Annotated in this window: 51 protein-coding genes and 1 riboswitch (1 of these 52 only partly in view); of the genes, 38 read left to right on the top strand and 13 right to left on the bottom strand. The window is 60.8% G+C overall.

Annotation, left to right across the window (positions count from 1 at the left end):
- Positions 1–4: 4 nt before the first annotated feature.
- Entirely contained in the window at positions 5–772 is a 768-nt protein-coding gene (locus AC1DUP_RS05415) for a 3-hydroxyacyl-CoA dehydrogenase (protein WP_113308911.1), read from the bottom strand.
- Positions 773–917: 145 nt separating this feature from the next.
- On the opposite strand from AC1DUP_RS05415, the gene AC1DUP_RS05410 reads away from it, so the two are divergent.
- The 11 genes from AC1DUP_RS05410 to AC1DUP_RS05360 all read left to right on the top strand — a co-directional run bounded on the left by AC1DUP_RS05410 (position 918) and on the right by AC1DUP_RS05360 (position 13919).
- Positions 918–1931 carry an AraC family transcriptional regulator gene (locus AC1DUP_RS05410; protein WP_113308910.1) on the top strand — a complete coding sequence of 338 codons (1014 nt, stop codon included), beginning with the start codon at positions 918–920 and terminating at the stop codon, positions 1929–1931.
- 65 nt (positions 1932–1996) lie between these two features.
- Positions 1997–3142 carry an isovaleryl-CoA dehydrogenase gene (locus AC1DUP_RS05405; protein ID WP_113308909.1) on the top strand — a complete coding sequence of 382 codons (1146 nt, stop codon included), beginning with the start codon at positions 1997–1999 and terminating at the stop codon, positions 3140–3142.
- Positions 3139–4749 carry a carboxyl transferase domain-containing protein gene (locus AC1DUP_RS05400; protein WP_113308908.1) on the top strand — a complete coding sequence of 537 codons (1611 nt, stop codon included), beginning with the start codon at positions 3139–3141 and terminating at the stop codon, positions 4747–4749. Before AC1DUP_RS05405 ends, AC1DUP_RS05400 begins: the two co-directional genes overlap by 4 nt.
- A 9-nt stretch (positions 4750–4758) precedes the next feature.
- Positions 4759–6624, top strand: a complete 1866-nt coding sequence (locus AC1DUP_RS05395) for an ATP-binding protein (RefSeq protein WP_113308907.1) — start codon at positions 4759–4761, stop codon at positions 6622–6624.
- Positions 6624–7076 (top strand): MaoC family dehydratase, encoded by a 453-nt coding sequence (locus AC1DUP_RS05390; RefSeq protein WP_113308906.1) that lies wholly within the window; start codon positions 6624–6626, stop codon positions 7074–7076. The genes AC1DUP_RS05395 and AC1DUP_RS05390 overlap by 1 nt, the downstream gene beginning before the upstream one ends.
- Complete coding sequence (locus AC1DUP_RS05385) at positions 7073–7909, top strand: HpcH/HpaI aldolase/citrate lyase family protein (RefSeq protein WP_113308905.1); 837 nt, start codon at positions 7073–7075, stop codon at positions 7907–7909. Before AC1DUP_RS05390 ends, AC1DUP_RS05385 begins: the two co-directional genes overlap by 4 nt.
- 543 nt (positions 7910–8452) lie before the next feature.
- Positions 8453–9811: an extracellular solute-binding protein gene (locus AC1DUP_RS05380; RefSeq protein ID WP_113308904.1), complete on the top strand. Its 1359-nt coding sequence runs from the start codon at positions 8453–8455 to the stop codon at positions 9809–9811.
- A 126-nt stretch (positions 9812–9937) separates the two neighbouring features.
- Positions 9938–10822, top strand: a complete 885-nt coding sequence (locus AC1DUP_RS05375) for a carbohydrate ABC transporter permease (RefSeq protein WP_113308903.1) — start codon at positions 9938–9940, stop codon at positions 10820–10822.
- 10 nt (positions 10823–10832) lie between these two features.
- Positions 10833–11747: an ABC transporter permease subunit gene (locus tag AC1DUP_RS05370; RefSeq protein ID WP_113298737.1), complete on the top strand. Its 915-nt coding sequence runs from the start codon at positions 10833–10835 to the stop codon at positions 11745–11747.
- A 13-nt stretch (positions 11748–11760) separates the two neighbouring features.
- A complete protein-coding gene (ugpC, locus tag AC1DUP_RS05365) occupies positions 11761–12870 on the top strand; it encodes a sn-glycerol-3-phosphate ABC transporter ATP-binding protein UgpC (protein ID WP_113308902.1) in 1110 nt (369 codons plus the stop codon).
- A gap of 11 nt (positions 12871–12881) precedes the next feature.
- The gene (locus AC1DUP_RS05360) at positions 12882–13919 is read left to right on the top strand and encodes an endonuclease/exonuclease/phosphatase family protein (RefSeq protein ID WP_113308901.1); all 1038 of its coding nucleotides are present in this window, start codon (positions 12882–12884) and stop codon (positions 13917–13919) included.
- A gap of 374 nt (positions 13920–14293) precedes the next feature.
- On the opposite strand, the gene AC1DUP_RS05355 is transcribed toward AC1DUP_RS05360, so the two are convergent.
- The gene (locus AC1DUP_RS05355) at positions 14294–15376 is read right to left on the bottom strand and encodes a YihY/virulence factor BrkB family protein (protein WP_477832240.1); all 1083 of its coding nucleotides are present in this window, start codon (positions 15374–15376) and stop codon (positions 14294–14296) included.
- A gap of 164 nt (positions 15377–15540) precedes the next feature.
- Between AC1DUP_RS05355 and AC1DUP_RS05350 the strand changes: the two genes are divergently transcribed.
- Positions 15541–15975 carry a pyridoxamine 5'-phosphate oxidase family protein gene (locus AC1DUP_RS05350; protein WP_113308900.1) on the top strand — a complete coding sequence of 145 codons (435 nt, stop codon included), beginning with the start codon at positions 15541–15543 and terminating at the stop codon, positions 15973–15975.
- 36 nt (positions 15976–16011) lie between these two features.
- Here AC1DUP_RS05350 and AC1DUP_RS05345 read toward each other — a convergent pair whose 3' ends face one another.
- Complete coding sequence (locus tag AC1DUP_RS05345; RefSeq protein WP_477832239.1) at positions 16012–17889, bottom strand: DUF4139 domain-containing protein; 1878 nt, start codon at positions 17887–17889, stop codon at positions 16012–16014.
- 224 nt (positions 17890–18113) lie between these two features.
- On the opposite strand from AC1DUP_RS05345, the gene AC1DUP_RS05340 reads away from it, so the two are divergent.
- The 13 genes from AC1DUP_RS05340 to AC1DUP_RS05280 all read left to right on the top strand — a co-directional run bounded on the left by AC1DUP_RS05340 (position 18114) and on the right by AC1DUP_RS05280 (position 31358).
- The gene (locus tag AC1DUP_RS05340; protein ID WP_477832238.1) at positions 18114–19637 is read left to right on the top strand and encodes an aldehyde dehydrogenase (NADP(+)); all 1524 of its coding nucleotides are present in this window, start codon (positions 18114–18116) and stop codon (positions 19635–19637) included.
- A 203-nt stretch (positions 19638–19840) separates the two neighbouring features.
- Positions 19841–19939: riboswitch (TPP riboswitch) on the top strand.
- A 51-nt stretch (positions 19940–19990) separates the two neighbouring features.
- A complete protein-coding gene (thiM, locus tag AC1DUP_RS05335; RefSeq protein WP_477832237.1) occupies positions 19991–20791 on the top strand; it encodes a hydroxyethylthiazole kinase in 801 nt (266 codons plus the stop codon).
- Positions 20788–21423: a thiamine phosphate synthase gene (gene thiE / locus AC1DUP_RS05330; protein ID WP_477832236.1), complete on the top strand. Its 636-nt coding sequence runs from the start codon at positions 20788–20790 to the stop codon at positions 21421–21423. Before thiM ends, thiE begins: the two co-directional genes overlap by 4 nt.
- A complete protein-coding gene (gene thiD, locus AC1DUP_RS05325; RefSeq protein WP_477832235.1) occupies positions 21420–22232 on the top strand; it encodes a bifunctional hydroxymethylpyrimidine kinase/phosphomethylpyrimidine kinase in 813 nt (270 codons plus the stop codon). Before thiE ends, thiD begins: the two co-directional genes overlap by 4 nt.
- 183 nt (positions 22233–22415) lie before the next feature.
- The gene (locus AC1DUP_RS05320) at positions 22416–22895 is read left to right on the top strand and encodes a GNAT family N-acetyltransferase (protein WP_477832234.1); all 480 of its coding nucleotides are present in this window, start codon (positions 22416–22418) and stop codon (positions 22893–22895) included.
- A 25-nt stretch (positions 22896–22920) separates the two neighbouring features.
- Entirely contained in the window at positions 22921–23943 is a 1023-nt protein-coding gene (locus AC1DUP_RS05315) for a glycoside hydrolase family 3 N-terminal domain-containing protein (protein WP_477832233.1), read from the top strand.
- A gap of 44 nt (positions 23944–23987) precedes the next feature.
- On the top strand, positions 23988–25634 hold the full coding sequence (locus AC1DUP_RS05310) for an ABC transporter substrate-binding protein (RefSeq protein WP_113308894.1): 1647 nt from the start codon (positions 23988–23990) through the stop codon (positions 25632–25634).
- Between the two features lie 62 nt (positions 25635–25696).
- Positions 25697–26674: an ABC transporter permease gene (locus AC1DUP_RS05305; protein ID WP_113298725.1), complete on the top strand. Its 978-nt coding sequence runs from the start codon at positions 25697–25699 to the stop codon at positions 26672–26674.
- 1 nt (position 26675) lies between these two features.
- On the top strand, positions 26676–27554 hold the full coding sequence (locus AC1DUP_RS05300; RefSeq protein WP_113308893.1) for an ABC transporter permease: 879 nt from the start codon (positions 26676–26678) through the stop codon (positions 27552–27554).
- The gene (locus AC1DUP_RS05295) at positions 27551–28354 is read left to right on the top strand and encodes an ABC transporter ATP-binding protein (protein ID WP_113308892.1); all 804 of its coding nucleotides are present in this window, start codon (positions 27551–27553) and stop codon (positions 28352–28354) included. The genes AC1DUP_RS05300 and AC1DUP_RS05295 overlap by 4 nt, the downstream gene beginning before the upstream one ends.
- Entirely contained in the window at positions 28351–29250 is a 900-nt protein-coding gene (locus AC1DUP_RS05290) for an ABC transporter ATP-binding protein (RefSeq protein WP_477832232.1), read from the top strand. The genes AC1DUP_RS05295 and AC1DUP_RS05290 overlap by 4 nt, the downstream gene beginning before the upstream one ends.
- A 69-nt stretch (positions 29251–29319) precedes the next feature.
- Positions 29320–30000 (top strand): class I SAM-dependent methyltransferase, encoded by a 681-nt coding sequence (locus AC1DUP_RS05285; protein ID WP_113308890.1) that lies wholly within the window; start codon positions 29320–29322, stop codon positions 29998–30000.
- Between the two features lie 206 nt (positions 30001–30206).
- On the top strand, positions 30207–31358 hold the full coding sequence (locus tag AC1DUP_RS05280; RefSeq protein ID WP_113308889.1) for an alpha-hydroxy acid oxidase: 1152 nt from the start codon (positions 30207–30209) through the stop codon (positions 31356–31358).
- A gap of 47 nt (positions 31359–31405) precedes the next feature.
- On the opposite strand, the gene AC1DUP_RS05275 is transcribed toward AC1DUP_RS05280, so the two are convergent.
- From AC1DUP_RS05275 to AC1DUP_RS05255, 5 genes are all read right to left on the bottom strand, one after another.
- Positions 31406–32284, bottom strand: a complete 879-nt coding sequence (locus tag AC1DUP_RS05275; RefSeq protein WP_113308888.1) for an ABC transporter ATP-binding protein — start codon at positions 32282–32284, stop codon at positions 31406–31408.
- Entirely contained in the window at positions 32281–33315 is a 1035-nt protein-coding gene (locus AC1DUP_RS05270) for an ABC transporter ATP-binding protein (RefSeq protein WP_115037699.1), read from the bottom strand. Before AC1DUP_RS05270 ends, AC1DUP_RS05275 begins: the two co-directional genes overlap by 4 nt.
- A gap of 4 nt (positions 33316–33319) precedes the next feature.
- On the bottom strand, positions 33320–34177 hold the full coding sequence (locus tag AC1DUP_RS05265) for an ABC transporter permease (protein WP_113308887.1): 858 nt from the start codon (positions 34175–34177) through the stop codon (positions 33320–33322).
- A gap of 5 nt (positions 34178–34182) precedes the next feature.
- On the bottom strand, positions 34183–35187 hold the full coding sequence (locus AC1DUP_RS05260; protein WP_113308886.1) for an ABC transporter permease: 1005 nt from the start codon (positions 35185–35187) through the stop codon (positions 34183–34185).
- 66 nt (positions 35188–35253) lie between these two features.
- Positions 35254–37155, bottom strand: a complete 1902-nt coding sequence (locus AC1DUP_RS05255) for an ABC transporter substrate-binding protein (RefSeq protein ID WP_113308957.1) — start codon at positions 37153–37155, stop codon at positions 35254–35256.
- A gap of 354 nt (positions 37156–37509) precedes the next feature.
- Between AC1DUP_RS05255 and AC1DUP_RS05250 the strand changes: the two genes are divergently transcribed.
- From AC1DUP_RS05250 to AC1DUP_RS05215, 8 genes are all read left to right on the top strand, one after another.
- Positions 37510–39138 (top strand): GH39 family glycosyl hydrolase, encoded by a 1629-nt coding sequence (locus AC1DUP_RS05250; protein ID WP_113308885.1) that lies wholly within the window; start codon positions 37510–37512, stop codon positions 39136–39138.
- Positions 39139–39540: 402 nt separating this feature from the next.
- Positions 39541–40425: a dihydrodipicolinate synthase family protein gene (locus AC1DUP_RS05245; protein WP_113308884.1), complete on the top strand. Its 885-nt coding sequence runs from the start codon at positions 39541–39543 to the stop codon at positions 40423–40425.
- 23 nt (positions 40426–40448) lie between these two features.
- The gene (locus tag AC1DUP_RS05240; RefSeq protein WP_113308883.1) at positions 40449–41108 is read left to right on the top strand and encodes a GntR family transcriptional regulator; all 660 of its coding nucleotides are present in this window, start codon (positions 40449–40451) and stop codon (positions 41106–41108) included.
- A 52-nt stretch (positions 41109–41160) separates the two neighbouring features.
- A complete protein-coding gene (locus AC1DUP_RS05235) occupies positions 41161–42492 on the top strand; it encodes an ABC transporter substrate-binding protein (RefSeq protein ID WP_113308882.1) in 1332 nt (443 codons plus the stop codon).
- Entirely contained in the window at positions 42492–43430 is a 939-nt protein-coding gene (locus AC1DUP_RS05230) for a carbohydrate ABC transporter permease (protein ID WP_113298711.1), read from the top strand. The genes AC1DUP_RS05235 and AC1DUP_RS05230 overlap by 1 nt, the downstream gene beginning before the upstream one ends.
- Positions 43430–44251 (top strand): carbohydrate ABC transporter permease, encoded by an 822-nt coding sequence (locus AC1DUP_RS05225; RefSeq protein ID WP_113298710.1) that lies wholly within the window; start codon positions 43430–43432, stop codon positions 44249–44251. The genes AC1DUP_RS05230 and AC1DUP_RS05225 overlap by 1 nt, the downstream gene beginning before the upstream one ends.
- A gap of 26 nt (positions 44252–44277) precedes the next feature.
- Entirely contained in the window at positions 44278–45333 is a 1056-nt protein-coding gene (locus AC1DUP_RS05220; RefSeq protein WP_113308881.1) for a sn-glycerol-3-phosphate ABC transporter ATP-binding protein UgpC, read from the top strand.
- 17 nt (positions 45334–45350) lie between these two features.
- Positions 45351–46292: a sugar kinase gene (locus AC1DUP_RS05215; protein ID WP_113308880.1), complete on the top strand. Its 942-nt coding sequence runs from the start codon at positions 45351–45353 to the stop codon at positions 46290–46292.
- Between the two features lie 27 nt (positions 46293–46319).
- On the opposite strand, the gene AC1DUP_RS05210 is transcribed toward AC1DUP_RS05215, so the two are convergent.
- Complete coding sequence (locus AC1DUP_RS05210) at positions 46320–46991, bottom strand: GntR family transcriptional regulator (RefSeq protein WP_113308879.1); 672 nt, start codon at positions 46989–46991, stop codon at positions 46320–46322.
- A gap of 27 nt (positions 46992–47018) precedes the next feature.
- Entirely contained in the window at positions 47019–48041 is a 1023-nt protein-coding gene (locus AC1DUP_RS05205; protein WP_477832231.1) for a Gfo/Idh/MocA family protein, read from the bottom strand.
- A gap of 225 nt (positions 48042–48266) precedes the next feature.
- On the opposite strand from AC1DUP_RS05205, the gene AC1DUP_RS05200 reads away from it, so the two are divergent.
- From AC1DUP_RS05200 to AC1DUP_RS05180, 5 genes are all read left to right on the top strand, one after another.
- A complete protein-coding gene (locus AC1DUP_RS05200) occupies positions 48267–49979 on the top strand; it encodes an IlvD/Edd family dehydratase (protein WP_113308877.1) in 1713 nt (570 codons plus the stop codon).
- Complete coding sequence (locus tag AC1DUP_RS05195) at positions 49976–50848, top strand: amidohydrolase family protein (RefSeq protein WP_113308876.1); 873 nt, start codon at positions 49976–49978, stop codon at positions 50846–50848. Before AC1DUP_RS05200 ends, AC1DUP_RS05195 begins: the two co-directional genes overlap by 4 nt.
- 119 nt (positions 50849–50967) lie before the next feature.
- Entirely contained in the window at positions 50968–52587 is a 1620-nt protein-coding gene (locus AC1DUP_RS05190) for a GMC family oxidoreductase (protein WP_477832230.1), read from the top strand.
- A gap of 55 nt (positions 52588–52642) precedes the next feature.
- Positions 52643–52993, top strand: a complete 351-nt coding sequence (locus AC1DUP_RS05185; RefSeq protein WP_113298702.1) for an MbcA/ParS/Xre antitoxin family protein — start codon at positions 52643–52645, stop codon at positions 52991–52993.
- Between the two features lie 9 nt (positions 52994–53002).
- Complete coding sequence (locus tag AC1DUP_RS05180) at positions 53003–53497, top strand: RES domain-containing protein (RefSeq protein ID WP_113308956.1); 495 nt, start codon at positions 53003–53005, stop codon at positions 53495–53497.
- Positions 53498–53553: 56 nt separating this feature from the next.
- Here the strand turns inward: AC1DUP_RS05180 and melA are convergent, their stop codons facing one another.
- The 3 genes in view from melA to AC1DUP_RS05165 are tightly spaced (at most 22 nt apart) and all read right to left on the bottom strand, a layout consistent with a single transcriptional unit that may run on beyond the window.
- Positions 53554–54918, bottom strand: coding sequence for an alpha-glucosidase/alpha-galactosidase (gene melA, locus AC1DUP_RS05175; protein WP_113298701.1), 1365 nt, complete (start codon positions 54916–54918; stop codon positions 53554–53556).
- Positions 54919–54940: 22 nt separating this feature from the next.
- Entirely contained in the window at positions 54941–56608 is a 1668-nt protein-coding gene (locus AC1DUP_RS05170) for an ABC transporter ATP-binding protein (RefSeq protein ID WP_113308955.1), read from the bottom strand.
- Between the two features lie 10 nt (positions 56609–56618).
- On the bottom strand, positions 56619–57671 hold the 3' portion of the coding sequence (locus tag AC1DUP_RS05165; protein ID WP_113298700.1) for an ABC transporter permease. Its footprint extends 78 nt past the window's final position; the window shows 1053 of its 1131 coding nt (coding positions 79–1131); its start codon lies beyond the right edge, outside the window; the stop codon is at positions 56619–56621.

The raw sequence follows: 57671 nt of genomic DNA, 5'->3' as shown, positions 1-57671 counted from the left end.
GCGCTCAGCGCGCGCCCATACGCAATGCGCCGTCGAGGCGGATGACCTCACCGTTCAGCATGCTGTTTTCCAAGATGTGACGCACCAAAGCGGCAAACTCCGCCGGCCGCCCGAGACGCGGCGGGAAAGGAACGCTTTTGCCGAGTGCTTCCTGCACCTCCGCCGGCATGCCGGCCATCATCGGCGTTTCGAAAATGCCGGGTGCGATCGACACGGTGCGGATGCCGTGTCGTGCCAACTCGCGGGCGATCGGCAGCGTCATTACCGCGACACCCCCCTTGGAGGCGGCGTAGGCTGCCTGACCGATCTGCCCGTCGAAGGCGGCAGCCGAGGCTGTATTGACGATCACGCCCCGCTCACCTTCAGCATCCGGTTGCGCAGTCTGGATGGCAACCGCCGCAAGCCGGATCATATTGAAGGTACCGATGAGGTTGATGCTGATCGTACGCGTAAAGCTCTCCAGCCGATGCGGGCCGTCACGCCCGATCACCTTTTCGGCCGGGGCTACGCCGGCGCAGTTGATAAGCCCGCGAAGCGGGCCGAAAGCATTCACGGCGGTGGCAATCACCGCCGCACCGTCCTCTTCATCAGTCACGTCGGCTTTGATGAAGCGTGCATCCTGTCCCAGTTCGCCAGCGATCGCCTCGCCTGCATCGAGATTAAGATCGGCAATCGTCACGCGCCCGCCGGCTTCGGCGAGCATACGTGCCGTTGCCGCTCCAAGCCCGGAGCCGCCGCCGGTAATGATGAAACTTGCGCCGCGGATTTGCACGGATCGCTCCTCCCTGCCCGGCAGACATCTCCTCCGAGTCCGCCTGAGCAAAGATTCTATTCCCTCGCCCTATTGCAAGCGATGACAGGATTGCTCCATTATTTCGGCCAGTTTTGCCATATTGATTTTTCGGGGTGAAGCAACGATGGCCGAAACCGAACGCCGCATGATTGCACCGGGCTTCGTCGAGGAAGCGCTCGACAGCCTGCGCCGCCTTGGGAAACCGACAGCGTCTCTTCTGACGAAGCTCGGCCTGCCGCAGCGGAGCGATCAACCGGTTTCGACTGAGGCCTATGGCGCGTTGTGGCTGGCGATCGCGGCCGAACTCGACGACGAATTCTTCGGCATGGGCGCCCGGCCGATGCGTAGCGGCAGCTTCACCCTGCTCTGCCATTGCGTACTGCACGCGCCCACGCTCGGCCACGCCCTTCGCCGGGCCTTGCGTTTCCTCGACGTAGTGCTGGACGACCCCCGTGGCAAACTGGTCATTCGCGACGGGCTGGCGCAGATCGAGCTTCGCGATGCCGGTGAGCCGCGCTCGGCCTTCGCCTATCGCACCTACTGGATCATCCTGCATGGCATCATCTGCTGGCTCGTCGGCCGTCGCATCCCAATCCGCCTCGTCGATTTCCGCTGCGCGGAACCCATCCAGGGCGCTGACTACCGGCTGTTCTTCGGTGCGCCTGTGCGCTTCTCGCAGCCGATCAGCCGGCTCGGCTTCGATAGCGCCATGCTCGACTTGCCGATATCCCGCAGCGAACAGGCGTTGAAGCAGTTCCTGCGGGGCGCGCCCGCCAATATTCTCGTGCGTTATCGCTACGATGCCGGCATTGCTGCTGCCGTGCGCCGTCGTCTCTCGCAGACCTCTCCCGCGGCCTGGTCGAGCTTCCGGACGCTCGCTGCCGAGATGCGCATGCCATCCTCGACGCTCCGCCATCGCCTTCATGACGAGGGCCAGAGCTATGCCGGCATCAAGGACGATATCCGCCGGGACCTCGCGGTCGACCTGTTGATAAACACATCGAAGACCATCGGAGAAATCGCCGTGCAACTCGGCTATTCCGAACCCAGCGCCTTCTTTCGCGCTTTCCGGAAATGGATGGGCAAGAGCCCCGACGCTTTCCGCCGGGAAGAACCCAAATCAGTGCAGTGGGAATAGACTTCGTTCGAGGGAGCTTTGAAGCGGCCCCAACCCGCGCTACATATGATAGCGGGAGGAGTGCCATGTTTGATTTTTCGCTCGGCGAAACCGCGGACGCCGTCCGCGAGGCGACGGCGCGATTTGCCGCCGATACTATCGCTCCGCTGGCCGCGGAGATCGACGAAAGCAATACGTTTCCACGTCAGCTCTGGCCGCAGATGGGTGCGCTTGGTCTGCACGGCATCACCGTAGAAGAAGAATTCGGCGGTGCCGGTCTCGGCTATCTCGAACATGTCGTCGCCATGGAGGAAGTCTCGCGTGCCTCGGCCTCCGTAGGCTTGAGTTACGGCGCCCATTCCAATCTCTGCGTCAATCAAATCCGTCGCTGGGCCACACCGGAGCAGAAGCAGCGCCATCTGCCCAAACTGATTTCCGGCGAGCATGTCGGCTCGCTTGCCATGTCGGAAGCCGGCTCCGGCTCGGATGTCGTGTCCATGCGGCTCAAGGCGGAACGCAAGGGTGATCGCTACCTCCTTAACGGGACAAAGTTCTGGATCACCAATGCACCGCATGCCGATGTGCTCGTCGTCTACGCGAAGACCGATCCGGCGGCCGGACCGAAGGGTATTTCGGCTTTCATCATTGAGAAGGGCATGCCCGGCTTCAGCGTTTCGAAGAAACTCTCCAAACTCGGCATGCGCGGCAGCGATACGGCAGAATTGGTCTTCCAGGATTGTGAGGTGCCGATAGAAGCGCTGATGGGGCGGGAAGGCGACGGCGTCAAGATCCTGATGTCCGGCCTCGATTATGAACGCGCCGTGCTTGCCGCAGGCCCGCTCGGTATCATGCAGGCCTGCCTCGATGTCGTGCTGCCCTATGTGCGGGACCGTAAACAGTTCGGCAAGCCGATCGGTGACTTCCAACTCATGCAGGGCAAGATTGCCGACATGTATGTCGCGCTGAATTCCTCACGCGCCTATGTCTATTCCGTCGCCCGCGCCTGCGATGCCGGCCGCACGAGCCGCTCGGATGCTGCAGCCGCCATCCTCTTTGCCAGCGAGAATGCTGTGAAAGTATCGCTGGAGGCGATCCAGGCGCTCGGCGGCGCCGGATATACCAGGGAGTGGCCCGTCGAGCGCTTCCTGCGCGATGCCAAGCTCTATGATATCGGCGCCGGCACGAATGAAATCCGCCGCTATCTGATCGGCCGGGAGCTCATCGCATCATGACGGTGATTTCCTCTGAAATCGATCGCGACAGCGAAACTTTCAAGGCGAATGCCAACAAGAACAGCACTCTGGTCGACGAACTCTACGACCGCTCCGCAAAAACCCGCGAGGGCGGTTCAAGGGCAGCCCGCGAGCGCCATACAGGCAAGGGCAAGCTCCTGCCGCGCGACCGTATCCAGCTGCTGCTCGATGCCGGCAGCCCTTTCCTGGAGATCGGGACGCTAGCCGCGAACGGCATGTATGGCGAAGAGGCGCCGGGCGCCGGTATCATCACTGGCGTCGGCCGCGTTTGCGGCCGCGAGGTGATGATCGTCGCCAATGATGCGACGGTGAAGGGCGGCGCCTATTTCCCCATAACGGTGAAGAAACATCTGCGGGCACAGGAGATCGCCATGCAGAACAGGCTGCCCTGCATATATCTCGTCGATAGCGGCGGCGCTAATCTTCCGCATCAGGCCGAGGTCTTCCCCGATCGCGATCATTTCGGCGCGATCTTCTTTAATCAGGCGCAGATGTCGGCCGAAGGCATTCCGCAAATCGCCTGCGTGATGGGAAGCTGTACGGCGGGCGGCGCCTACGTCCCTGCCATGTCCGACGAAACGATCATCGTGCGCAATCAGGGCACGATTTTCCTGGCCGGCCCGCCTCTGGTGAAAGCTGCGACCGGCGAGATCATTTCGGCCGAGGAACTCGGCGGTGCTGAAACCCATGGCCGCCGCTCCGGCGTCGTCGATCATGTCGCCGAAAATGACGAGCATGCACTGCTGCTCGTCCGCGATATCGTCGCCAGCCTCAACAGCGTAAAGACGGTCGATATCGACGTTCAGGCCCCGCGCCCGCCAAAACTCGATCCCGAGGATCTCAACGGCGTTATCCCCGAAGATGTCCGCTCGCCGTACGATGTGCGCGAGGTCATCGGTCGCCTCGTCGACGGTTCGGAGTTGCACGAGTTCAAGCCGCTCTATGGCACGACGCTGGTCTGCGGCTTTGCGCGCATCTGGGGCATGCCGGTTGCCGTCATCGCCAACAATGGCGTGCTATTTTCCGAAAGTGCATTGAAGGGCGCGCATTTCATTGAGCTTGCCTGCCAGCGTCGCGTGCCGCTGCTCTTCCTGCAGAACATATCGGGCTTCATGGTCGGCGGCCGTTATGAGGCCGGCGGCATCGCCAAGGATGGGGCGAAGCTCGTCACCGCAGTCGCAACTGCCAGCGTGCCGAAAGTGACCGTCATCATCGGCGGCAGCTTCGGCGCCGGCAATTACGGCATGTGCGGCCGCGCTTATCGGCCGCGCTTCCTCTTCACCTGGCCGAACAGCCGTATCAGCGTCATGGGCGGCGATCAGGCGGCCTCCGTACTCGCCACGATCCGCCGAGACGCCATGGAGGCGCGTGGGGAGACCTGGCCCGCAGATGAGGAGGAAGCCTTCAAGTCGCCGATCCGCGCCGGCTACGAGGCGGAAGGCAACCCCTATTATGCCACCGCCCGCCTCTGGGACGACGGGATCATCGATCCGCGTCAAACGCGGGATGTGCTGGGCCTTGCCTTTTCCGCCTGCCTGAATGCGCCGATCCCGAAGGGACCGCGCTTCGGCCTGTTCAGGATGTGAGGTGACGCGATGATGGAAAGCCTTCTCATTGCCAACAGGGGCGAGATCGCCCGCCGCATCGTCCGCACGGCGAAAACCCTCGGCATCCGCACCATCGCCGTCTATTCCGAAGCCGATGCCGGCCTGCCCTTCGTGGCGGAAGCGGATGAGGCGGTCGCAATCGGCTCGCCGCCGGCGCGTGAAAGCTATCTCTCGCAGGAGCGTATTCTGGACGCTGCCCGTAGGACCGGCGCTGCCGCCATCCATCCCGGCTATGGATTCCTGTCGGAGAATGCCGATTTTGCCGAAGCGGTGGAGAGCTTAGGCATGATCTGGGTTGGCGCGCCGCCCGCCGCGATCCGTGCCATGGGGCTCAAGGATGCGGCCAAGCAGCTGATGCAGGCGACCGGCGTGCCGGTCACACCCGGCTATATGGGCGCGGACCAGAGCGACGAGAGGCTCGCCGCTGAGGCGGAAGCGACAGGCTTTCCCGTGCTCATAAAAGCCGTTGCCGGCGGCGGCGGCAAGGGCATGCGCCGGGTGGACCGGTCGGAGGAATTCGCCGAACTGCTCGCCTCATGCCGCCGCGAGGCGGCCTCTTCCTTTGGCGACGAGCGTGTGCTGATCGAGCGTTATATCGCCAATCCGCGCCATATCGAGGTGCAGGTCTTTGCCGATCGCTTCGGCAATTGCGTCCATCTCTTCGAGCGCGACTGCTCGCTGCAGCGTCGGCACCAGAAGGTGATCGAGGAGGCGCCTGCACCCGGCCTCGACGCCATCACCCGTGCTGCGATCTGCGAGGCCGCGGTCAAGGCCGCCAAGGCCGTGAATTATGTCGGGGCCGGCACCATCGAATTCATCGCAGACGCCTCCGAGGCCCTGCGTCCCGACCGCATCTGGTTCATGGAGATGAACACCCGGTTGCAGGTCGAACATCCTGTCACCGAGGCCATCACCGGCGAAGACCTCGTGCTCTGGCAGCTTAAGGTCGCCACCGGTGAGCCTCTGCCGAAAGAGCAGGACGAGATCACCATGAAGGGCTGGGCATTCGAGGCCCGCCTCTATGCCGAAAACCCGGCTGCCGGCTACTTGCCCTCTATCGGCCGTCTCGATCATTTGCGCCTGCCCCAAAATGTTCGGGTCGATAGCGGTGTCGAGGAAGGCAATGAGATCACCGCCTTCTACGATCCGATGATCGCCAAGATCATCGCCCATGGCTTGAACCGTGAAGTAGCCCTCTCAATCCTCGCCAAGGCTTGCGAGAGCATCGAAGTCTGGCCGGTGAAATCCAATGCCGGCCTTCTCGCCCGCATCGCCTCCGACCCGGATTTCCGCGCGGCGAAGGTCGATACGGGTTTCCTCGATCGTCACGGCGAAACCCTGCTGGCAAAGGAGCCTGACGAGACGACAATCGACAAGGCCGTTACAAGACTGACAGCAACAGATGCGACCGATCCCTGGTCAGCTCTTGCCGGCCTGCGCATCTCGGGCACAAGCGATTGCCGTACGCGCGTTCGCGTAGGCGACCATCTCTATTGGGGCCGTGTCCGGCTCGGCCTCGAAACCAATGCTGTCAAGTCCGGCGAAACCATTGTCCTTTTCGATGCCGGTAATGCCTGGCCAATTTGCCTGCCCGTCGCAAGCGAAGTCGACGCGCACCAGGGTGCCAGTGATGGCGCGATCCTTTCGCCGATGCCTGGCCTCATCATCTCTGTCGATGTTGCGGAAGGCGACCATGTCGCCAAAGGCGACAGGCTGCTGACAGTGGAAGCGATGAAGATGGAACATACGCTGCGCGCGCCCTTTGACGGCATCATCCAGAAGTTGCCGGTCTCGGCAGGTGCCAGGGTTTCGGAAAACCAGCTTGTCGTCAGCGTCGTGAAGGAGCAAGAGTGATGTCCGGCCGCTATTTCGACGAATGGACAGTCGGCGATCGGATTGCCCACGAGATCCGCCGCACGGTCACGGAAACCGACAACCTGCTCTTCACGACGCTCTCCCATAATCCGCAACCGCTGCATCTCGATGCCGATTATGCGGCGCGCACCGAATTCGGCCGCATCGTCGTCAATGGCACTTTCACCTTCGCGCTCACCGTCGGTCTTTCGGTTGGCGACACGACGCTCGGCACGCTGATCGCCAACCTCGGCTACGACAAGGTGACGATGCCGATGCCGGTCTTCATCGGCGATACGCTTCGGGTGGAAACCGAGGTGACGGAGCTCAGGCGCTCCAACTCCCGGCCCGATGCCGGGATCATCACGTTCCGGCATGTCACGCTGAATCAGCGAAACGAGACCGTCTGCCAGTGCCTGCGCACGGCGATGCTGCAGGTGAAACCGTCATGAGGCTGCGTTCGCTGCTCTTCGTGCCCGGCGATCGACCGGAGCGCTTCGACAAGGCGCTCGCCTCGGGCGCCGATGCCGTCATCCTCGACCTGGAAGATTCCGTTTCCACGCAGAACAAGCCTAAGGCGCGGGACGCCGTACGCGACTTCGTCATGCGCCGCGCGGCCGATGCGGCGCTTGTCATTCGCATCAATCCCCTCGCCTCGCCCGCCTTCGAGGACGATCTTGCTGCACTCAGCGATCTTGATCCCTTCGCGATCATGCTGCCGAAGGCGGAAGGCTCGGGATCCGTGCGCCAGCTTAAAAGCCGCCTGTCTTCCTCCGTTCCTATCCTGCCGATTGCAACCGAAACGCCGGCGGCTATCTTCGAGATCGGCAGCTACCGGGATGTCGCGTCTCATCTTTGCGGACTGACATGGGGAGCGGAAGATCTGCCTGCCGCGATCGGCGCGGCGACCGCCCGCGAGGCAGATGGACGCTATACTGCGCCCTACGAGCTCGCCCGTTCTCTCGTTCTGTTTGGCGCTCATGCCGCCGCCGTTCCTGCCATCGAGACCATCTATCCCGATTTCCGCGATGTCGACAGCCTTACGGCCTATGCGGCCCGCGCGCGGCGCGACGGTTTCTCGGCCATGATGGCGATCCATCCGAGCCAGGTCGAGCCGATCAACCACGCTTTCACACCTGACGCGGCCGAGATCGGCTGGGCGGAAAAAGTAGTGGCCGCCTTTGCCGCCTGTCCCGATATCGGCGTTATCCAGATCGGCGGGCGCATGCTCGACCTGCCGCATCTGAACCTCGCGAAACGTATTCTGCAGGCTGGAAAAATATAAAATGAAAGGCGACACGAGCCGCCACGGTCTTTCGCTCTTTTGTGCGTAGCGAAGAAGCAACTGCTGCAAGGCCTTGTATGCAGGTTCATGACACCTGAAAACGCCCAACAAATAAGCAAAGAAGCTTTTATGTCGTAAAACGAATATCATATGTCGCATTTCGATAGCTCAACGCACAGCTGTGCAAAGCTATTTCCGAGGTCGAATTCATCTGGTAGCAGGTTGTTCCCGGCCGAGCCTTCGAGAGATTTTAAAATAAACCTAATAATAATGTCTATTAATCGGATTGAATAGGCACCACGGCTTTCGCCATGCCGGCTATATTTTGTATATAAATGGAATATAGGCGATCGGATCGGCTGATCGTAAGAAATTAATGCATCGATATTCCACCAGAATTTCGCAAAATTTGGACATGAATATTTTATGACAGAAACTTTCTACTCTCTTCATGTCATAGAAACTTCATTGGTTACCGGAAATTGAACCAGTTAATAGGGCGTGCGCTCAAGAGGGGGCGCGTCCTATTTTTCGAGGGTTCTCATGCAAGCCAAGCTTCTCGGCGCCGTAGGCGCCCTACTCGCTTCAGCCTTCCTTGCTGCTGGTCCTGTCGCCGCCGCCGAAAAGACCAAGATCGATTTCTGGTTCGGCAACTCGGGCGATATTGCTACGCGCGTTCAGGAACAGTGCGACCGTTTCAACAAGTCGCAGAACGACTTCGAAGTCGTCTGCACCAGCCAGGGTTCTTATGACGCCTCGCTGCAGAACACGATCGCCGCTTTCCGCGCCGGCAAGCAGCCGACCATCGCACAGGTCTCCGACGCTGGTACGCTCGACATCATGCTTTCGGGCGCTTACTATCCGGCCAACAAGCTCATGAGCGACATGGGCTACAATGTCGACTGGAAAGACTACTTCTCCGGCATCGCCGGCTACTACGCAACGTCGAAGGGCGAGATGTACTCCTTCCCCTTCAACTCCTCCACGGCTCTGCTCTACTGGAACAAGGACGCCTTCGCCAAGATCGGCAAGGACCATGCTCCGGCGACCTGGAAGGAAGCAGGCGAAGACTTCAAGGCTCTGAAGGACGCAGGCTACGCTTGCCCGCTCGCCTTCGACATCTCCAACAACGAAGTCTGGCAGTTCATCGAGCAGTTTGAAGCTGTAAACGGCGAAGCCATCGCAACGAAGAAGAACGGCTTTGAAGGCCTCGACGCCGAGCTGGTGTTCAACAAGAACCCGATGCTCGTCAACTACGTCAAGGACCTGAAGTCCTGGTACGACAACAAGCTCGCTGTCATCAAGAACAAGGCTGTCGGCCAGACCTTCGTCGAGGCCTTCGCTGCTGGCGAGTGCCAGGTCATCCTGACCTCGGTTGGCGACCATGGCAACATCGGCCGTACCGCCAAGCAGGGCATGAACTGGGGCGTTTCGATGCTCCCGACCTATGGCGACGCAACGCGTCACAGCTCTTACGTTGGCGGCGCTTCGCTCTGGGTTCTGAAGGGTCATTCGGACGCCGAATACAAGGCTGCCGCTTCCTTCTTCAACTTCATTGCAAAGCCGGAAGAAGCTCTCACCTGGTCGACCGTTACCGGCTATATCCCGGTTCGTAACTCCGGCTTCGAATACCTGAAGAAGCAGGGCTTCTACGACAAGGCTCCCTATGCCGGTCGCGAACTTGCCATTCAGAGCCTGACCGCTTCTCCGGCTGGCGACACGTCTGCAAAGGGCATCCGTCTCGGTGGCCTGCTCCAGGTCCGTACCGAAATCGCTAACGGCCTGCAGGCGATCTTCGTCAACAATGCCGATGTCCAGGCTTCGCTCGACTCTGCTGCCGATCGCGGCAACCAGCTCCTGCGTCGCTTCCAGCAGACCTACAAGGGCGTTCAGCTCCCCTAATCGGTTGATATGAGCCGCACCCGGTCCGCTCTGGCGCTCCGGGTGCGTCTTTGTACATTCCCTACCGGCTGCGGAAGCGAGATCGCCGCCCGCGCCAGAACCAAACCCGGACGAAAACGACCACTCATGGAAAAGCGCGTCACTTTCTCCTCGACGACGATCGGCCTTCTTTTCGCATTTCCGATGCTGCTGCTGATCTTCGTCTTCTTCTACTGGCCGAGCGCGCAGGCGCTGTATTGGGCGTTCACGCTCGAGCAGCCATGGGGCGGCGGTAACGCCTGGGTCGGTTTCGACAATTTCAGGCAGCTGCTGAGCGACCCGGTCTATTGGGACTCAATTACCCGCAGCATGATTTTCGGCTTCAGTTCGACTGCCATTGCCATGGGGCTGGCGCTCATCCTGGCGCTCCTGACGGATCGTGAGCTGCGTGGCCATAAAATCTATCGCTCGGTCTTCATCTGGCCCTATGCGATTGCCGCTCCTGCGCTCGGCCTCGCCTTCCGCTTCATCCTGGCGCCTGAAGCCGGTCTTCTGTCGGTCATCAACCATGTCTGGCCTGGCCTCTGGAACCCGGCATTCGACGGCAAGGATGCGATGATCGCGGTCGTCGTCGCCTTTTCCTGGAAATATATCGGCTACAACTTCATCTTCTTCTTGTCGGCCCTGCAGGGTATCCCCCGCTCGCTGATCGAGGCGGCGGCCATGGACGGCTCCGGGCCGCTGCGCCGTATGTGGGACATCCAGCTGCCGCTGCTCACGCCGACGCTCTTCTTCCTGCTGGTCATCAACATCACGGAAAGCTTCCAGGATTCCTTCGGTATCGTCGACGTCATGACCCAGGGCGGTCCAGCGCGCGCCACCGAACTCATGGTCTACAAGATCTATTTCGACGGCTTCAAAGGCCTCGATTATTCCGGCGCCGCAGCTCAATCCATGATCCTGATGGGGCTCGTCATCCTGCTCACCATCTTCCAGTTCCGCTTCATCGAGCGGCGCGTGCACTACAAGTGAGGTCGCGAACATGATCGAACGCACGCCGATATTCAACTTCATCTGCTACACGCTGCTCGCGCTCGGCCTGGTGATTGCACTCCTGCCATTCGCCATCGTCATCATCGCGTCGACACTTGATCTGGAGACGGTCAACCGGGTGCCGCTGCCGCTGGTTCCGAGCTCGCACTTCTGGGAAAACGTGCACACTGCCTGGGTTCGTGCCGATCTCGGCAACAAGCTGTTCCATAGCGTCATCTTCGCCGCGACGGTCGGCGCCGGCAAGGTTTTGCTTTCGTCCATGGCTGCCTTCTCGATCGTCTATTTCCGTTTCCGCGGCCGCTATCTGATCTTCTGGATCATCTTCATCACTCTGATGCTGCCGCTGGAAGTGCGTATCGTGCCGACCTATTCGATCGCCGCCAATGCGCTTCAGCCCTTTCAGGCGATCCTCGATGTGACCGGCATCACGTGGCTGGTCGCGCAGATCACCGGCATCCAGATCAAGATGGAATGGGGTCTTCTGAACTCCTATCCAGGCCTGATATTGCCGATGGTCGCGACCGCGACGGGCACGTTCCTCTACCGCCAGTTCTATCTGACGGTGCCGGACGAACTCGCCGAGGCATCGAAGATGGACGGCTCAGGCCCGGTCCGTTTCTTCTGGGACGTTCTGCTGCCGCTGTCGCGTCCGAACATGATCGCGCTTTTCACCATCATGTTCGTCTGGGCCTGGAACCAGTATCTGTGGCCGCTGCTGATCACCACCGACCCGAAGTTCGGCATTGCCGTGACCCAGCTCAAGACACTCATCCCCTCCGAATTCGGCCTGCCCGACTGGAACGTCGCAATGGCCGGAACATTGATCATCATGTCGCCGCCGCTGATCCTCGTCATCCTGATGCAGCGTTGGTTCGTGCGCGGCCTTATTTCCACCGAGAAGTGAAAGGAACAGACCCTTGGCACCGATCTCCATCCGTGGCGTGAAAAAGAGCTATGGCAAGAACGCCGTCGTTCATGGCGTCGATCTCGAAATCCAGTCGGGCGAGTTCATCGTCATCCTCGGTCCATCCGGCTGCGGCAAGTCCACGCTGCTCCGCATGGTCGCCGGCCTGGAAGAAATCACCGGCGGCGAAATCGCCATCGACGGCCGCGTCGTCAACCAGCTCGAGCCGCGTGAACGCGGCTGCGCGATGGTCTTCCAGAACTATGCGCTCTATCCGCACATGAGCGTTGCCGAAAACATCGGCTACGCGCTGAAGGTCGCCGGCGTGCCGAAGGTCGAGCGCGACCGCCGCATCGCCGAAGTCGCCAAGGCGCTCAGCCTCGAGCCCTTCCTCGAACGCCGCCCGGCAGCCCTCTCGGGCGGTCAGCGCCAGCGCGTCGCCATGGGCCGCGCCATGATCCGCGAGCCGAAGGTCTTCCTCTTCGATGAGCCGCTCTCCAACCTCGACGCCAAGCTGCGCATCGCCATGCGTGCGGAAATCCGCCGCCTGCATCGCCGCCTCGGTGCTACCTCGATCTTTGTTACGCATGACCAGAATGAGGCAATGACGCTCGCCGATCGCATCATCGTCATGAATTCCGGGTATGTCGAACAGGTCGGCACGCCGGAAGAGGTCTATCACTATCCCGCAAGCCGGTTCGTTGCCGGCTTCGTCGGTACGCCGGCGATGAACCTCCTGGAAGGCCGTGTCAACGAAAACGGCGTCTTCATTTATGACGAAGGCCGTACAGTCACTCTGCCGGCCGAACGTGGCAAGCAGCTTGCCGGCCAGCGTGTCGTTCTCGGCGTGCGTGCCGAAGCCGCCCGCCTCGTCTCTCCGGAAGCGCCTGGTGCGCTCTTGGCCACTGCCGACTTCATCGAAGAACTCGGCGCGAGCCGTATAGTGCATGCCGATTTCGATGGCCTGCCTTTCGCCGTCGCCATGACCGGTTCGGTCTCGCTGAAGACCGGCGACCGTATCGGCGTCGCCATCGATCAGGATTCGATCCATCTCTATTCGGCCGACACCGGCGCAGTCCTCGTCGCTCCGGCACGCAGCGCCGCCATCACCGTCAACGCCTGAGCCTGACGCTGATGACCAGCTTTTCCGATATCGCCGCTGGCAACCGCAACCTCGTTGCGGTTGCCGTGGAAACGCTCTCGGCGCCCTCCGCCGCCTTCTTCGACGAGGCACGGGGCGCGAAGCTGACGCAGGCCGAGCATGACCGGCTGGCGGCGACCCTGCCCGCGCTCTCGACGATCGAAGTTTTGAACATCGACAGCGGCACGGGTGCCAGCAACGGCCTTGTCATCGCCGCGTGGAATGCCGAGCGGCTCAAGTATCACGCTCCCTCCGTCGAACTCGTGCGCCAGAGCGGCGCGGATATCTTGCTGCTCACCGAAGCCGATCTCGGTACGGCGCGCGCAGGCAACCGCCATACCGTTGCTGATCTCGCCGGCGATCTCGGTATGTCCTATGTCTTTGGCGTGGAGTTCATCGAACTTGGCCTCGGGAATTCACGCGAACGCGAATGGCACAAGGGCGAGACGAATTCGGTCGGTTTCCACGGCAATGCATTGCTTTCCCGCCTGCCCCTCAAAGACGCCGCACTCATCCGCCTCGATGATGGCGGCACGTGGTGGACGGATGCGAAGGATGGTCAGGGCCGGATCGGCGGACGTATGGCGATTGCCGCCAAGGTCGAGACTGCATTCGGGCCGATCCTTGCCGTCAGCGTTCATCTGGAAAGCAAGACCGATATCGAGGATCGCGCCGAGCAGACGCGGCGGCTGATTGCGGCCGTCGAACAGCTCGCCGACGATCTGCCGGTCGTCATCGGCGGCGACTTCAATACCAATTTGCTTCCCGATGGATTGCGCGAGCCGGAAGCATATGAGCCGCTTTTCGGTCTGCTGGCTGAGGCCGGCTATCACTGGGAAACGGCCAACGATTTTGCGCATACGCGCCGCACGCGCCCGGATGGAACGCCGCAGCCACCCCTCGTCCGGCTCGACTGGCTGTTGACCCGCGGTCTTGTTGCAAGCGACGCCGTAACCGTTCCGGCTGTTGATGCCGATGGCGTGGCAATCTCCGATCATGAACTGGTCAAGGCACGTTTCTTCGCGCCCTGATCAGCCTTTGCTTTCCTTGTCGGAAGAGGCAAAGGCGCTCGCGAGCAATCGTTTCATTAGAAACCTTTCATGAAGTGTTGCACTTACGCACTAGCGGGAATGCTTTAGTCGTTGCTAACATTTCAACGATTGGCGGGGGCCGGTTGCAAGCCTACGACGAGGGTAGGTTTGCTCAAAATGGGATGGCTGCGCGTTGCGTATCTGCAGCCATCCCAATCTCTCTTGACCGGAAGTCGGAATTGCAGACGTGCCGTCTCTCATGTTCGATGACACAGGCGCCCTCACCCGTCAGCTCCAGGTTCACTCGCCCACAGCTTCGAGGCAGATCAGACCGCGTCAGCAGGCTGGCGTTCGGTGTTCGATAAAACTCTGGATCAATCTGCTGTTTCACCCAGCGTATCGGCGACATAAGCGCCGCGCATACCCATCGCTCTCGGTGCCCCTGTCGTCGTATCTTTTGCGGTCTGGTGTTCGAGTTCGGCGTTGAGTTCGGCCCCCACAATCAGGATCGCGACCGAAAGCCACGTCCAAACAAGGAAGCCGATCAACGCGCCGAGCGTTCCGTAGGTCGCATTATAGTTGGCAAAGTGGCCAAGGTAGATCGAGAAGCCGAGCGACATGAGAAACCAGGCAAACGCCGTCAGCAGAGCGCCCCATGTCATCCACCGCAGACGCGCCGGCTCACGACTAGGACCGAACCGGTATATGGCCATGACGGTGGCCACAACCACGGCCAGGAGTAGCGGCCACCTGAGAACGAGGGCCATCTGTTCGTCGAAGCGATCCAGCCAGAGGAACGAAAGCACGACCGGCATCACGGCAACGAGCCCGATAAGAATTGTCGCGGTGATAATGGCGCAGACCGTGAAGCAGAGTGCAATCAGGTTCAAGCGGACCAGGCTGCGTTTTTCCCGCTCTTCATAGGCGATGTTCATGGCGTCGAAGAGCGCAAGGGTACCGCTGTGGGTGCTCCACAAGGCGATAGCCAGACCGATGAAAAAAGTCACGCCCAGCGTACTGTCGCGTCTCTCGGCGAGCGAACGGATTTGCTCCGAAACGAGATCGAAGGCGCCTGGCGGCAGCACCACCGCCAGCTTGCCCAGGTGTTCCGACATGGTCAGAGGATCTGCGAAAAGCCCGTACAGAGAGACCAGTGCGCCAAGCGCCGGAAACATCGCAAGGAGAAGGTAGAAGGTCACGCCGGCAGCGATTAGCGTCACCCTGTCATCCAATACCTCATGCACGACACGCCAGAACACGTCTCTCAGTCCTTGCCTCGGAATGGATTCCGGGACCGATGCCTGCCGGCCATGCCCGTCGTCTTCTGTCGATAAATCGGCCCGCATGGCCGCCTTCGGGCTCATGTCGAAACGGCGCATCGCGAACAGCACGCCGCCAAACGTAGCGAGCGACAGGATCGCGGTTGATCGCAGGCTTAAACGAAAATTTGTGCGCATCGCTCTGCCTCCGTTCGGCATAAGGATGAACGCGCGATCACGCTTAAAGGTGCAAATCCGCGATTGGCATCATGGATTGTTTGGCAGGCGACCGTCGTGCAGGTCCCACCTCTATGGAACTTCGATCATCGCGCGTTGTTTCCATCTGGATTGGAGGACTGCAAATGGCATCTGTGACGAGAGAAGAGCTGTCCAAGCAGCTGAAGAAGCTGGATTTCTGCATGTTTTCAACACGCGAAACCTCAAACCGGATAACCAGTCGCCCGATGAGTAACAATGGCGACGTCGAATATGACGGCGATTCCTGGTTTTTCTCCTATGCGGACACGCACAAAATATCCGAGATTCGGAAAGACCCCGCGGTGTTGCTAACCTTTACGGCGCCGCCGCATCTGCTGGGAAAGCCGGGTATATTCATAGCCATCGATGGCGACGCCGTGCTTATCGAGGACACCTCGCAGTTCGAGACCCACTGGGTCAAAGGACTGGAACGATGGTTTCCCGAGGGCGTGCAGACGCCTGGACTTATTCTTATCAAGGTTACTGCACGTTTCGCCCAATATTGGGACGGCGAAGAGAACGGGAAAGTCGATCTCTAATGTCAATGCACGGCGCCGCGTCCACAGCGAGCCCGCCTACAGACGGGCTATCGCCTCCCCTAGTTCCTTGCGAAGCTTTTCAAGCCGAGCCCGTGCCTCGTCCCTTTGCGCCCGCAGCTCTTTGATCGACTTCTCCTGCTCCGTCAGATCCTCAAGGAACTGCTGCTTGAGCGGTGTGTCGCCTACGGAGGCAAGCATGCCTGAAATCCGTGAGGATTCCGAAGTTGCATCCTCGATCGCCTGCATCACCGCCGACAGATCTCTCTCCGCCTCCTTCTGGGCCGTCCTCGCCGTCACGAGCCCGCGAAGCTTCTCGGCGATCTCCGGGGACGGCCCCTCATCGAGCCATTGCAGGATCACCGCGTCGTCGATATCGGCAATCGCCTGCGTTTCGCTCTCTACCATGCGCCATTCGATTGAAGTCGAAACCTTCTTTCCGGCGGGCACCACGACAGTCGCCCGCGCGCCCTGCGGTGTTTCCTCCACCCCCTCGGACGGAACGAGTTCCCACCCTGGCATGCCTGGATCTTCCGCAACGAACTTCCTGTCAGCGTCTGCGCCCCAGGCGGTGAAGGTCTTTCGCACGCGACGCTCCAATGTTGCGTCGAGATAACCATCCTTGACGACAACTGTCCGGAAGGAACTGGAGTTGGTGATGGCCATTTCCTGCTCGATCTTCTGATCAGCCGCAAACGTCGCCTTTTCAACTCCGCCCGGCTTGACGTTGCCTATGCGCGCATCGCCAACATAGCGCCCTTTTTCGTCATAGACCGCAGCGACCGCCGGCGGCAGCGAGGTACCCGTGTCGTTCGTCAACATCAGCGCCGCATCCGGATGTTGGGCGCCATCGCGATAGAGAGCGACGAACTCCGCGCCGATCTCGCGATCGAGGATCGGCACGGAAATCGTCTCACCGTTCTTGAGGTCGTAAGCGCCGGGAAGATCGAAGTTTGCGACCACATCGCCCTCGTCGGCGGCGGCAACATTGGTAGCGGCCGGAGCGGCAATAACGGGAGCAGGAGCCTCCGCAGCGGGCTCGTTCAGCAACGCACCCGCGACCATCCCTCGTTTGGCGCTCGCGACGTCAAGATATGCGGCCTCGGCCTCAGGGCGTGATGGCCATGTTCTGGCGTACAGCCTCTGGCGAAGCGTCACTGGCTTGCCTGACGTCAGAGATATTGAAACCCCTTTCCAGTCTTCGCCAGAGGCATTCTCCAGAACTGCCCATGCTTGCAACCGCGCTTTGCCCTTGGCGTCAACAATGATCCGATAGGACGGCTTCCAGAGCGGGGCTGCGACGACATAGGAAATGTCCACGGCCGCCGACGCCTTGCCATTGAGCGAAATGGTGACTGCACGCGTCCCCTGCACTCCATCGCTCGACAGCAGTTCCACTGCCCGAGCAACCATCTCGGCATCTTTGGGATTATCGAGTTTGTAGGCCATGGCGCCACCGATCTCGGCAACGTCGAAGGCGCCGCGGTCAAGCATCACGATCAGCCGCGCGCGCTGCTTTTCAGTGGCGGGCTCTACCCCGACGATGCGACCCTTCACCCCGTTCGCAGAGACAGGCGCGCCTCTGAGAGCCCGCAGCACAGCAGCAGCCGAATCCAGATCCTTCCGTTTGATCGGCAGCACCTTGAATGTTTCGTCGACCATGCCCGGCCCGGTGGTCGACAATCCCTTTACGGGAGCCGGCCCCGAGACAACGAGGGTCTTCAGAAAGTCATCCATCTGGTCTGTCGGCACATCGACGACAGCGTTGCCGTCGTCCCCGACATTAAGACTGCGCACATATTCGGCAACGCCTCCTGAGGACAGCCTGATAGACTTGATAGTCCCGGTTTGCGCGAATGCGGTTGTGGGGAGCAGTATTGCGGTAAGCGCCGCGCAGATGGTGGATGCGTATTTCATGTGACCCCCTCGATATAAATTCCACCAGAGGATGAACGTAAAAAAGGGGCGGCATTTCGACACGCAACCGCTTTTGCGCGCGTTGTCCCTATGGCCCATTCGCCGACACGACGACCTCTCTGTCGAGAACCTCCATCTTCGATGCGATATCGGGGAAAGATGTCGTGAAAATGAGAAAGCGAACGCCTATATAGCTGCCGAGTCTGTTTGAAAGGAAATCCATCATGACTATCAATGGAAGTCTGCTCGTCGCGGGATCGGAGAAACGCGGCACTCGCGGGGAGCTCTACGGCGTCGAGGCGGCCACCGGAGCGGCACTGCCCGTTTCTTTCGGTGGCGCCACCGCGGAAGACGTCGAGGAGGCAACCAGGTTTGCATGGGAGGCGTTCGGCTCCTACCGGGAAACAGATCTGGAAACGCGGGCCGCTTTTCTTGAAACAATCGCCAGCGAGATCGAGGCGATCGGCGATGAGTTGATCGTGCGTGCAATGGCGGAAACCGGACTTCCACGCGGACGGATCGAGGGTGAGCGCGGCCGCACGATCGGACAGCTTCGGCTGTTTGCGAAAGAGGTTCGCGAAGGCCGATTCCAGGAGCTTCGTTTTGACGGCGCGGATCCCTCCCGCAAGCCCGTTCCGAAGCCCGATCTGCGCCTGCGCAACGTTCCCCTCGGCCCCGTTGCGGTTTTTGGCGCATCCAACTTTCCGCTCGCCTTCTCGGTGGCCGGCGGTGACACGGCCTCTGCGCTCGCAGCAGGATGCCCCGTCGTCGTCAAGGCGCATTCGGCGCATCCGGGCACGTCGGAACTGGTCGGTCGCGCCGTTCAGCGGGCCGTCGCCAAAGCCGGGCTGCATGCCGGCACCTTCGCGCTTCTCTTTGACACCGGCTTCGAGGTCGGACAGAAGCTCGTCGCCGATGCCCGAATTCGAGCAGTCGGTTTCACAGGCTCGCGCCGCGGCGGCACGGCACTGATGAAGATCTCTTCCGAGCGCAAGCAGCCGATCCCGGTCTATGCCGAAATGAGCAGCATCAACCCGGTCATCTTCTTCCCCGATGCCCTGAAAAGCCGCGCGACAGAGATTGCAACGGCTTTTGTCAGCTCGCTGGTTCTGGGCGCCGGACAATTCTGCACCAATCCCGGCCTCATTCTCGCCGTCGACAGCGAAGGTCTGGACACTTTTATCGCCAAGACGCGGGAGCTTCTGCCTGATGTCGGCGCGCAGACCATGCTGACGGGCTCCATCGCCAAGGCATTCTGCAACGGCGTCGCCCGGCTGGAAAAGCATCCCGAAGTCCGTCTCGTTGCCAATGGCAAGCCGGGCAGCGAATTCGAAGGTACCGCTGCACTCTTCGAGACGACGGCTGCGGCATTCCTCGCCCATCACGAGCTTCAGGACGAGGTCTTCGGCGCCGCCGGGCTCATCGTGCGCTGCCGCGATCTCGCCGAACTCGAGCGGGTGCTTGACGGCCTGGAAGGCCAGCTGACCGTAGCCCTCCACATCACGAGCGAAGACGAGCCGGACGCAAAGCGCCTCGTTCCCAAGCTGGAGATGCTTGCCGGACGACTGCTCGTGAACGGCTTTGGAACCGGCGTCGAGGTATCGCCCGCCATGGTGCATGGCGGCCCCTACCCGGCAACAGCCGATGGCAGATCGACCTCGGTCGGGACGCTGGCGATCTACAGGTTCCTGCGGCCGGTTTCGTATCAGGACTTTACGGTGAACCTGCTTCCGACACCGCTGCGTTGATCGATCGGAGCTTGTCAGCGTTCAAACGGCGGAGTCTCCAAGGAGACCACCGAAGAGATTGGCAAGCTCCCGCACCGGCTGGAAGCAGACATCAGCTTGACTGATGACTCCAGCCGGCGCGGCGGTACCAAGCGCGGATCCTCTTTGGCAAAACCGTCATTTTGCCAGTGACATCGGCATCATTCTCTGCAAGAAAGATTACCGTTGAGAGACAGGGGCGCCCGTTTGCAAAAACGGGCTGAGAAGCACCCTTCGAACCTGAACCGGATAATGCCGGCGGAGGGAGTCGCTCGGGTCGCAGTCTGCTTCATTGCAGGATCGTTCCCGCGCCTGCCCCGCCTGAAAGGGGTACTATGGAGAACAAGACACCCGGAGCTCTGTTGACGGAGATGCGCGCCAAGCCGCCGCTCGTGCAGTGCATCACCAATTATGTCGCCATGAACATCGCCGCCAATGTGGTGCTCGCGGCCGGCGCGTCGCCTGCCATGGTTCATGCGGCCGAGGAGGCGGGGGAATTTGCCGCGATTGCCGGGGCTTTGACCGTCAACATCGGCACGCTTTCCCCCCAATGGATCGACGGCATGCATGCGGCGGCAACGGCCGCGAATGGAGGCGGTAAGCCGTGGGTCCTCGATCCGGTCGCCCATTACGCAACGTCCTTCCGCCGCAAGGCGGTTGCCGATCTCTTGGCACTTCGCCCGACGATCATCCGCGGCAATGCCTCCGAGATCATTGCACTTGCCGGCGGCGAAAGCCGCGGCCAAGGCGTCGACAGCCGTGACCCGGTAGAACAGGCCGAAGCATCGGCGCAGCGGCTGGCCGAACGGCATGGCGCAGTCGTCGCCGTCACCGGTGTCGTGGATTTCGTGACTGATGGCGCACAGGCGCTGCGCATCGAGGGTGGTTCGTCGCTGATGCCGCAGGTGACCGCGCTCGGCTGCTCGTTGACCTGCCTGACCGGCGCCTTCGCGGCCGCCATCCCCGGCGACCCCTTCGCTGCTGCCGTTGCAGCACTTGCCACCTTTGCGGTTGCCGGCGAAGAGGCGGCGAAAAATGCGAGCGGACCCGGCTCTTTCTCCTGGCGCTTCCTCGATGCGCTCGCCGCGCTCGATGGTGCAGCATTGGATGCGAAGGTCAGGATCAGCGCGGCATGAAACGCTTCGATCTCTCCCTCTATCTGGTCCTCGATCCGGATCTCTGCGCCGGCATCGGCATGATCGAGACGGCGCGGCTTGCCGTCGTAGGCGGTGCAACCATTGTGCAGTTGCGCGACAAACACGGCGGAACGGCGCGGATGGTGGAAACCGGCCTTGCGCTGAGAGACGTTTTGAGGGGTACCGGCGCTTTGCTTGTTATCAATGACGATGTGGAAGCTGCCCTCGCGATCGGCGCCGACGGGTTGCATATTGGCCAGGACGATATGGGATCTGCTGCCGCACGCGCGAAAATCGGTCCGAACATGATTCTCGGCCTGTCGGTTGAGACGGAGGCGCTGGCTGCGGCAATCGACCCTGCTATTGTCGATTACGCCGGCATCGGACCGGTCTTTGCAACACCCACCAAGAGTGACCACAAGCAGCCGATCGGTTTCGACGGGCTGGCTAATCTGGTGAAAGTCGCGCCCGTTCCAACGGTTGCGATCGGCGGCCTGAAGAGCGAGCATGTCGCGTCTGTCTTTGCGGCAGGTGCTGATGGGCTTGCCGTCGTCTCGGCGGTCTGCGGCACCCCGGATCCTATGGCCGCGACACTCCGCATCGCAGAGGAAATCCGAAAGGTCAGCCGATGATCCGCAATGTGCTATCCATCGCCGGTTCCGATCCCTCCGGTGGCGCCGGCATCCAGGCCGATCTCAAAGCCTTCTCCGCTCGCGGCGTCTATGGCATGGCGGCGCTGACGGCATTGACGGCACAGAACACGCAGGGTGTGACCGGCGTGCATCTCGTGCCGCCGCACTTCGTCGCCCAGCAGATCAAGGCGGTCTTTGCCGATGTGCGCGTCGACGCGGTCAAGATCGGCATGATCGCCAATGCCGGCATTGCCGAAGCGGTTGCCGAGGCACTTGCGCCGCATCGCGGCATCCCCATCGTTGTCGATCCCGTCATGATCGCCAAAGGCGGAGCAGCACTTCTCGACCCGCAGGCCGTCGATGCGCTGACGCGGCATCTGCTACCGCTTGCGACGCTGCTCACCCCCAACCTGCCGGAAGCTGCCGCACTGCTGCACGAAGAGGTTGCCGAAAACCGCGAGCAGATGGCATCACAGGCTGAGCGCCTGCGTGCGCTCGGCCCCGCCGCCGTGCTGGTCAAGGGCGGGCATCTCGACAGCGACGAGAGCCCGGACGTGCTTTGGAGCGGTTCCGGTCCGCACTGGTTTGAGGCCAGGCGCGTGCCGACGAAAAATACGCATGGTACGGGCTGTACCCTGTCCAGCGCGCTTGCCGCAGAGCTCGCAAAGGGCGCTTTGCCGCAAATGGCCGTGGCAACTGCCAAGACCTATCTTGCGCAAGCGGTCGCTGCCGCAGGCGAATTGACGGTTGGTTCCGGCCATGGGCCTGTGCAGCATTTCCACGCCCTGTGGAAAGACGCCGGCCTCTGAGCCGGATCACAATTCGAGGATTGCAGACGGCCCGGTCAAACCGGGCCGTTTTGTTTTTGCCTACCCTGCGTTGAACCAGGCCTGCCCGGTAAAAAGCCTGTTGACAAGGCCGCCCAGATATCCAAAGCTATGACATTAAAAGGGGATACGTTCCGTAATAACGGAATATCTGGAGGAATTCGGGTGTCAGACCTGCTTGTGAGCTTATATTCCACGAAGCTCGCCGAACTGAAAGAAAAAGCCGATGCCGTCGGCATCACAATCCGTCCGGCTTTGCCGCCGGAACTTCACGTCGTCGTCGGCTGGGTGCGCGAGCAGTTCAGCGAGAACTGGGCGAGTGAAGTCGCCGTCGCCTTTTCCCGCCAGCCCGTCGCCTGTCTTGTCGCCGTCGAGAACGGCAAGCTTCTCGGCTTTGCCTGCTATGACACGACCGCCCGCGGCTTCTTCGGCCCTACCGGCGTCGATCCCGCAGCGCGCGGCAAGGGCATCGGCCTCGCCCTCTTTTCCGCTTGCCTGCAAAACCTGAAGACGCTTGGCCATGCCTATGCCTTCATTGGCGATGCCGGCCCCGTCGATTTCTACGTCAAGACCGCAGGCGCGGTCGAAATTCCCGCCCCCGACAAGGGCATTTACGAAGGCATGCTGCGAAGCCAGCCGAAATAATCACCTGATACCGGAGTTTGAAATAGTGCCCTCGACCCCGCTCGCTCTCTTCGTCGGCCTTCCCAATCCGACGCTTTCGGACGACGAATTCGCCCTCTTCCGCGAAACCAATCCGCTCGGCCTCTTCGTTGGCCGCCGCAACCTGCGGGATCCGGAACAGGCAAAGATCCTGATCGACCGTTTCCGCGAGGCCGTGGGCCGCGGCGATGCGCCCGTCTTCACCGACCAGGAAGGTGGCCGCGTGCAGCATATGGATGCCGGCCCCTGGCCGCTCTTCCGCAGCTTCGGCCAGTTCGCCGAGCTTGCCCGCCATGATCTCGACCTCGGCAAGCAGGCGCTGCGTCTTTCCACCCAAGCTATGGGCGCGATGATGAGCGAACTCGGCCTGTCGAGCGGCTGCTCGCCCGTTCTCGACCTCGTTTTCGAGACGACGAGCGCTGTTATCGGCGCCCGCTCCTTCGGTTCGGATCCGGATTTCATCGCCGCGCTCGGCCGCGAAGTGGTGGATGGTCTGCTCGAAACCGGCAATATGCCTGTTATGAAGCACATTCCGGGCCATGGCCGCGCGACGCTCGATTCCCACAAGGAGCGTCCTGTCGTGGATGCCTCGCGCGAGACGCTTGTCGCCACCGATTTCAAGCCCTTCGTGGCGCTGAAGGACACGCCCTGGGCGATGGTCGCCCACGTCGTCTACTCCGCTTACGATGCGGAGCTTCCGGCCTCCATCTCGCCGATCATGCATGACGTGATCCGCAACGACATGGGCTATGACGGCGTGCTGATCTCCGACTGCATCTTCATGGAGTCGCTGCACGGCACCCTGCCGGAACGCGTCGCCCAGGTTCTCGATGCCGGTTTCGACATCGCACTGCACAGCCACGGTGACGCCAAGGAAAGCGAAGCCGCCGCCAAGGCTGCCCGCCCGCTGACCGAAGCCGCACAGAAGCGTATTGCCGCGGGGAAGGCCCGTCTCGGCACTCTCAAGATCGACTATCGCGCTGCCCAGGCGGAAGTCGAAGCCATGTTTGCAAGCGCACTGGCCTCCTGACCGGCGCCGCCATTTTTCATCGCATAAGAAAAGGGGAATTTGACATGAAGAAATATATCCTGGCGGCCGCGGCCCTGACCATGCTGTCAGGCTCGGCCATGGCGCAGACCATCCTGACGGCCAATATCGAGCCGGCCACGACCTGGGTGCGCAACTTCAACCCGTTCAACCAGACCTCGTCGCGCCAATCGACGCTCGACTTCATCTATGAGCCGCTGGTCGTCTTCAACCGCTTCGACAGCAACAAGCCGGTCTATCGCCTGGCCGAGAGCTTCAAGCTCTCCGACGACCTGAAGAGCATCGACTTCAAGCTGCGCCCGAACCTGAAATGGTCGGACGGCAAACCGCTGACCTCTGCCGACGTCAAGTTCACCTATGACTATCTGAAAAAATTCCCGGCGCTCGACTTCGTCAGCATCTGGAGCTTCATCACCGACGTGCAGGCCGTCGATGCCCAGACGGTGCGCTTCACGCTCGCCAATCCGAGCTCGCTTGCCGCCGAGCAGCTGTCGCAGCTGCCGATCGTGCCCGAGCACGTCTGGAAGGACGTTGCCGATCCGGTCACCTACGCCAACGAGGCCCCCGTCGGCAGCGGCCCGCTGACGGAAGTGCCGCGCTTCACCGGCCAGACCTACGACCAGTGCCGCAACCCGAAGTATTGGGATGCCGAGCACCTGAAGGTCGACTGCATGCGCTTCCCGCAGCTTGCCGACAACAACCAGATCCTGACGGCGACGGCCGATGGCACGCTCGACTGGGGCGTCTCCTTCATTCCCGATATCGACAATGTCTATGTCTCGAAGGATCCGGCCCATTATCACTACTGGTACTCGCCAAGCAGCATGGTTGCCTTCCTGTTCAACCTCGAAACGACCAACGAGGCCAACAAGAAGGCCTTCAACGACGTGAAGTTCCGCCAGGCGGTCTCCATGGCGCTGGACCGCAAGACGATGATCGATGTCGCCGGCTACGGCTATCCGACGCTGAACGAAGACCCGGGCCTGATGGGCGAGCTCTACAAGAGCTGGGCGGACCCGTCCGTCAAGGCCGACTTCGGCAAGTTCGCCGCCTATGACGCTGATGCCGCCAAGGCGCAGCTCGATGCAGCCGGCTATGTCGACAAGGACGGCGACGGCCTGCGCGACAATCCTGACGGTTCGAAAATCTCCTTCTCGATCATCGTTCCGAACTCCTGGACGGACTGGATCGACACGGTCAACATCGCCATCGAAGGCATGCAGGCCGTCGGCATCGACGCCAAGATCGAGACGCCGGAAGAGGCCGTCTGGACCTCCGACCTCATCGACGGCAAATTCGATGCGGCGATCAACAGCCTGCCGGCTTCGGCCTCGCCCTACTATCCTTACAAGCGCGCCTTCAGCGCTTCGGACAAGGGCAAGACGCGCTTCACTGCGCAGCGCTGGTTCAACCCGGAAGTGGAAGATCTGGTCACCCAGTTCACGCACACGGCCGATCTCGACAAGCAGAAGGAAGCGATGAACAAGGCGCAGCGCATCGTTGCCGAAAACATGCCTGTCATCCCGGTCTTCAACAATCCGAACTGGTATCAGTACAACACCAAGCGCTTCACCGGCTGGTCGACCAAGGAAAACCCCTTCGTCAATCCGTCCATCTCGCGTACCAACCCGGCACGTCTTCTGAACCTGCTGGCGCTCGAGCCGGTCAAGTAAGCCATTATTACAAACGGCGGGAGCGGCGCGGCAAGCGCCGCTCCTGTTTTGACGGAGTCCCCATGGCCTTTCTGCTTCGCCGCCTCGCCTTTTACCTGGCGGCCTTCATCGCGGCAGCGACGATCAATTTCTTCCTGCCCCGGCTGATGCCGGGCGATCCCGTGCGCATCATGTTTTCGAGTGCGGGCGCCGAACTGCCGCCGGAAAGCCTGCAGGCGCTGAAGCTCACCTTCGGCTTTGTCGATGGGCCTCTCTGGCAGCAATATCTCACCTATCTCGGCAGCATCTTCACCGGCGATCTCGGCCGGTCGATCAAATATTTCCCGCTGCCGGTCACGTCTGTTCTTGGCCACGCGCTTGTATGGACTGTCGGCCTGATGGGCACGGCGACAATCATCAGCTTCGCGCTCGGCACATTCCTCGGCATCGCCGCGGCCTGGCGGCGCGGCAGCAAATTCGACGTCATCGTCTCGATTGGCGCGATCTTCGCGACATCGGTGCCGGCCGTCGTCACCTCGCTGATCGTGCTCTTCTTCTTCGGTTTCACGCTCGGCTGGTTCCCGAACGGCTATGCGGCCGATCCGTCGCTCGATCCGGCTTTCAGCTTTCAATATATCGGCAGTGTAGCCTATCACGGCATCCTGCCGATGATCACGCTCTGCACGGTGCTGGTCGGCGGCTTCACCGTCACCATGCGCAACAACATGATCAACCTGCTCGGCGAGGACTATATCGTCATGGCCCGCGCCAAGGGCCTGTCCGACCGGCATGTGATGCTCTGGTATGCCGCCCGCAACGCGCTGCTGCCGACCGTGTCCAGCCTCGCCATCGCCATCGGCACCATTCTCGGCGGTTCGCTGGTGACGGAGGTCGTCTACAATTACCCCGGCCTCGGCAATATCCTCTACCAGGCGATCCTCGCCCGCGATTATCCCGTCATCCAGGGCCAACTTCTAATCATGACCGCCACCATGCTGATCGCCAATTTCATCGTCGATGTCAGCTACGTGCTGCTCGATCCGCGGCTGAAGGGAGCGTGACATGAAGAGCCTGCTCCGCAATCGCAAGGCGCTGATCGGCCTCGCCATCATCGCCTTCATCATCATCGTGGCGATCGCAGCACCCCTGCTGACGCATTACGATCCCGCCGCCCGGACCGGTCGTCCGCACCAGCCTCCATCTGCCGAGCATATTCTCGGAACGACGCGCATCGGCCAGGATGTCTTTTCCCGGCTGATCTATGGCGCACGCACCTCGCTCGCCGTCGGCTTCGGCGCCGGCCTCCTGATCACCGCCGTCGGCACGGCGCTCGGCATCATCTCGGGCTATCGCGGCGGCAAGACGGACGAGATCATCAGCTTCTTCACCAACATGGTGCTCGTCGTGCCGAACCTGCCGCTTCTGCTCGTTCTTGCTGCCTTCATCGGTCAGGCGAGCCCGCTCGTCATCGCGCTTATCCTCGGCGGCACGTCCTGGGCCTGGGGTGCGCGTGTGACGCGCGCCGAAACGCTTTCCGTCAAACAGAAGGATTACGTCAAATCGGCGGAGATGATGGGCGAGCCACAGTGGCGCATCATGACATTCGAGATCTTCCCGAACGTGATTTCCATCGTCGGCATCAATTTCATCGGTAGCGTCATCTTCGCGATCATCACCGAAGCGACGCTGGAATTCCTCGGTCTCGGCGACCCGCGCGTCGTGTCCTGGGGCACCATGCTTTATAACGCACAGAAGGCTTCGGCGCTGTCGGTCGGCGCCTGGTGGGATATTCTCACACCCTGCTTTGCGCTCGCCTTTCTGGGCATCGGCATGTCGCTGCTGAACTTCGCCGTCGATGAGATCGCCAATCCGCGCCTGCGTACCGGCAATCATCTGAAGCGTTGGTCCCTTCTCATCCGCTCCGGGGAGGGCCGCCTGTGAGCCAACCGCTGCTTTCCGTCAAAAACCTCACGATCGACTATATCGGCGAGGAAAAGGACTTCCGCGCCGTCGACGATGTCAGCTTCGACGTCGCGCCGGGCGAGGTCTTCGGCCTTGCCGGCGAATCCGGCTGCGGCAAGAGCACGATCGCCTTTGCCATCAGCCGCCTTCACAAGCCGCCGGCGCTGATCCGCAAGGCGAGCCAGATCCTGCTTGCCGGCCGCGACGTGCTGGATCTCGATCCGAAGGCGCTTGCCGCCTTCCGCTGGCGCGAAGTCGCCATGGTCTTCCAGAGCGCCATGAATTCGCTGAATCCGGTGCTGCGCATCGAAGACCAGTTCTACGACGTCCTGCGCACCCACAAGGGCATGACGAAGGCGCAGGCGCGCGAGCGCACGGCCGAAATGCTGCGGCTCGTCGATATCTCGCCGGACCGCATGCGCAACTATCCGCATCAGTTTTCCGGCGGCATGCGCCAGCGCATCGTCATCGCCATCTGTATGGCACTCGATCCAAAGCTCGTCGTCATGGACGAGCCGACAACGGCGCTTGACGTGGTGGTGCAGCGGGAAATCCTGCAGCGCATCAATGAGCTTAGGAAAGATTTCGGCTTCTCGGTGCTCTTCATCACCCATGATCTCGGGCTGATGGTGCAGTTCTGCGACCGCATCGGCATCATGCTTGCGGGCAAGCTAGTCGAACAGAATGACGCCGAGGCGATCTACAAGATGCCACAGCACGACTACACGAAGAAACTCTGGGCCTCCTTCCCTTCGCTTCACGGAGGCGTGCTATTATGAATGACGCCATCCTCGCCCTCGACAAGGTCACCAAGACCTTCGGCCACGGCGCTTCCACCGTTCATGCCGCCCGCGCAATCTCGTTCTCTCTGCATGCCGGCCGTGCGCTGGCGCTGGTCGGCGAATCCGGCAGCGGCAAGACCACCTGCGCCCGCATGGCGATGCGCGAATATCTGCCGACATCAGGCCAGATCCTCTATAAGGGCCGCCCGGTCGAAGGTGCCAAGTCAGACGAAATCGCCCGCTACCGCCGCTCCGTGCAGATGATCTTTCAGGATCCCTTCGCCTCGCTGAACCCGGCCCATACGATCGCCCATCATCTACGGCGGCCGCTGAAGCTGCATCGGCCTGACATCCGTGGCAGCCAGATCGATACGACAGTGCGTGAACTGCTTGAGCACGTGAAGCTCGATCCGGATATCGTCGCGCCGAAATATCCGCACGAACTTTCGGGCGGTCAGCGCCAGCGCGTCAATATCGCCCGTGCGCTCGCTGCCCAGCCGGACGTGATCGTCGCCGACGAACCGACCTCGATGCTCGACGTTTCCGTGCGGCTCGGCGTTCTCAATCTCCTAAACGAGATGAAGAAGGAGATGAACCTCGGCCTGCTCTACATCACCCATGATATCGCCACTGCCCGCTACGTGGCGGAGGATATCGCGGTCATGTATTCCGGCCAGATCGTCGAATGGGGCAATACGGCCAAGGTGATCGACAATCCGCTGCATCCCTATACCCGCCTGCTTCTGTCGGCCGTGCCGGACCCGGATGTGCGCTTCGACGATCCACGGATGCGCCTGCAGCCACAGGAAGTCGAGGATATCCGCCGCCGTTCCGCCGCACCGCAGGAACAGGTGGTGGAACATGAGCCGGACCATTTCGTGCGCGTGGTCTGAGCACGGCTTGCTGGCTTCGACCGCCGCCCTATGCTAGGGGACGGTCCCTTTCAGCGAGACGAAACCGCCATGCTCCCCTGGATTCAGCTTGATTCTGCGACCATTCCCGGCGAAGGCGGGCAACTGCGGCTGAAGCAGCGCGGTGCTGAGTTTTCTATCATGCTCGGCACCAACGAGCTGATGAACAGCCGCCTCAGCGGTTCGGAAGAAGCGCTTGCCACGCTGTCCTTCGAACAAATCAAATCGCATCCGAAGCCGAAGATCCTGATCGGCGGGCTCGGCATGGGTTTTACGCTGCGGGCTGCCCTTGCAATCTCGCCGGCGGACGCCGGCGTCGTCGTCGCCGAGCTGATCCCGGAAGTCGTCGCCTGGGCACGCGGGCCGATGGCGGAGGTATTCAAGGGCTGCCTCGATGATCCGCGCGTGTCGATCCACGAGGGAGATGTCGGCGACGCGATCCGCGCCGGAAAGGCCGGCTATGACGCGATCCTGCTCGATGTCGATAATGGCCCCGACGGCCTGACCCGCAAATCCAATGATCGGCTCTACGACTATGCAGGGCTGAAATCCGCCCAAGAGGCGCTGCGCCCGGGCGGCGTGCTGGCTGTCTGGTCTTCCGGACCGGATGCGTCCTTCACCCGACGGCTGAAGGAGAGCGGCTTTGTCGCGGATGCAGTCAATACGCGGGCCAATGGCAAGCGCGGCGGAGCGCGGCACGTTATCTGGCTGGCAGTCAAGCCCGGTCGCTGACGCATATCCCCGGCAATAAAATGCACCTTTATCAGCGAAGGCGACGAAAGCACGCGCAAGAGAGCTTGAGATTGGTGCGGTAATAATCGTATCCCATAGGTCATGGATCGCGACGACGAGGAGGTCTCGCGGACGCTCATCGGCCAGCACGCCATACTTCCGCATAGGCAGAGGCATGACGTGCAGGCCCTCGATTGGATACAGGTATGCGCCTTTCAGACTGCCATAACTTTCACGACTTCCGCCGCCTTGCCAAACAGCGTCTTCCCGGGCCGATCTTCAACTATATCGATGGCGCGGCGGATGACGAGGTCACCTACCGGCGCAATACCTCATCCTTCGAAAGCTGCGATCTTCTTCCCAGCGTGCTGCGAGGCGTCAGCGAGGTCGACATGTCGGTTACCGTCATGGGCCAGAAGCTCGCCATGCCGGTTTATTGCTCGCCGACGGCGCTGCAGCGGCTCTTCCACCACGAGGGCGAGCGGGCGGTTGCGCATGCCGCCGGCAAATTCGGGACGATGTTCGGGGTTTCCTCGCTCGGCACGATCAGCCTGGAAGAGGCAAGACAGATCAGCAGCGGTCCGCAGGTCTACCAGTTCTATTTCCACCGGGATCGCGGCCTCAATCGCGAGATGATGGCGAGGGCCAAGCAGGCCGGCGTGCAGGTGATGATGCTGACCGTCGACAGCATTACCGGCGGCAACCGCGAACGCGACAAACGCACCGGCTTTGCCATCCCCTTCAAGCTCAACCTTTCAGGCATGGCGCAGTTCGCCGTGAAACCCGCTTGGGCGATCAATTATTTCACGCATGAGAAATTCCGCCTGCCGCAGCTCGACAGCCATGTGGACATGGGCAGCGGTACCATGTCGATCAGCCGCTATTTCACCGAGATGCTCGATCCGGCCATGAACTGGGACGACGTTGCCGAGATGGTGAAAATCTGGGGTGGGCAATTCTGCCTGAAGGGCATCATGACCGTCGAGGATGCCAAGCGCGCCATCGATATCGGCTGCACCGGTATCGTGCTTTCCAATCACGGCGGGCGTCAACTTGATGGTTCGCGCAGCGGCTTCGACCAGCTCGCGGAAATCGTCGAGGCCGTCGGAGACCGCATCGACGTGATGGTCGATGGCGGCATCCAGCGCGGCACCCATGTGCTGAAGGCCCTGTCGCTCGGCGCCAAGGCGGTCGGCGTCGGCCGCTACTATCTCTTCCCGCTTGCGGCCGCCGGCCAGGCCGGTGTCGAACGCGCGCTGCTGCAAATGCGCACTGAAATCGAGCGCGGCATGAAGCTGATGGGTGCCGCTTCCGTCAGCGACCTCTCGGCCGGCAATCTGCGTTTCCGCGCCTCTTGACACAGACAGGCGGCCGCGCTCGTCGGGCGTCGGCCAGACCGGGAGGATTACGCGCGCGCGATCTCCCGCGGCGCGGATGTACCGGTATCATGCTGGCGCTGGCGGATGATCGCCGATGCCTCGCGGGGATCGGGCGGCAGCACGGCATTCTTCAATGCAATCGAATATTCGTGCTGCGGGTTGTCGAGCACGGTGCGCGCATCGCCGCTCTCCACCACCACGCCCTTGCGCATGATGATCACGCGATCGGCGATATAGTAGGCGGTCGCCAGATCGTGGGTAATATAGATGATCGACACTTTCAGCGTATCGCGCAACTCGCGGAAGAGATTGACGATCGACATGCGCAACGACGCATCCACCATGGAGACCGGCTCATCGGCAACGATCAGCTTCGGTTCCGGAATGAGCGCACGCGCGACTGCGATGCGCTGAAGCTGACCACCCGACAATTCGTGCGAATACCGTCCACGGACTTCCGCGATGGAAAGGCCAACCCGCTGTAGGGCTAAATCGGCGAATGCCTCCTTGTCGGCGCGGCTCTTCGCACCCTTGAAGCGGTGGGCGGTGGCAAACAGGTATTCGTCGATACGCGTCAGCGGGTTGAACGCCTCGAACGGGTTCTGGAAGACCGGCTGGACCTTCGCCATGAAAGCTTCGCGGGCGCTGCGGCTGCGGATATCGCCGATATTGGTGCCGTCGAAGCGGATGCTGCCCTGGTCAGTCTTCTCATTACCGAGGATCATCTTGGCAAGCGTGGATTTGCCGGAACCGGATTCGCCGACGATCGTGAATATCTCTGGCCTGTCAGCCGTAAGCGCAAAGCTCACGTCGTTGACCGCCGCCATCTTGGCGCGCGAGAAGAAGCCGCCGATCGGAAAAAGCTTGGTGACGTTTTCAAGCTGGAGAAGGTGCGGGCCGCTCATTGGATCTTGTACTCCCCTGCCCTGAAACATGCGACCCGCCCGCCGGTCACGCTTGGCTGCATGATGGGCACCTCCTTCGAGCATCTCTCGACCGCAATCGGACAGCGCGGGTGAAATCGGCATCCAGACGGCGGGTTCGAGAGCGCCGGCGGTTTGCCCTGCAGGCTCTTTCTGGTCTTCGTGTCGCCGATCCGCGGCAGGCTGCCGATCAGGTGGACCGTATAGGGATGCTGCGGGTTGTCGAAGATCGCCTGGGTCGGCCCTTCTTCGGCCAGCCGCCCGGCATACATGATGGCCAACCGGTCGGTGATGGCGGCATGCACGGACATATCGTGAGTTACGAAGATGACCGAGGCCTGCATGCGCGACTGCACCTCCTTGATCAGCGCCAGAACGTCCTGCTGCACCAGAACGTCAAGCGCCGTCGTCGGCTCGTCGGCGATGATGAATTCCGGTTCGCAGACAGTCGCAAGCGCAATGGTCAGTCGCTGGCGCATACCGCCGGAGAGCTGATGCGGAAAAGCTTCAAGCACGTGCGGATCGAGATGCAGGCGGGCAAGATGCGCCTCGACCCGCTGGCGAAAAGCGGCCGGATCAAGGTTCATGTGCCGGAAGGCGAAATCGTTGAAGGCATGTTTGACCCGCCGCACCGGGTTCAGCACGTTCATCGAGCCCTGCATGATATAAGAGAGGTGACGCCAACGGGCGGCCCGCATTTTATGCGGTTCGCCATAGACGTCGATCAGCTTTCCATCGAAATTGAAATTAACCGTGCCGCCCACGACCCGCATCGGCGGGCGAATGGCGCCGGCCAGCGTCTTGATCAGCGAGGTCTTGCCGCTCGAGGATTCTCCGGCGATGCCATAGATCTCGTTCTTGCGAACCGTCAGGCTGATGTCGTCGACAGCGCGGATCTCGCGTCGCACGCCGAAATAGTCGTTGACGTAGTAGCATTTCAGCCCATCGATCGTCAGTGCGTCCTGGGATTTTTCGACGAGGGTCAAGGGCGCTTTCCTCAATAGGTTCTGCATCGTCTCAAGCTCCCATCCGGGCCAGCCGCGAGCGCGGATCGATATATTCGTTGACCGACATGGCGAGCATGAAGAGGCCAAGGAACAGGATCACCACGAAGAGCATCGGGAAGGCGATCCACCACCAGACGCCGGCGACCATGGCGGAATGGGCATTGGCCCAATAGATCATGCCGCCGACCGTCGGCCGGTTGATGTCGGAAAAGCCGAGGATGGAGAGCGTTACCTCCAGACCGATCGCCCAGATGAGGTTATTCATCGTCGTGAAGAAGACGATCGGCATGACATAGGGAAGATGCTCGCGGATGAGGATCTGCGACGTGCGCATGCCCGAAAAAACAGCGTGACGCGTGAATTCGCGATGGCGAAGCGACAGCGCCACCGAACGGATAAGTCGGCTATCGTGCGTCCAGCCGAGCAGGGCTGCGACGATCGCCAGCATCGACCAGGTCATCTGGTCGCGCAGCACGAAGACCAGCAGAAGCAGGATCGGAATATTCGGCAACGCGCCGAGCGTATCGTTGATGCCCATGATGATCTGGTCGGTGCGCCCGCCGATGTAACCGGAGACCAGCCCGACGACCAGCGCGATGAGGCGGCTGATGACGGCGACGATGATGCCGAAGAGCAGCGTGTTACGCAGCGATGCGCCGATCTGCCAGAAGACATCCTGCCCGCGCGACGTCGTGCCGAACCAGAATTCGGCGGACGGCGGCATGTCGGGGATCACGACGTAGATGGCGTTCTCGTCATAGGGCGAGAAGAAGGAGGCGACGATCAACCCGACGATGATCAGGATCAGGATCGTCCCGAACAGGAATTCCTTGTTATAGCGGAGCAGGTCTCTGAGGATCTTGAACATCGCGATTATCCCAGTTTCACGCGCGGATCGATCAGCGGGTAGATGATGTCGATCACGAAGACGGCGGAGGCGACGGCGATGATGGCAATGGTCGTCACGCCAAGCACAAGGCTGTAATCGCCGGAATAGATGCCCGAGATCAAAAGCTTGCCGATGCCGGGATAGTTGAAGACGAATTCGACGATGACGGCACCACCAAAGACATTGCCGAGGCTGAGCGCCAAGCCGGTGACCTGGGGAAGCATGGCGTTGCGCGCCACATATTGCGAAAAGATACTGCGCGAACGCACTCCGCCGAGTTCGGCATAGACCACGTGATCGTCGGTGACGATGTTGGAAACCAGCGAGCGCATGGAAATGAACCAGCCGCCGATACCGACGAGCACCAGCGTCAGCGCCGGCAGGATGCCGTGTTCGATGACCGATCCGATGAAAGCCAAGCTGAAGCCGGGCGCAAGATTGACCTGGGCGCCGTCGCTGATCGGCAGGATCGGCCAGATGAAGCCGAAGAGAATGACGAGGCTGAGGCCGATGATGTAGGTCGGGATCGGCTGCAGCGCCATGATCACGATGCCGGCGAACTTGAGTAGCCGGCTGTTGCGGAAATAGCCGGCAAGCGCGCCGAGCAGATTGCCGATGATCCAGGCGATGATCGTTGCGAGCGACAACAGCCCGACGGTCCAGGGCAAGGCGCGGCCGATGACGGTCATGACAGGCGTCGGGAAAGAGGACAGCGAGGGGCCGAAATCGCCCGTCAGCACCCGCCCCCAGAACGTGAAATACTGGTCGAGGAGAGGACCGCCGGTTCCATAGAGTTCCCGCAGCGACTCGCGCAGGATTTCGACCGCCTGCGGATCGGTCGAGCCGAAGCTCGTCAGCAGAGACACGGTCTGTTCCACAGGATCGACCGGCGAGAAATGCGCGATCAGGAACGCGAGCGTGATGCCGCTGCCGACGACAAATAGAAACTGCAGGAAACGCTTGCCCGCATAGATCAGAAAGCCATTCATGGCATCCACCCTCCAATAGCAGAAGGGGAGCGGCCGGCAGCCCGGCCACGCCCCATATCGACGCGATCAGTTCTTGGGAGCGTCCGGATTGGCCTTCAGGCCGACAACCATATAGCGGATGTTCGACCAGTTCGGACCCGAGGCGGAATAGGGGTTCTCGGCGCTCGGATAATTGGTCCAGTAGGTTGTGTCGAACGGCGCGAACTTGTTGTAGGCCATCAGCGGGATCATCGGCATCTCTTCGACAGCGAGCTTCAGGAAGTCCTGGCCAACCTTCGTGACATCAGGAGAATCGAAGGCGATCGACCGGTTTTTCGCGATCAGCTGGTCGAGGCGCGGATCCTGCCAGCGCTGCAGGTTTCGCGGCGGCTGAATCTGGCCGACCGGCTTGATGAACTCCGAATGGTAGCTGTCCAGGAAGAAGGACAGATCCGGATGGCCTCCCCAGGTTTCGATGCTCCAGTAGATCGCCGTTTCGAAATCGCCGGTGCTCAGACGCTGGCCGTTCGTCGGGCCGGCGACGTCCACCTTCGTGGCGATGCCGTTCTGGCTCCATTGCTGGGCGATGACCGTGCCGGCACGGGCAAGGGTCGGAATGGCGTCACCCTCCACCTGCAGGCGGATCGTGAACGGCGTGCCGTCAGGCTTCATCCATTGCTTGCCATTCTTCTTGAAACCGGCTTTCTGCAACAGTTCGGTCGCGGCCTGGACATCCTGTTTCCACCAGCCGAAGCCGAAGGTGCGCTGCAGCTGTTTCGGATCGGTCGGAATCTGGTCGCCCCACTGGCCGCGGACCATTGTGGCGATCTGGGCGGAGATGTTGGGATCATAAGGCTTGATCTTGCGGCTGCCGGTATCGAGCTCGAAATTGGTGAGCCAGTCCTGCATCGGTGCATAATAATCGTCCGGCGCCGAGCCGGTCGGCGGTGTGGCAAGGGCCGCAAGATTGGCGGCCCCGCGATAGGAGCCGAGCGCCACGGCGCGGATATCGATCATCAGCGCCAGTGCCCAGCGGACATCCTTGTTGTCGTAGGGCGCCTTCTTCGTGTTGAAGAGCACCGACGGCAGGGTCGGATCGGGATGGGCAAAGGGGAAGCCCTTCAGCCAGGAGGCGACGCTCTTGCTGTCGCGCATCATGGCGAACATGCCCTCGGGCGCCATGTCATTGATCACATCAAGGTTGTGATTGCGCTGCTCGATGACGCGAGCCTCTGGATTTCCGGCAGCACGATAGACGACATATTTGACCTGCGGCGGCTCCTTGGCGGCCATGCCAATCGAACTGCGCTGCCAGTCGTCACGCAATTTCCAGATGGTCCAGTTGCCACCCTTGTCATAGCTTTGCAGCACATAGGCGCCGAGCGAGACCGGCGGGTTGTTCTTGAATGCCAAGGGATCGCCCGCTTTTTCGAAGACGTGCTTGGGCATGATCCAGGCGGCGTTCCAACGCACGGTAAACAGTGTGTGGAAGCGAGAATTGGGTTTCTTCAGATGGAAGACGACCGTCTGAGGATCGGGATTCTCGATGCTGGCGACGTTAACGGTGAAAGGGGCGCTCCAGGACATGCCCGGATGGTCGATCTGCGTCTGGACCGTATAGACCACATCGTCACTGGTGAATTCGACGCCATCGCTCCAGTAGATGCCCTTGCGCAGCTTCACGGTCATCTGCGTGAAATCGGCATTATAGGCAGGAGGCTCCATCGCCAGCGCATTCTGCCAGGCATCCGGACCACCTTCGGGATTGATGAACCACAGCGTATCGGTCGTCAGTTGCTGCAGGCCGTTGAGATTGGCCGCACCACCGCCGCCCGGTGCCCAGACGTTGAACCAGTCTGCATTCTGTTGCGGCGTGCCCTGAATGATCAGCGTTTCATTGCGCGGAATGCCGGCAATGAAATCCTGCGCGTAGGCAGGGAGGGCGGCGAGAGACAATAGGGCAATCACTGCAAATCTAGGGAATTTCATCGGACGCTCCTCCTCCTCGGCCCGCATGGGCGGGCGCTTCCCGTAATCCGTTATCGATCGCGTTCCGGCAAAAGCGCCTGCATAGGGATCTGATGACCCGTATGACTCCTCCAACCGCTTAGCCTCGCTGCAGCATTTATCGACAATTTTTCACCAAACGGCAACAGGTAATTTTAAAAATGCCGAAAACTCTTGGTATTCCGGGCATTTTCTAACTCCAATACAAGTGTGACTTTTTATATTATTGACAAAATGGTCATTTCGCATAGCTTTTGCGACGAGCGCGGCGCCCTCCCAAGACAGCCGCACCTCATCACCATATCGGTCGGCTGGCCCTCGGGAGGAGGCTGAGGCATGACCGTTCAAGAGGAAAAGACGATGACGAGTTCCTATGACGTGACCATCAACGTTCACGCCGGAAGGCCGACCGAGCCTTATAAGCCGCTGTGGAACTGGTTCGGTTACGATGAGCCGAACTACACCTATTCTCCACACGGCAAAAAGCTCCTGAAGGAGTTGACGGAGCTCAGCCCCGTCGCACCACGCATTCGCGCCCATAATCTATTGACGAGCGGCGACGGTAAGCCGGCCCTGAAATGGGGCTCGACCAATGCTTACACAGAGGATGCGAACGGCAATCCGGTCTATGACTGGACGATCATCGACCAGATCTTCGACACCTATGTCGAAGCCGGTAACATACCGCTGATCCAGATCGGCTTCACGCCGGAAGCGCTTTCCGATTTCGACGGCCCCTACAAGCATGATTGGGAGCCGGCCGACAAATATGCGACGATCACCACCGGCTGGACCGCGCCGCCCAAGGACCTGAAAAAGTGGGGCGACCTGATCGAGGCTTGGGCACGGCATCTTGCCGACCGCTACGGCGAAGACGTCGTCTCTTCCTGGCCCTGGGAAGTCTGGAACGAGCCCGACGGCCATTACTGGACCGGTACGATCCCGGAATTCTGCGCCATGTATGACGCAAGCGCGCGCGCCGTGAAGCGCGCCCTGCCGAAGGCGCGCGTCGGTGGCCCGCACACCTGTGGTGCCTTTGCCAATGAGAAGGCGCAGACTTTCCTGCGCGCCTTCCTGCGCCACGTCGTCGAGAACAAGCCGCCGCTCGATTTCATCGCTTTCCACGCCAAGGGAAATCCGGTCATCTACGACGGCCACGTGCGCATGGGCCTGCACAAGCAGCTGCGCGACATCGAAACCAACCTCGCCATCATCAACGAATTCCCCGAACTGCGGCACTTGCCTGTCGTCATCGGCGAATCCGATCCGGAGGGATGCGCGGCCTGCTCGGCCCGCGTGCACCCGCAAAACGGCTATCGCAACGGCCCGCTCTACGGCGTCTATGTCGTCGAAAGCATGATTCGTACCTACGAATTGTCTCGCCGCGCCAATATCGAAATCGAGGGTGCGGTCACCTGGGCCTTCCTCTTCGACGACCAGCCCTATTTCGACGGCTTCCGGGATCTGGCGACCAACGGCGTCGACAAGGCGGTGCTGAACGGCTTCCGCATGCTCGGCAAGCTCGATGGGCAATGGCTGGAATCAGACAGCGACTATCGCCGCGATATCGAGGACATCATGAGCCACGGCGTTCGCGACAAGCCCGACGTCAACGTCGTGGCGACCCGTGACGACAAGGGCGTCTCGGTTCTCGTCTGGCACTATCATGACGATGATGAGGCCGGCCCTGCCGCAGAGGTCAGTCTCTCCGTCGACGGATGGGACAGCCGGCCGACGTCGCTCAAACATTTCCGGATGGACGAGGAGCATTCAAATTCGTTCCGCCTCTGGAAGGAAATGGGCAAGCCGCAGGAGGTCGAGGGCGCCGACTACACGAAGCTCGAAGCCGCAGGAAAGCTCGCAGAGATCGACAGCAAGGCATCGGTCGCCGTCAAGGACGGCAAGATCGATCTGCATTTCTCCCTGCCGCGTCAAGGCGTTTCTCTCCTTCGCCTGGACTGGTGAGACGGCAGGCCAAGGGGAGCGCGATCCTCCACATTGCGCTCCCTGCCTTTGCCGCAACCGCCGATTTCGCGATCCTTCTCGCCTGCCTGAAAACCACCAATAGCGAACTGACGATGGGCGCGATTCAGCCTGGGAATGGCGCCCATATTCCGTCAGCCGGTTGCGTTTGACATATCACTGCGGAACGCCCGACAACGACTTGCTCGGCGCCCAGCCGATAACCAAGTTGATGAGCCCTCCTCATTTCATCTTTAGCAGGCATCGACCGTTCCGTTGCCGAGGCGGGTAGCGATGCTCTGCAACTCCACATCTCTTCGGCGTTGATGCGGCCTTCCACCACAAACAGGTTTACATGTATCAACTGACATGTTAGTCCACACGTACTGACATGAAGGAGATATTTTGGTGACGGGGTTTGGTTTGTCGGTCGCTCTGGCGACGCCTTTCGAAAGCAGCGGGGCTATTGCCGCTGACGTCATGCTCGCCCAGGCAAAGCGGAGCCTGGCTTCGGGCTGTGCCAGCGTTACGCTGTTCGGAACGACCGGCGAAGGGGCCTCGATCGGCACCCAGGAACGGGAACGGATTCTCCACGCATTTCTCGCCGGCGGTATCCAGCCCTCCCAGATTGTCGTTGGCGTCCTCGTCGACGCGGCTGAAGATGCCGCCCAGCAGATCTCGCAGGCGCTCTTGAAGGGTGTACGCAACATCCTGCTGGCGCCGCCTTCCTATTTCAAGAATGTGAGCGACGACGGCCTGTTTGCCTGGTTTGCCGATGTGTTCGCGCGGGTGGGAAGCAAGGCGCGTGACGTCCTCGTCTACAATATTCCGTCGGTGACGATGGTGGCCTTGAGTATCGATCTGATCGGCCGCCTGCGAACCGCGTTTCCTTCGGTCGTCACCGGTGTCAAGGACTCCTCCGGCGACTGGCCCTATACGGAAGCGCTTCTGGGCAAACATGGCGACCTCATCATCCTGATCGGCGACGAACGGCATCTTGCCAAAGGCGTGCGCATGGGCGGCCAGGGTGCGATTTCGGGCATGGCGAATTTCGCCCCTGATGAAGTGCGGTCAATGGCTGTCGACGGCAATGACGATCCGCGCGTCGAACGCTTCGTATCGGAGCTTCTGAAGCATCCCGTCACGCCGGCTGTAAAAGTCATGGTGTCGAAGATGACGGGCGATGATACTTGGCTTGCCGTTCGCCCGCCTTTGACGTCAATCTCCGCCGACGGCAGGCGCGAGCTTGCTCTTGCCTTTGATGGACTTTTCCGCACAAAGGCAGCATAGCGGTCATGTACGAGGAGAGCCCGATGGATGGAGCTGACGAGCAGCCGACGCTGAGAGAAAAAGCTTATGAGAGCTTTACCCGGCATCTGCTTGCGCGTGACGTCCGTCCTGGGCAATTCGTCTCCCAGCGCAGGCTGGTCGAGCTGACCGGCTTGACGCTCGGCGCAATCCGCGAGCTTATTCCACGCCTTGAAGCGGAAGGGCTCATCAAGACCGTGCCGCAACGCGGCCTGCAGATTGCCCATATCGATCTCAATCTCATCCGTGAAGCCTTTCAGCTTCGGCTTTTTCTCGAAAAGGAGGCCGTTGCGATCTTTACGCAAACGGCCAGTGACGAGACGATTGGCGGGATGCTGAGCGAGCATCGCGAGATCATGTCGGCAATCGAAGGCGGCAATCATTCGCATGATCTGGAGGTTCGCGCCCAGGCAGTCGACTGGGGCATGCATGACGCCTTTATCGATGCGTTGGGCAATACCATCATTTCCAATGCCTATCGCGTCAATTCGATCAAGATGCGCCTGATCAGCCAGGAACGCTTCCGCATCGACGGCCGCGTCGGTCCCGTCATGGGAGAGCACCTTCGTGTGCTTGAGGCGATTGAACAGAGAAATGCGGGAGAGGCCGTTGATGCCCTTGCCGCCCATATCAATCACGCACGAAGTCGTGCGCTTAGACTATAGACTGACGCCTGCGGTGAGGAGATCGCGGGCCACACAAGAGGAGGAGAGCAGCATGCCATCGTCATTCATTCATCCGACACGTCGCCACTTTCTGGCGGGATCGGCGGCCATCGGTGCAGCCGGGCTTCTCGGCATCAAGCCCGCCTCTGCGGCTGTGGACTGGAAGCGTTTTGCCGGAACAACCCTTGAGGTCAACCTCGTCAAGAGCCCGCGCAGCGAAACGATCCTGAAATATCTCAGCGAATTCGAAGCGTTGACGGGCATCAAGGTCAATGCCGAAGCAACACCCGAACAGCAGCAGCGCCAGAAGACCACGATCGAACTGAGTTCGGGCAAGCCGAGCTTCGACGTTGTGCATCTCAGCTATCACGTCCAGAAGCGGCAGTTTGAAAAAGGCGGCTGGCTTGCCGATATCAGCGGCTTCGTCAAGGATCCCTCGCTGACCGACCCGTCGCTGGTCGAGAGCGATTTTGCTGAAGCCGGCCTGCAGTTCGCCAAGGATTCGCAGGGTGTCTTGCGCTCCCTTCCCTTCTCGGTGGATTACTGGATCGTCTATTGGAACAAGGAACTGTTCGAAAAGAAGGGCCTTTCCTACCCTTCGACCTTCGACGAAATGGCCAGCGCCGCCGAAGCTCTGACCGACAAGTCCTCCAACACCTACGGCTTCGTTGCCCGCGGCCTCAAGAATGCCAATGTGCCCGTCTGGACGACGCTGCTGCTTGGCTACGGCTCAACGCCGCTTGGACCTGATGGAAAGCTGCGCACGACATCTGACGAGGCCGTCCAGGCAGCGACAATGTATCAGCGGCTGATGACGAAGGCGGCACCCGTCGGCGTTTCCGGTTTCAACTGGGCAGAAGCGCAGTCGGCCTTCCTGCAGGGCAAGGTCGGCATGTGGCTGGACGGCGTCGGCTTTGCTCCGCCGATCGAAAACCCCGAAAAGTCCCGCGTGGTCGGCAAGGTCGGTTACGGTGTCATGCCGAAGGGACCGAAGGCCCAGGCCGCTGCAACGACGGGTGACGGTATTGGCGTCACCGCGGCCAGCAAGAACAAGGAAGCAGCCTATCTGTTCTGCCAGTGGGTCGTTTCCCACGAAATGGGCGCGCGCCTTCTGCAGGCTGGTGCGGGTGTTCCGTTCCGTAACTCGATTCTCGAAGATCGGAAGGTTCGCGAAGGCGTCACCATGCCGAGCGCCTGGGTCGATGCGGTCGTGGGCTCAGCAAAGGTTTCGCAGCTCGCCCTGCCGGTCATCATTCCGGTCACCGAGTTCCGCGACATCTACGGCGTCGGCCTGACCAACATGATCAGCGGCGCCGATCCGGCAGCAGAACTGAAAAGCGCAACGGCGCAGTTCGAACCCGTATTGGCCCGAAGCGAGGGATAATGGCGTCCGTAAGCATGGAAACCACGCGGTCGAAAAGCACCGTAAATGGCCGGAGCAAGCTTGGCAGGCTTGCTCCGAACTACTGGCCCTTCGTTGTCCCGGCACTCGTCGTCATTGCCGCGGTCATCGTCTTCCCGTGGGTGTTCACGCTCTGGATGAGCGTGAACAGCTGGACGCTGGGCCAGTCGGTGGTTTTCGCGGGGCTGGACAATTACAGCCGGCTGCTGGTGGACATGCGCTTCTGGGAATCGCTGTGGCACACCACGCTCTATACGCTGCTTGCGGTCGTCGCCCCGCTGTTTCTGGGTACACTGGCAGCCCTGATTTTCGACGCGCAGTTTCCGTTCCGCGGATTGCTGCGCGGCATTTTCGTCATGCCGATGATGGCGACACCCGTTGCCATCGCGCTGGTCTGGACCATGATGTTCCACCCGCAGCTCGGCGTGCTCAACTACCTGCTCTCCCTGATCGGAATCGGGCCCCAGGAATGGATCTACAATCAGATCAGCGTGATTCCTTCGCTCGTGCTGGTCGAAACCTGGCAATGGACGCCGCTGATCATGCTCATCGTGCTTGGAGGGCTCGCTGCCGTTCCGCGCGAACCCTATGAAAGTGCCGAGATCGACGGGGCAAATGCGTGGCAGAAGTTCCGCTATCTGACACTGCCGATGATAGCGCCCTTCCTGATGATCGCCGTCATCATCAGAAGCATCGATGCGGTCAAGAGCTTCGACATCATCTATGCGATGACGCAGGGCGGTCCCGGCACGGCCTCCGAGACGATCAACATCTATCTCTATAATACGGCCTTTTCCTATTACGACATCGGCTACGGGTCGGCGATGGCGGTCGTGTTCTTCATTATCATCGTCGCGCTTTCCTTCGTGCTGATGATGGTCCGGCAGCGCGCCAACTGGTCCGACACGGAGTCACGCTGATGAAACGCAAGACGATCGACCGCATCGGGCTGCTGTTTGTCGCCCTTGTCATGGTCTCGCCGGTCATCCTGTTTTTCCTCTGGATGATTTCGCTGTCGCTGAAATACGAAATCGATAACGGCGCCTACCCGCCGATCTTCATCCCCGAGCGTTTTGCCTGGACGAATTACCTGAAGGTTTTCGAGGAGAACAATTTCTTCCTCTATTTCTGGAATTCCGTGTTGGTGACCGGTGGTGCGACTTTGCTTGCTCTGCTTATCGGCGTGCCCGCCGGCTATGGAATTGCACGCCTGAAGGCGGAGCGGTCGGCGATGGTCATCATGATCGCCCGCATGACGCCTGGCCTGTCCTTCCTGATACCGCTTTTCCTGCTGTTCCAGTGGCTCAACCTTCTCGGCACGCTCTGGCCACAGATCATCATCCATCTCGTCGTGACGGTGCCGATCGTCGTCTGGATCATGATCGGCTATTTCGAGACGACACCGATGGAACTCGAGGAGGCAGCCAGCATCGATGGGGCGACATCCTGGCAGGTTTTCCGTCTGGTGGCGCTGCCGATTGCCAGGCCGGGCATCGTCGTCGCCTTCATCCTGTCGGTCATTTTTTCCTGGAACAACTTCGTGTTCGGCATTGTGCTTGCGAGCCGCGAAACCAGAACCCTGCCCGTCGCGGTCTACAACATGCTGTCATTCGAGCAGGTCAGTTGGGGGCCGCTTGCCGCGGCCGCGCTGATCGTCACGCTACCCGTGCTGGTGCTGACGATGTTTGCGCAAAAGCAGATCGTCGCAGGCCTGACGGCGGGCGCCGTTAAGGGCGGCTGAACCAAGCACCGAAAGGGACAATCAACATGGCTAATGTGAACATTCGAAACGTCCAGAAGCGCTTCGGTGCCGTCAACGTCATCCGGGACATCAGCGTCGACATCGCCGATGGGGAGTTCGTCGTTCTCGTCGGCCCGTCCGGCTGCGGCAAGTCTACCCTGCTGCGCATGATCGCCGGGCTCGAAGAGATGAGCGACGGAGAAATCCGGATCGGCGTCCGGGACGTCAGCAATCTGCGGGCGCGAGACCGGGATATTGCGATGGTCTTCCAGAACTATGCGCTCTACCCGCATCTCAGCGTCGCCGACAATATGGGCTTTGCCCTGAAGCTGAAGAAGACGGATGCGTCGGAAATTTCTCAGCGGGTCAACAAGGCCGCAGGCATCCTCGGCCTCGAAAAGCTGCTCGATCGCTATCCGAAACAGCTCTCGGGCGGCCAGCGCCAGCGCGTCGCCATGGGCCGCGCACTGGTGCGCGATCCGCAGGTCTTCCTTTTCGACGAGCCGCTTTCCAATCTCGACGCCAAGCTGCGCGTGCAGATGCGTGCCGAAATCAAATCCTTGCATCAGCGCATCAAGACAACGACGATCTACGTCACCCACGACCAGATCGAAGCCATGACGATGGCCGACAAGATCGTCGTGCTGCATGACGGCGTGATCGAGCAGGTCGGAGCTCCGCTTGAGCTTTACGATCGGCCAGCCAACCTCTTCGTTGCCGGTTTCATCGGCTCACCGTCGATGAATTTCATCGATGGCAGGATCGAAGAGGGTGTTTTCCGGACGGAGAAAGGCCTGGCCTTGCCATTGCCTGATAGTATCAAGAGTGCGCCGCCTGCCGGCCAGTTGATCTATGGTATCCGCCCGGAGCATATTCGCGCCAGCCAGGGCGGGATTGCCGGTCGCGCCGAGATCGTCGAAGGAACGGGATCGGAAATCTTTGCCAAGCTGGATTGCAGCGGCGAAGAGATTTCTTGCCTCTTCCGCGAACGTTTGGCGATCAATTACGGCGACACCGTCTCCATCTCGATCGATCCGGCAAGCGTCCATCTCTTCGACAAGTCGACTGGTCGGCGCGTTTGAACCCGATCGCTCCTGGTATGGGCAGCAAGCCGCGCCACGTCCTGTGCGTCGGGGCGGCCGTCCTGGATACGTTGTTTCGGGTCAGGACAATTCCGCAGACGCCCGGCAAGGTCCTGCCCTACGAGATGCTGCAGGTGGCTGAGGGAATGGCTTCCAGTGCGGCCTTTGCCGTCGTGCGCCTCGGCGGCATGGCAAGTCTCTGGAGCGCCGTCGGCGACGATCAGGCCGGGCAGCAGATCCTATCGGAACTGGAGCAAGCGGGCATTGATGTCCGCGGCATCGTCCAGGCTCCCGGTGCCCGCTCAGCCGTTTCGACAATCCTCATCGACGATAACGGTGAGCGCCTGATCGTCCCCTTTTACGACCCGCGCCTGCATGAAGACATAAGGGACGTAACGGCCGACGATCTCGCCGCATTCGATGCCGTGCTGGTGGATGTCCGTTGGCCCGCTCTCGCCATCAAGGTCCTGTGCACCGCCAGGCAGGCGGGCAAGCCCGCGATCCTTGACGGCGATGTCGCCCCGCCTGACGTCATCGACATGCTGGCGAGACAGGCGGATCATATCATCTTTTCCGAGCCTGCAGCCCACAGCCTTTCAGGGATCAGTGATCCTGCCGCCATGATCCCGCTTCTGAAGCTGCGTTATCCGCAGGCATTGGTCGTCGTTACCGCCGGCGAGCGCGGCAGCTACTGGTGGGACGAACAAGCAGCCTGCGTCGCCCATATGCCTGCGTTTCGCGTCAAGACCGTCGACACGCTTGCGGCCGGAGACATCTTCCACGGCGCCTATGCGCTGGCGATTGCCGAAGGACTGTCGATCGACACTGCCATTCAAATGGCTTCGGCCGCCGCCGCATTGAAATGCAGTGTCTTTGGTGGACGGCTGGGCGCGCCCGACCGGACTGGTGTTGCGGCCTTGTTGCGGCACGCTGGTTTCACGGAAACAGCTGACGCCTAGCGCGCCTGCGGGCAAACGAGATAAGCCTCAGTCTTCGCTCACATAGGCGAGGTAGCGCCTCTTGCTCGGCTGCAGGTGATCGACGCAGAGCTGCGCCAGAACCCAGTTGTCCCTGCCCTTCAACATCTCGATCATCAGCCGGTGATGTTCATGCGAGATCTGCAACGATTCCTTGCTCGACATGGAGTTGGCGCGCACCGGCAGGCTGAGGCGCATGTAAAGCTCGATCGATTGCACGAGATGTGAATTGCCGCAGGCGCCGAAGAGCGTCAGGTGAAACCTGTCATTCGTCTCGTGCACACCGCGCAGATAGCCGGATTCGACGTGTCGGCCATGCTCTTCGTGCAAGACCGTCAATTCAGAGATCAACTCGTCAGGCGCCGGCAGCGGAATCCAGAGTGCCGCCTGCCGCTGCAGCAATTCGCGCACGTCATAGATCTCCTGCACCTGCCTTGATGTCAGCGAGCGCACGGTGGCGCCCTTGTTGCGCTCGCGTACGACGATGCCCATCGTCTCCAACTGGACGATCGCCTGGCGCGCGAAGTGTCGCGTCACATGGAAGCGCGCAAGCAGCGTATCCTCCGTCAGGCGGGTGCCGGGGGCCAGCCGTCCGAAGATGATGTCCTCTTCAAGTGCGCGCACGATGCTCAGATCGTCGTGCTCGATCTCGTCTTCACGGCTTTCATTGAGCGTCTGCATCAACAAGTTCTCCGGCAATGCGCCATCTTATCGCGGTTTGCGTTCGGGGTCGAACCGGCTCTGCCGATAGATGTCTTCGACGAGCGCCAGCGTCTTCAGATTATCGTCAGGCACCGTCTCCATCGCCGTACGGCCCTCCAGCCCGTCGAGGAAATGCGCAATCGTTGCGTCGTAAGCGCCCTGATAGACGGCATCCGCATCGAACTCCTCCACGCGCTGCATATGACCTTTTGCAGAAAGACGACTTCCATCCAGTTCCAGCGTCGCCTGCGTGCCGGATATCCGCAGATGGTCGCGCGGTGCCGCCGGCGCGCCGTGCACTGCCAGATTGGCGTTTACCGTGACGATCACCCCGTCGTCCAGACGGCGCAGGACGACAGCGGCGACATCTTCGGCGATAATGTCGTCATTGCTGCGCTCGAGCCTTGCCGCAACCACTTCCATTTCGCCCAGCAGGTAGCGAAGCGCATCCAGATGATGAATCATCACTTCCATGACCAGCAGACGCTGCTGCCTGCGGAAAAACGGCTGGCGTATGAGTGCAGGCCTGTTCCCCTCGGCGTCGGCAATCATGCCACTCGAGAAGAATTCAAACTGAACCTGCCTGATATTGCCGGCCAGGCCTTCATCCAGCCAAGCCTTTAGCCGGCGGTAATAGGCGCGAAACCGCCAGTTCTCGTGCACCATCAGACGGATGGAAGATGGCAGGCCTGCAACGAGGGCGACCGCCTGATCATAGTCGGGCGCGAGCGGTTTTTGGCAGAGGATATCGATGCCCTTTGCCGCTGCCAGTCGCACAAGATCCACATGCGCCTCGCGCGGGGCGCAGATATCGACGGCGTCGAGCGCTTCTTCCGCCAGCATGGCCTCTGCGCTCGCGTAATTGCGGGGAATGCCGAACTTGCCGCTTTTGGCCGCGCGGGCCTGCCCCGAGGGATCGGCGATCGCCACGATCTCCGCACGGGCCGACTGCTTTGCCCACGCAGGCAGGTGATAGTCGCTGACCCAACCAGCCCCGATGACACCTACCCGCCTTCGTTTTACGTCCACGACAAACCACTCCCGTTCCGTTTTATCGATAATTTAGCCTCCATCTCCCAGAAAGCCAATGCACACGATGAAGGAAAAGCTGTAGATATCTCGAATTATCTTGAGTTTTCTCAATTAAATTCCATGACGAGAGCAACAGGCGTGACCGCAACCATATCTTCTTTATTGACAATCTCGCATATCGCTTTAGGCTTGGCCTCGACTTAAGGGATGAGGGAGGAACAATTGTCGAGCGGTCTTCGTCGCAAGCTGACGAGTTACGGCGATCAGGGTTTTTCCCTTTTCCTGCGAAAGGCTTTTATCAAAGCCATGGGCTATTCGGACGATGCTCTGGATCGCCCGATCGTTGGCATTGCCAATACCTACAGCGATTTCAACCCGTGCCACGGCAATGTCCCACAGCTCATCGACGCTGCCAAGCGCGGTGTTATGCTGGCGGGTGCCATGCCGATGGTCTTTCCGACCATATCCATCCATGAGAGCTTTGCCTCGCCGACCTCGATGTATCTGCGCAACCTGATGGCGATGGAAACCGAGGAGATGATCCGTGCCCAGCCGATGGATGCGGTGATCCTCATCGGCGGCTGCGACAAGACCCTGCCGGCTCAGATCATGGCGGCCGCCAGCAGCGAGATCCCGGCGATCTTCCTGCCGACCGGGCCGATGGCTGTCGGTCATCACAAGGGCGAAAGGCTTGGCGCCTGTACCGATTGCCGCCGCTTCTGGGGACGTTTTCGTGCCGGCGAAATCGATGAGGCCGAGATTACGGACGTCAACAACAAGCTCGCCAGCTCCGTCGGCACCTGCACGGTGATGGGAACGGCAAGCACGATGGCCAACCTGACAGAAGTAATGGGTCTTTGCGTGCCGCGGGCGGGATCGGCGCCAGCGGCTGAATCCGAACGTGTGCGCCTCGCCGAGGAGACCGGACGCGTCGCCGCCGGCCTGGCAACCGATCCGGATGCGCCCCTTGTGCGCGATATCCTGACACCTGCGGCGATCCGTAACGGTCTCGTCGCGCTGCAGGCGATGGGTGGCTCCACCAATGCCGTCGTCCACCTCGCCGCCATCACTGGCCGGCTCGGCCAACGTCTCGATATGGCCGAGCTTGACAGGCTCGGCAAGATCATCCCGCTGCTGGTCGATCTTCAGCCCTCCGGCCAGCATTATATGGAACAATTCCACGAGGCCGGCGGCGTGCAGGCGCTGCTGAAGGCCGTGCGCCACGAGATCGACGGCAATCAGCGGACGGTCCATGGCAAAACGATCGGCGAGGTGATCGATAGCGCCCCCGACGAACCGGGCCAGACCATCATCCGCACGGTAGAAAAGCCACTGAAACCCATCGGCACGATTGCCGTTTTGTCCGGCAACCTCGCCCCCCGCGGCGCTGTCATCAAACAATCGGCCGCATCAAAGGACCTGCTGCAGCATGAAGGGCGGGCTGTTGTCTTCGATTCCGTCGAGGACATGACTTTGAGGATCGATAGCGAAGGGCTGGACGTGAGGGCCGATGATGTTCTCGTGCTGCGCAACGCCGGTCCCAAGGGAGCGCCGGGCATGCCGGAGGCCGGCTATCTGCCGATCCCGCGCAAGCTCGCGCGGCAGGGTATCAAGGATATGGTGCGCATCTCCGATGCCCGAATGAGCGGCACTGCCTTCGGCACCATCGTGTTGCATATCGCACCGGAGGCCGCCGCCGGCGGACCGCTGGCAATCGTCAGGACGGGAGACCGCATCCGCCTGGACGTCGCTGAACGGCGAATAGACCTTGTCATCGACCAGGCCGAATTCGACCGGCGCATGGCAGAACTCGGCGACGTATCCAGAGCCGAACCACCGCGCGGCTATGCGAAGCTTTACCATACCCGCGTGCTGCAGGCCGACGAAGGCGTGGATTTCGATTTCCTCCAGCATGAGGAGTTGGAGGCGAAATGAGCATGGTGGATAGCGAAGCGCCACTCTGCCTTCCCCGCCTGCCGCTGACGCGCCTTCCGTCAAACCCGCTGCCACAGGACACGATCGACACGCATTTCCACGTCTTCCGTGCGGATGCACCACTTAATACACCGCGAAGCTATACGCCTGACATCGCAACGACTGCCGACTGGATCGCCTTCGCCGACCAGCTCGGTATCGGCAGGGGCATCCTCGTCCAGCCAAGCGTCTATGGACTTGACAATCAGGTGCTGATCGAGGCGCTAACTGCCTTCCCCGACCGCCTGCGCGGTATCGTCGTCATCGAGCCCGATGCGAGCCCTGACGAGATTGCCCGCCTCGACCGGCTTGGTGTCCGCGGCGTGCGCATCAACACCCGTAACAAGGGCGGCCTGCCGCTTGCCGCCGCCGAAACGCTTGCATCGGAAATACGCGATTTCGGCTGGTCGCTGCAGCTGCAGGTCAGCCCGGAACAGATCACCGGGCTCGCTGGGCGTCTGCGGGATCTTGAGGTTCCTTTCGTCATCGATCATCTGGGCTTCATACCGCTTGCCGACGGTGCTTGGCGGCAGCATCTGCCGGCGCTCCAGCGGCTGGCCGATAGTCCCGGCGGCTACATCAAGCTGACAGCCCCCTACCGGCTGACGCGCGAGCGCGGCTATCCAGGTTTTGGCGAAGTGGTGAAGGCGCTTGGCACCAGCCATCCGGAAAAGCTGCTCTGGGGCAGCGATTGGCCGCACACCGAACTCTGGAGCGATATGCCTGATGATGCCGAGTTGATAGACGGGATGCAGGACGCCATTGGTACCCCCGCGCTTGCCCGCAAAATCTTCGTCGAAAACGCCGAAAAACTCTTCTTTGATCGCTGAACGGCAGATGCCTTGACGATGGCCAAGAGCACCTATGTGATTGTTGTCGCTTTCTTTGCCGGAGCGGCTGCGAGTCGGCAGGTGTCATGATCCGCGCGATCTGGGCGGTTGGGGGAAATGTGAGCAAGAGCTACGATTTTATCATTGCCGGCGGCGGGTCTGCTGCCTCCGTTGCGGCCATGCGGCTGGTGCGGGATTTCGGATTTTCGGTGCTGATCATTGAACGCGGGCCGCGTGACACAGCAAAGCTGATGTCCTTTCCAGCCGGCTATATGAAATATCTCGCCCGCGACGATTTCCTCGAAATGCACCATACGGTGCCACAGCCACAGCTTGGCGGCCGTGGGCCGATCGTGCCGGTCGCCAGGGCGCTCGGCGGTGGCAGCGCGGTCAATGCCATGGTCTATATGCGCGGCCAGAAGGAGGATTACGATAGCTGGTCCGCCTATCTCGGCAACGGGACCGAGTGGTCTTATGCCGACATGCTGCCGCACTTCAAAAATATCGAGGCCAATAGCCGCTTCAACAACGAATTCCACGGCATTTCCGGCAATCTGCGCGTTTCCGAGCCGCGCCATATCTCGGATACGACCGAGGATTTCATCCTCGCCGCGCAAGGGCTCGGCCACCCCTATAATCCCGATTTCAACGGCGTCAGGCAGAATGGCGTCGGCATCATGCAGCACACCTTCGCCAAATGGGGTCGCCGGACCGAGCGGTCGGATGCGAAGAAAGCCTTTCTCGATCCGCTGGCTAGCGACAAGAAGCTTGAGATTATTACAGAAGCGCGCGTCGACCGCCTGATCATCCGGAACGGCCGCGCGGTCGGCGTTGCCTATACGCGGGGCGGCCAGACCCACGAAGCCACGGCCGAACGTGAGGTGCTTGTCGCGTCGGGAACCTATAACAGCGCCAAGCTGCTGATGCTTTCAGGGATCGGCCCTGCCGATCACCTGCGCGAACACGGCATCAAGGTGGTCGCCGACCTGCCCGGCGTCGGCGCCAATCTGCAGGATCACCACGAAGTTCCCGTCATCGCCACTACGAAGGGCAAGTCCGGCTATTTCGGCGAAGACAAGGGCTGGCCGATGGTCCGCAACGGCTTGCAATACCTGCTCTTCGATTCCGGGCCTGTGACGACGACGGGGATCGAATCGTGCCTATTCTACGATCCTGACGGTGGCGAGCGGCCGACGATCCAGCTCTATTGCGCACCGATCGTCTATCTCGATCGCGACGTCTCCTCTGCCAAGCCGACCTGGGGCGTGACTTTCACCTCCTGCCTGCTGCGGCCAAAGGCACGCGGCAGCGTGAAATTGCGCTCGGCCAATCCCGCCGACCAACCGCTCGTGGACTGCAATTTCTTCGGAGATCCCGATGATCTGCGGCTGACGCTCGCGTCCTTGAAGACGGCGCGGCAGCTTCTGGAAACGGAACCCTTCCGCTCGAAGATCGCAATGGAGATCCTGCCCGGTAAGGCGCTGCAGGACGAAGACGCGCTGACGAAATTCGCAGGCCAGACCGTCAAGACGAACTATCATCCCTCCGGCAGTCTGCGCGTGGGGCCGGAGAGCGACCCCATGGCTGTGGTCGACGGTACGCTGAAGGTCCGCGGGCTCGAGGGGCTGCGGGTGATCGATTGTTCGATCATTCCCTTCATCCCGTCAGGCAATACAAACGCACCGGCCATGGCGATCGGCTCCAAGGCAGCCGATATGATCCGCAGGGATTACCATTGAATGCCGCTCATTTTGACGCTATATAACGTCAATAATATTGGCATGGAGATGGATCATGGGCCTCGCACAATATGCGGATGATGGGCTGTTTGCACCGCGCAAGATTGCCGATGCTTTCCGCACGACCAGTGAGGAGATTGCTCGCACCGCCGGTCTCGGCAAGGATGCCATCCAGCGCAAGGATCGCATCCGTTCCGACAAGACGCAGCGACGCCTGCGCGAAATGATCGAAGTCGTCAACAAGGCCGAACCCCGCTTCGGCTCGGCGCTGATGGCCTATGCCTGGTATCGCTCCGAGCCCTTATCCGGCTTTTCGGGCCAGACAGCAATGCAGCTGGTCCGCGACGGACGGGCCGACGAGGTCATGGATTATATCGATGCGATCGACGCCGGCGTTCACGCCTAGTCGCTTATGATGCGCTACCAAGGAAAGCTCTACCGTGCGCTGAACCCGGTCTATGCGCGCCAGCCGCTTTCCGGCCGCGGCGCCGAACTCTATGGCGGTCGGTTCAATCCCAAGGGGATGCCGGCGCTCTATACGTCCCTGTCAGTTCTGACGGCGCTCCGGGAGGCCAACCAGGTCGGCAGCCTGCAGCCGACCACCCTCGTCTCCTACGAGGCCGAGATCGAGCGCGTCTTCGACGTCAGGGATGAGACCGCCCTTCAGGCGTTCGGAATGGACGCTGCAGCGATTACCGGGGCGAGCTGGCGCGACGAGATGAAGGTGAATGGAGAAGCAACAACGCAGACCTTTGCGCGCCGGCTGGTGTCCGACGGCTATCACGGACTGCTGGTCAGAAGTTTTGCTCCCGCGGCCAGAATCGACGATCTCAATCTCGTGCTGTGGTTATGGAGCGAGAAAGCTCCCTGCCGCCTGACCCTGATCGACGACGAAGGCAGATTGTCCTGACCGCGTGGCGCGACCAGCGCCGGCTATGTAACCGGCGCTGATCGTCTATTGGTCTCTCAAGCGGCACGGACCTTGCTCGGCCGCGCCCATTCCGGCAGCCAGTCGCCATGAGTGGCAAGCAGCTCATCCACCAGCGACCAGATCTGGTCGAGGTCGAGTTCGGCAGCCGTGTGCGGGTCCATCATCGCCGCATGATAGATATGCTCGGGGTTCTCCGTCATCAGTGCCTGGACCGTCAGTTCCTGGACATTGATGTTGGTGCGCATCAGCGCGGTCAGCTGCGGCGGCAGGTCACCGATATAGGTCGGCTGGATGCCGGAGGAATCGACAAGGCACGGCACTTCGGCGGCGCAATTGGCCGGAAGCGAGGTAATGCAGCCATTGTTGCGGACATTGCCGTAGATGACCGAGGGTTCGCCGGTCCAGACCGAATTGATGATCGAGGAGGCATATTCCTTTGATGACTGGACCTCGATCTTCTCGGCGGAGCGATAGGTTTCCGCCTGCCCTTTCCAGCGGGCAATCTGCTCGATGCAGCGCTTGGGATATTCGTCGAGCGGCACGCCGAATTTCTCGATCAGGTCCTCGCGACCTTCCTTGATGAAATAGGGCGTGTATTCGGCGAAATGTTCGGAACTCTCGGTGACGAAGTAGCCAAGACGCGTCAGCATCTCGTAACGCACCTTGTTGGGGCAACGCGGGTTCCAGCCGGGCTTCGGCGCACGTCCCTCACGATAGGCGCGCACGAGATCGGGATAGAGGTTCTTGTAGGAACCATCCGGCTGACGATGCTCAAACTTCAGATAGAAGGCCATGTGATTGATGCCGGCCGAGCGGTAGCGGATTTCCTCGTAGGGAATGTCGAGGTCGTGGGCGAGTTCCATTGCCGTGCCCTGCACGGAGTGGCAGAGACCGACCTGCTTGATGTCAGGATATTTCTCTGAGATCGCCCAGGTATTGATCGCCATCGGGTTTACATATTGCAGCATGATGGCGTTCGGGCAGACGGCGCGCATGTCCTCGCAGATCTTCCAGAGATGCGGCACGGTTCTGAGACCGCGCATAATGCCGCCGACGCCGAGCGTATCGGCGATCGTCTGGCGCAGGCCGTATTTCTTCGGCACTTCGAAGTCCGTCACCGTACAGGGCTCGTACCCGCCGATCTGGAAAGCGACGACGACGAAATCGGCACCCGACAGCGCCTTGCGCTGGTCGCCATAGGTTTCCGCCTTCGCCTTCACGCCAAGCGTCGAGATCAGCTTGTTGACGACGATGGCGCTTTCTTCAAGGCGCTGCGGGTTGATATCCATCAACGCGATCGTGGCGCCTGACAGCGCCGGACGCTGCAGGATGTCGCCAACGATGTTCTTCATGAAAACGGTGGAGCCAGCTCCGATGAACGCTATTCTGGGATTTGCCATATGAACCTCCGGCATTCTGAAATCAGGCTACGTCGAAAGCGGCTTTGACGAGCCGTTCGGTGTAGGGTGTCTTGGGGTTGGAAAGGACTTCGTTGACAGGGCCCTCTTCCATGATCTTGCCGTGCTGCATGACGATGACACGGTGGCAGAGGGCGCGCACGACCTTCAGGTCATGCGAAATGAAGAGATAGCTGAGGCCCCGCTCATCCTGCAGCTTGCGCAGCAGTTCGATGATCTGCGCCTGAACCGACAGGTCGAGCGCCGAGGTCGGCTCGTCGAGCAGGATGAATTCCGGCTCCAGCGCAATTGCCCGCGCGATGGCGATGCGCTGGCGCTGGCCGCCGGAGAATTCATGCGGGAAGCGTGAGAGGATATTGCCGGGCATACCGGCGGCAATCAGCGCCTCGCGGACGCGGTCCAGGCGTTCGGCCTTGTTGGTACCGAGTTTGTTGACAACCAGCCCTTCCTCGATGATCTGGCCGATCGTCATACGCGGATTAAGCGATGAAAAGGGATCCTGGAAGACGACCTGCATGCGCGAGCGAAGGGGTCGCATTTCCGCCCGCGACTTGCCGTGGATTGGCTGTCGATCGAAATAGATTTCGCCATTATCCGTATCGTTGAGTCTCAGAATAGCCTGGCCGAAGGTCGTCTTGCCCGAGCCGGATTCACCGACGAGACCCAGCGTCTCGTGCCGCCGCAGGGTGAGATTGAGGCTGTCGACGGCGACCAGCTCACGCAATTGCGGCCGGAAGAAACCGCCATGGCGCATCATGAAGGAGACACGCACCCCACGGGCGTCGAGAATGATATCCGATCCCTCCGGTAGTGGATTGGCCTGGCCGCGCGGCTCGGATGCCAGGAGATGCTTGGTATAGGGATGCTGCGGATTGGCGAAGAGCTGCTCGGTTATATTGTGCTCGCGCATCTCGCCATGCTGCATCACGTAGACATAGTCGGAGAACTTGCGCACGACCGTCAGGTCATGAGTGATGAGGATCACCGCCATCCGCAACTCCGTCTGCAGATTGCGGATGAGATTGAGGATCTGCGCCTGGACGGTGACGTCGAGCGCCGTCGTCGGCTCGTCGGCGATCAGGACATCGGGATCATTGGCAAGCGCCATGGCGATCATAACACGCTGCCGCTGGCCGCCCGAGAGCTGGTGCGGATATTGCCGCAGCCGCGCTTCAGGATCGGGGATCTGCACCTGCTTCAAGAGTTCCAGCGCCTTGGCATCGGCCTGCTTGCGGCTCATCTTGCGGTGGACGCGGATTGCCTCGACGATCTGGCTGCCGATCGTATAGATCGGGTTCAGCGAACTCATCGGCTCTTGGAAGATCATCGAGATCCGGTCGCCGCGCAGCTTGCGGCGAGCCTTCTCGGAGAATTTCAGGATGTTGGCACCGTCATATTCGACGCTCGAGCGCGGCGAGATGACCGCACGCTTGGACAGCAGCCCCATGACGGTGCGCGCCGTCACCGACTTGCCGGAACCGGACTCGCCAACGATGGCGATGGTTTCGCCGCGGTAGAGCTGGAAGGAAATATCCTTCACGGCCTCGACGGTGCCGTGCTCGACCTTGAAATTCACGCCGATATTGCGCGCGTCGATAACAGGACTTTCCTTGCGTCCGTCATGGTCGTGACGGACGGGCGGGGCGAAGGAACTTACGAGAGCAAGAGCCATCTTCATCACCTCAATAGGGATCGACCGCATCGCGCAGACCGTCGCCCAGCGCATTGAACGCAAAGACGGTGATCAGCACGAAGGCGACGGGGGCGAGAATCCAGGGATATGTTCCGATGACGGAATAGTTCGCCGTATCCTGCAGCATCAGGCCCCAGGAAATCAGCGGCGGCTTCACGGCAAAGCCGAGGAAGCCGAGGAAGGATTCGAGCAGCACGACGCTCGGAATGTGGATGGTGACGGCGACGATCACGTGGCTCATCACGTTCGGGAAAATATGCTGGAAGATGATGCGCCGGTCGGTGGCGCCAACCGCCATCGCCGCCCGTACATATTCGATGCGCGCCAGCGCCAGCGTCTTGCCGCGCACCTCGCGCGACATCTGCGCCCAGCCAAGCGCCGACATGACGAAGATCACGAAGGCGAGGAAAACATTGGTCGGCGCGGTGATCGGGATCAGCGACGTCAGCGCCAGATAGAGCGGCAATTGCGGGAAGGCGAGCACCAGCTCGACGAAACGCTGCACCCAGACATCGAAGGCGCCGCCGTAATAACCCGAGACCATGCCGACGGTGGTACCGACGACCGTGACGATAAAGACCACTGTCAGTGCGATCATCAGCGAGATGCGCGAGCCGATGATGGCGCGCGACAGGACGTCACGACCGAACTTGTCGGTGCCGAGGAAATGCACCGGCTGGCCATCGACCGTGCCGAAGAAATGGCGATTGGCCGGGATGAGACCGAGTAGATTGTAGTCCGCCCCCCTGACGAAGAAGCCGAGCAGACGCGGATTGTCATAATCCAGGCCGACGACCGGCTGGAAGGTAACCGGATCGAGTTCTTCGGAATCCGCCAGCGCATAGACGCGCGGCCAGACAAGATTGCCTTCCTTATCATGGATGCTGATGAGCTGCGGCGGCGCGAATCCGACATCGGTCGCCTTTGGATCCAATGGCGCAATGAAATCGGCAAATATCGCCATGATGATCAGCAGGCCGACAAGGATGAGGCCGATCATGCCGGTCCAGGAGCGCCGCAGGCGGCGCCAGACCAGCGCCAT

The sequence above is a fragment of the Rhizobium sp. 01L419 genome, assembly GCF_056400025.1.
This window is presented reverse-complemented; position numbering and strand designations above follow the sequence as displayed.

Excerpts from the sequence above, each read along its gene's own strand:
- AC1DUP_RS05410 (WP_113308910.1), top strand. The coding sequence starts at position 918 with ATGGCCGAAACCGAACGCCGCATGATTGCACCGGGCTTCGTCGAGGAA.
- AC1DUP_RS05405 (WP_113308909.1), top strand. The coding sequence starts at position 1,997 with ATGTTTGATTTTTCGCTCGGCGAAACCGCGGACGCCGTCCGCGAGGCG.
- AC1DUP_RS05400 (WP_113308908.1), top strand. The coding sequence starts at position 3,139 with ATGACGGTGATTTCCTCTGAAATCGATCGCGACAGCGAAACTTTCAAG.
- AC1DUP_RS05395 (WP_113308907.1), top strand. The coding sequence starts at position 4,759 with ATGATGGAAAGCCTTCTCATTGCCAACAGGGGCGAGATCGCCCGCCGC.
- AC1DUP_RS05390 (WP_113308906.1), top strand. The coding sequence starts at position 6,624 with ATGTCCGGCCGCTATTTCGACGAATGGACAGTCGGCGATCGGATTGCC.
- AC1DUP_RS05385 (WP_113308905.1), top strand. The coding sequence starts at position 7,073 with ATGAGGCTGCGTTCGCTGCTCTTCGTGCCCGGCGATCGACCGGAGCGC.
- AC1DUP_RS05380 (WP_113308904.1), top strand. The coding sequence starts at position 8,453 with ATGCAAGCCAAGCTTCTCGGCGCCGTAGGCGCCCTACTCGCTTCAGCC.
- AC1DUP_RS05375 (WP_113308903.1), top strand. The coding sequence starts at position 9,938 with ATGGAAAAGCGCGTCACTTTCTCCTCGACGACGATCGGCCTTCTTTTC.
- AC1DUP_RS05370 (WP_113298737.1), top strand. The coding sequence starts at position 10,833 with ATGATCGAACGCACGCCGATATTCAACTTCATCTGCTACACGCTGCTC.
- AC1DUP_RS05360 (WP_113308901.1), top strand. The coding sequence starts at position 12,882 with ATGACCAGCTTTTCCGATATCGCCGCTGGCAACCGCAACCTCGTTGCG.
- AC1DUP_RS05355 (WP_477832240.1), bottom strand. The coding sequence starts at position 15,376 with ATGCGCACAAATTTTCGTTTAAGCCTGCGATCAACCGCGATCCTGTCG.
- AC1DUP_RS05350 (WP_113308900.1), top strand. The coding sequence starts at position 15,541 with ATGGCATCTGTGACGAGAGAAGAGCTGTCCAAGCAGCTGAAGAAGCTG.
- AC1DUP_RS05345 (WP_477832239.1), bottom strand. The coding sequence starts at position 17,889 with ATGAAATACGCATCCACCATCTGCGCGGCGCTTACCGCAATACTGCTC.
- AC1DUP_RS05340 (WP_477832238.1), top strand. The coding sequence starts at position 18,114 with ATGACTATCAATGGAAGTCTGCTCGTCGCGGGATCGGAGAAACGCGGC.
- thiM (WP_477832237.1), top strand. The coding sequence starts at position 19,991 with ATGGAGAACAAGACACCCGGAGCTCTGTTGACGGAGATGCGCGCCAAG.
- thiE (WP_477832236.1), top strand. The coding sequence starts at position 20,788 with ATGAAACGCTTCGATCTCTCCCTCTATCTGGTCCTCGATCCGGATCTC.
- thiD (WP_477832235.1), top strand. The coding sequence starts at position 21,420 with ATGATCCGCAATGTGCTATCCATCGCCGGTTCCGATCCCTCCGGTGGC.
- AC1DUP_RS05310 (WP_113308894.1), top strand. The coding sequence starts at position 23,988 with ATGAAGAAATATATCCTGGCGGCCGCGGCCCTGACCATGCTGTCAGGC.
- AC1DUP_RS05305 (WP_113298725.1), top strand. The coding sequence starts at position 25,697 with ATGGCCTTTCTGCTTCGCCGCCTCGCCTTTTACCTGGCGGCCTTCATC.
- AC1DUP_RS05300 (WP_113308893.1), top strand. The coding sequence starts at position 26,676 with ATGAAGAGCCTGCTCCGCAATCGCAAGGCGCTGATCGGCCTCGCCATC.
- AC1DUP_RS05290 (WP_477832232.1), top strand. The coding sequence starts at position 28,351 with ATGAATGACGCCATCCTCGCCCTCGACAAGGTCACCAAGACCTTCGGC.
- AC1DUP_RS05285 (WP_113308890.1), top strand. The coding sequence starts at position 29,320 with ATGCTCCCCTGGATTCAGCTTGATTCTGCGACCATTCCCGGCGAAGGC.
- AC1DUP_RS05280 (WP_113308889.1), top strand. The coding sequence starts at position 30,207 with ATGCGCCTTTCAGACTGCCATAACTTTCACGACTTCCGCCGCCTTGCC.
- AC1DUP_RS05275 (WP_113308888.1), bottom strand. The coding sequence starts at position 32,284 with ATGAGCGGCCCGCACCTTCTCCAGCTTGAAAACGTCACCAAGCTTTTT.
- AC1DUP_RS05270 (WP_115037699.1), bottom strand. The coding sequence starts at position 33,315 with ATGCAGAACCTATTGAGGAAAGCGCCCTTGACCCTCGTCGAAAAATCC.
- AC1DUP_RS05265 (WP_113308887.1), bottom strand. The coding sequence starts at position 34,177 with ATGTTCAAGATCCTCAGAGACCTGCTCCGCTATAACAAGGAATTCCTG.
- AC1DUP_RS05260 (WP_113308886.1), bottom strand. The coding sequence starts at position 35,187 with ATGAATGGCTTTCTGATCTATGCGGGCAAGCGTTTCCTGCAGTTTCTA.
- AC1DUP_RS05255 (WP_113308957.1), bottom strand. The coding sequence starts at position 37,155 with ATGAAATTCCCTAGATTTGCAGTGATTGCCCTATTGTCTCTCGCCGCC.
- AC1DUP_RS05250 (WP_113308885.1), top strand. The coding sequence starts at position 37,510 with ATGACCGTTCAAGAGGAAAAGACGATGACGAGTTCCTATGACGTGACC.
- AC1DUP_RS05240 (WP_113308883.1), top strand. The coding sequence starts at position 40,449 with ATGGATGGAGCTGACGAGCAGCCGACGCTGAGAGAAAAAGCTTATGAG.
- AC1DUP_RS05235 (WP_113308882.1), top strand. The coding sequence starts at position 41,161 with ATGCCATCGTCATTCATTCATCCGACACGTCGCCACTTTCTGGCGGGA.
- AC1DUP_RS05230 (WP_113298711.1), top strand. The coding sequence starts at position 42,492 with ATGGCGTCCGTAAGCATGGAAACCACGCGGTCGAAAAGCACCGTAAAT.
- AC1DUP_RS05225 (WP_113298710.1), top strand. The coding sequence starts at position 43,430 with ATGAAACGCAAGACGATCGACCGCATCGGGCTGCTGTTTGTCGCCCTT.
- AC1DUP_RS05220 (WP_113308881.1), top strand. The coding sequence starts at position 44,278 with ATGGCTAATGTGAACATTCGAAACGTCCAGAAGCGCTTCGGTGCCGTC.
- AC1DUP_RS05215 (WP_113308880.1), top strand. The coding sequence starts at position 45,351 with ATGGGCAGCAAGCCGCGCCACGTCCTGTGCGTCGGGGCGGCCGTCCTG.
- AC1DUP_RS05210 (WP_113308879.1), bottom strand. The coding sequence starts at position 46,991 with ATGCAGACGCTCAATGAAAGCCGTGAAGACGAGATCGAGCACGACGAT.
- AC1DUP_RS05195 (WP_113308876.1), top strand. The coding sequence starts at position 49,976 with ATGAGCATGGTGGATAGCGAAGCGCCACTCTGCCTTCCCCGCCTGCCG.
- AC1DUP_RS05185 (WP_113298702.1), top strand. The coding sequence starts at position 52,643 with ATGGGCCTCGCACAATATGCGGATGATGGGCTGTTTGCACCGCGCAAG.
- AC1DUP_RS05180 (WP_113308956.1), top strand. The coding sequence starts at position 53,003 with ATGCGCTACCAAGGAAAGCTCTACCGTGCGCTGAACCCGGTCTATGCG.
- melA (WP_113298701.1), bottom strand. The coding sequence starts at position 54,918 with ATGGCAAATCCCAGAATAGCGTTCATCGGAGCTGGCTCCACCGTTTTC.
- AC1DUP_RS05170 (WP_113308955.1), bottom strand. The coding sequence starts at position 56,608 with ATGGCTCTTGCTCTCGTAAGTTCCTTCGCCCCGCCCGTCCGTCACGAC.